At 69.7% G+C, this 55,760-nt stretch carries 50 protein-coding genes and 3 pseudogenes (1 of these 53 running past the window's edge); 25 read left to right on the forward strand and 28 right to left on the reverse strand.

Going from position 1 to position 55,760, the window contains the following annotated elements; all coding sequences use genetic code 11:
* From ASF60_RS25580 to ASF60_RS09205, 4 genes and pseudogenes are all read right to left on the reverse strand, one after another.
* A partial coding sequence (locus ASF60_RS25580) for a polysaccharide biosynthesis/export family protein (RefSeq protein ID WP_338011502.1) occupies positions 1 to 548 on the reverse strand: 548 nt, incomplete at both ends.
* Between the two features lies 1 nt (position 549).
* A pseudogene (locus ASF60_RS25585) lies at positions 550 to 1,122 on the reverse strand (polysaccharide biosynthesis/export family protein); the annotation flags it as partial.
* A gap of 348 nt (positions 1,123 to 1,470) precedes the next feature.
* Complete coding sequence (locus ASF60_RS09200; protein ID WP_056183662.1) at positions 1,471 to 2,925, reverse strand: LTA synthase family protein; 1,455 nt, start codon at positions 2,923 to 2,925, stop codon at positions 1,471 to 1,473.
* A gap of 8 nt (positions 2,926 to 2,933) precedes the next feature.
* Complete coding sequence (locus ASF60_RS09205; RefSeq protein WP_244478379.1) at positions 2,934 to 4,586, reverse strand: capsular polysaccharide export protein, LipB/KpsS family; 1,653 nt, start codon at positions 4,584 to 4,586, stop codon at positions 2,934 to 2,936.
* Positions 4,587 to 5,203: 617 nt separating this feature from the next.
* Between ASF60_RS09205 and ASF60_RS09210 the strand changes: the two genes are divergently transcribed.
* The 3 genes from ASF60_RS09210 to ASF60_RS09220 are packed head-to-tail and all read left to right on the forward strand — an operon-like array spanning position 5,204 to position 8,161.
* A complete protein-coding gene (locus tag ASF60_RS09210; protein WP_056183666.1) occupies positions 5,204 to 6,511 on the forward strand; it encodes a capsule biosynthesis protein in 1,308 nt (435 codons plus the stop codon).
* A 31-nt stretch (positions 6,512 to 6,542) separates the two neighbouring features.
* A complete protein-coding gene (locus ASF60_RS09215) occupies positions 6,543 to 7,310 on the forward strand; it encodes an SDR family NAD(P)-dependent oxidoreductase (RefSeq protein WP_056183668.1) in 768 nt (255 codons plus the stop codon).
* Positions 7,307 to 8,161 carry a formyltransferase family protein gene (locus tag ASF60_RS09220; protein WP_056183669.1) on the forward strand — a complete coding sequence of 285 codons (855 nt, stop codon included), beginning with the start codon at positions 7,307 to 7,309 and terminating at the stop codon, positions 8,159 to 8,161. Before ASF60_RS09215 ends, ASF60_RS09220 begins: the two co-directional genes overlap by 4 nt.
* Positions 8,162 to 8,202: 41 nt before the next feature.
* On the opposite strand, the gene ettA is transcribed toward ASF60_RS09220, so the two are convergent.
* The 4 genes from ettA to ASF60_RS23535 all read right to left on the reverse strand — a co-directional run bounded on the left by ettA (position 8,203) and on the right by ASF60_RS23535 (position 11,685).
* On the reverse strand, positions 8,203 to 9,855 hold the full coding sequence (ettA, locus tag ASF60_RS09225) for an energy-dependent translational throttle protein EttA (protein WP_056183671.1): 1,653 nt from the start codon (positions 9,853 to 9,855) through the stop codon (positions 8,203 to 8,205).
* Positions 9,856 to 10,117: 262 nt separating this feature from the next.
* Positions 10,118 to 10,399, reverse strand: a complete 282-nt coding sequence (locus tag ASF60_RS09230; RefSeq protein WP_056183673.1) for a hypothetical protein — start codon at positions 10,397 to 10,399, stop codon at positions 10,118 to 10,120.
* 88 nt (positions 10,400 to 10,487) lie between these two features.
* Positions 10,488 to 11,390, reverse strand: coding sequence for a DNA/RNA non-specific endonuclease (locus tag ASF60_RS09235; protein WP_056183675.1), 903 nt, complete (start codon positions 11,388 to 11,390; stop codon positions 10,488 to 10,490).
* 10 nt (positions 11,391 to 11,400) lie between these two features.
* Positions 11,401 to 11,685: a hypothetical protein gene (locus ASF60_RS23535; RefSeq protein WP_082507835.1), complete on the reverse strand. Its 285-nt coding sequence runs from the start codon at positions 11,683 to 11,685 to the stop codon at positions 11,401 to 11,403.
* A 559-nt stretch (positions 11,686 to 12,244) separates the two neighbouring features.
* On the opposite strand from ASF60_RS23535, the pseudogene dxs reads away from it, so the two are divergent.
* Both dxs and ASF60_RS25590 read left to right on the forward strand, forming a co-directional pair.
* Positions 12,245 to 13,845: pseudogene (gene dxs / locus ASF60_RS09240) on the forward strand (1-deoxy-D-xylulose-5-phosphate synthase); the annotation flags it as partial.
* A 1-nt stretch (position 13,846) separates the two neighbouring features.
* Positions 13,847 to 14,297: pseudogene (locus tag ASF60_RS25590) on the forward strand (transketolase C-terminal domain-containing protein); the annotation flags it as partial.
* 58 nt (positions 14,298 to 14,355) lie between these two features.
* On the opposite strand, the gene ASF60_RS09245 reads toward ASF60_RS25590, so the two are convergent.
* The gene (locus tag ASF60_RS09245; protein ID WP_056183677.1) at positions 14,356 to 14,919 is read right to left on the reverse strand and encodes a superoxide dismutase family protein; all 564 of its coding nucleotides are present in this window, start codon (positions 14,917 to 14,919) and stop codon (positions 14,356 to 14,358) included.
* Between the two features lie 336 nt (positions 14,920 to 15,255).
* Here ASF60_RS09245 and ASF60_RS09250 point away from each other — a divergent pair, with 336 nt between their 5' ends.
* Entirely contained in the window at positions 15,256 to 15,858 is a 603-nt protein-coding gene (locus ASF60_RS09250) for a hypothetical protein (RefSeq protein WP_056183679.1), read from the forward strand.
* A 93-nt stretch (positions 15,859 to 15,951) separates the two neighbouring features.
* Here the strand turns inward: ASF60_RS09250 and ASF60_RS09255 are convergent, their stop codons facing one another.
* Entirely contained in the window at positions 15,952 to 16,299 is a 348-nt protein-coding gene (locus ASF60_RS09255; RefSeq protein WP_274533550.1) for a GcrA family cell cycle regulator, read from the reverse strand.
* Between the two features lie 340 nt (positions 16,300 to 16,639).
* On the opposite strand from ASF60_RS09255, the gene ASF60_RS09260 reads away from it, so the two are divergent.
* From ASF60_RS09260 to ASF60_RS09285, 6 genes are all read left to right on the forward strand, one after another.
* Positions 16,640 to 18,292 (forward strand): inorganic phosphate transporter, encoded by a 1,653-nt coding sequence (locus ASF60_RS09260; RefSeq protein ID WP_056183682.1) that lies wholly within the window; start codon positions 16,640 to 16,642, stop codon positions 18,290 to 18,292.
* Between the two features lie 547 nt (positions 18,293 to 18,839).
* Positions 18,840 to 19,844 carry an NAD-dependent epimerase/dehydratase family protein gene (locus ASF60_RS09265; RefSeq protein ID WP_056183684.1) on the forward strand — a complete coding sequence of 335 codons (1,005 nt, stop codon included), beginning with the start codon at positions 18,840 to 18,842 and terminating at the stop codon, positions 19,842 to 19,844.
* A gap of 196 nt (positions 19,845 to 20,040) precedes the next feature.
* Complete coding sequence (locus tag ASF60_RS09270; RefSeq protein ID WP_056183686.1) at positions 20,041 to 20,793, forward strand: ABC transporter permease; 753 nt, start codon at positions 20,041 to 20,043, stop codon at positions 20,791 to 20,793.
* A complete protein-coding gene (locus ASF60_RS09275; RefSeq protein WP_056184296.1) occupies positions 20,793 to 21,551 on the forward strand; it encodes an ABC transporter ATP-binding protein in 759 nt (252 codons plus the stop codon). The genes ASF60_RS09270 and ASF60_RS09275 overlap by 1 nt, the downstream gene beginning before the upstream one ends.
* 100 nt (positions 21,552 to 21,651) lie before the next feature.
* Positions 21,652 to 21,894 carry a DUF2842 domain-containing protein gene (locus tag ASF60_RS09280; RefSeq protein ID WP_056183688.1) on the forward strand — a complete coding sequence of 81 codons (243 nt, stop codon included), beginning with the start codon at positions 21,652 to 21,654 and terminating at the stop codon, positions 21,892 to 21,894.
* A gap of 103 nt (positions 21,895 to 21,997) precedes the next feature.
* Positions 21,998 to 22,414, forward strand: coding sequence for a hypothetical protein (locus ASF60_RS09285; protein WP_056183690.1), 417 nt, complete (start codon positions 21,998 to 22,000; stop codon positions 22,412 to 22,414).
* 6 nt (positions 22,415 to 22,420) lie between these two features.
* Here the strand turns inward: ASF60_RS09285 and ASF60_RS09290 are convergent, their stop codons facing one another.
* The gene (locus ASF60_RS09290; protein ID WP_056183693.1) at positions 22,421 to 23,485 is read right to left on the reverse strand and encodes a polysaccharide deacetylase family protein; all 1,065 of its coding nucleotides are present in this window, start codon (positions 23,483 to 23,485) and stop codon (positions 22,421 to 22,423) included.
* A 205-nt stretch (positions 23,486 to 23,690) separates the two neighbouring features.
* On the opposite strand from ASF60_RS09290, the gene ASF60_RS09295 reads away from it, so the two are divergent.
* Positions 23,691 to 24,890, forward strand: coding sequence for a GNAT family N-acetyltransferase (locus tag ASF60_RS09295; protein WP_056183694.1), 1,200 nt, complete (start codon positions 23,691 to 23,693; stop codon positions 24,888 to 24,890).
* 6 nt (positions 24,891 to 24,896) lie between these two features.
* On the opposite strand, the gene ASF60_RS09300 is transcribed toward ASF60_RS09295, so the two are convergent.
* On the reverse strand, positions 24,897 to 25,289 hold the full coding sequence (locus ASF60_RS09300) for a RidA family protein (protein ID WP_056183696.1): 393 nt from the start codon (positions 25,287 to 25,289) through the stop codon (positions 24,897 to 24,899).
* A gap of 488 nt (positions 25,290 to 25,777) precedes the next feature.
* Positions 25,778 to 28,267, reverse strand: a complete 2,490-nt coding sequence (locus tag ASF60_RS09305) for an exopolysaccharide transport family protein (RefSeq protein WP_056183699.1) — start codon at positions 28,265 to 28,267, stop codon at positions 25,778 to 25,780.
* 186 nt (positions 28,268 to 28,453) lie between these two features.
* Here ASF60_RS09305 and ASF60_RS09310 point away from each other — a divergent pair, with 186 nt between their 5' ends.
* The 4 genes from ASF60_RS09310 (at position 28,454) to ASF60_RS09325 (ending at position 34,536) form a co-directional block, all read left to right on the forward strand.
* Complete coding sequence (locus tag ASF60_RS09310; protein WP_056183701.1) at positions 28,454 to 29,026, forward strand: polysaccharide biosynthesis/export family protein; 573 nt, start codon at positions 28,454 to 28,456, stop codon at positions 29,024 to 29,026.
* A 333-nt stretch (positions 29,027 to 29,359) separates the two neighbouring features.
* Positions 29,360 to 30,571, forward strand: coding sequence for a glycosyltransferase family 4 protein (locus tag ASF60_RS09315; protein WP_244478390.1), 1,212 nt, complete (start codon positions 29,360 to 29,362; stop codon positions 30,569 to 30,571).
* A gap of 78 nt (positions 30,572 to 30,649) precedes the next feature.
* Entirely contained in the window at positions 30,650 to 32,188 is a 1,539-nt protein-coding gene (locus tag ASF60_RS09320; RefSeq protein WP_056183703.1) for an undecaprenyl-phosphate glucose phosphotransferase, read from the forward strand.
* Positions 32,189 to 32,646: 458 nt separating this feature from the next.
* The gene (locus ASF60_RS09325) at positions 32,647 to 34,536 is read left to right on the forward strand and encodes a PAS domain-containing protein (RefSeq protein WP_443136751.1); all 1,890 of its coding nucleotides are present in this window, start codon (positions 32,647 to 32,649) and stop codon (positions 34,534 to 34,536) included.
* 146 nt (positions 34,537 to 34,682) lie between these two features.
* On the opposite strand, the gene ASF60_RS09330 is transcribed toward ASF60_RS09325, so the two are convergent.
* The 9 genes from ASF60_RS09330 to ASF60_RS09370 all read right to left on the reverse strand — a co-directional run bounded on the left by ASF60_RS09330 (position 34,683) and on the right by ASF60_RS09370 (position 43,841).
* Positions 34,683 to 35,042: a hypothetical protein gene (locus tag ASF60_RS09330; RefSeq protein WP_056183708.1), complete on the reverse strand. Its 360-nt coding sequence runs from the start codon at positions 35,040 to 35,042 to the stop codon at positions 34,683 to 34,685.
* Positions 35,043 to 35,454: 412 nt separating this feature from the next.
* Positions 35,455 to 37,896 carry a TonB-dependent receptor gene (locus tag ASF60_RS09335; RefSeq protein WP_056183710.1) on the reverse strand — a complete coding sequence of 814 codons (2,442 nt, stop codon included), beginning with the start codon at positions 37,894 to 37,896 and terminating at the stop codon, positions 35,455 to 35,457.
* A 262-nt stretch (positions 37,897 to 38,158) separates the two neighbouring features.
* The gene (locus ASF60_RS09340; protein ID WP_056184300.1) at positions 38,159 to 38,782 is read right to left on the reverse strand and encodes a hypothetical protein; all 624 of its coding nucleotides are present in this window, start codon (positions 38,780 to 38,782) and stop codon (positions 38,159 to 38,161) included.
* A gap of 41 nt (positions 38,783 to 38,823) precedes the next feature.
* Complete coding sequence (locus ASF60_RS09345; protein ID WP_056183712.1) at positions 38,824 to 39,732, reverse strand: ABC transporter permease; 909 nt, start codon at positions 39,730 to 39,732, stop codon at positions 38,824 to 38,826.
* A complete protein-coding gene (locus tag ASF60_RS09350; RefSeq protein WP_056183714.1) occupies positions 39,729 to 40,472 on the reverse strand; it encodes an ABC transporter ATP-binding protein in 744 nt (247 codons plus the stop codon). The genes ASF60_RS09345 and ASF60_RS09350 overlap by 4 nt, the downstream gene beginning before the upstream one ends.
* A complete protein-coding gene (locus ASF60_RS09355; RefSeq protein WP_056183716.1) occupies positions 40,469 to 40,732 on the reverse strand; it encodes a hypothetical protein in 264 nt (87 codons plus the stop codon). Before ASF60_RS09355 ends, ASF60_RS09350 begins: the two co-directional genes overlap by 4 nt.
* A 12-nt stretch (positions 40,733 to 40,744) precedes the next feature.
* The gene (locus tag ASF60_RS09360) at positions 40,745 to 41,179 is read right to left on the reverse strand and encodes a hypothetical protein (RefSeq protein WP_056183718.1); all 435 of its coding nucleotides are present in this window, start codon (positions 41,177 to 41,179) and stop codon (positions 40,745 to 40,747) included.
* Between the two features lie 220 nt (positions 41,180 to 41,399).
* Positions 41,400 to 42,416: a YVTN family beta-propeller repeat protein gene (locus tag ASF60_RS09365; protein ID WP_056183720.1), complete on the reverse strand. Its 1,017-nt coding sequence runs from the start codon at positions 42,414 to 42,416 to the stop codon at positions 41,400 to 41,402.
* 177 nt (positions 42,417 to 42,593) lie between these two features.
* Positions 42,594 to 43,841: an ABC transporter substrate-binding protein gene (locus ASF60_RS09370; protein WP_056183722.1), complete on the reverse strand. Its 1,248-nt coding sequence runs from the start codon at positions 43,839 to 43,841 to the stop codon at positions 42,594 to 42,596.
* A 251-nt stretch (positions 43,842 to 44,092) separates the two neighbouring features.
* On the opposite strand from ASF60_RS09370, the gene ASF60_RS09375 reads away from it, so the two are divergent.
* The 7 genes from ASF60_RS09375 (at position 44,093) to ASF60_RS09405 (ending at position 50,022) form a co-directional block, all read left to right on the forward strand.
* On the forward strand, positions 44,093 to 44,638 hold the full coding sequence (locus ASF60_RS09375) for a DUF3280 domain-containing protein (RefSeq protein ID WP_082507836.1): 546 nt from the start codon (positions 44,093 to 44,095) through the stop codon (positions 44,636 to 44,638).
* Positions 44,639 to 44,939: 301 nt separating this feature from the next.
* Positions 44,940 to 45,668, forward strand: coding sequence for a (5-formylfuran-3-yl)methyl phosphate synthase (locus ASF60_RS09380; RefSeq protein WP_056183724.1), 729 nt, complete (start codon positions 44,940 to 44,942; stop codon positions 45,666 to 45,668).
* Entirely contained in the window at positions 45,668 to 46,258 is a 591-nt protein-coding gene (locus ASF60_RS09385) for an amino acid kinase family protein (RefSeq protein WP_056183727.1), read from the forward strand. Before ASF60_RS09380 ends, ASF60_RS09385 begins: the two co-directional genes overlap by 1 nt.
* Positions 46,255 to 47,889: a DUF6513 domain-containing protein gene (locus tag ASF60_RS09390; RefSeq protein ID WP_274533551.1), complete on the forward strand. Its 1,635-nt coding sequence runs from the start codon at positions 46,255 to 46,257 to the stop codon at positions 47,887 to 47,889. The genes ASF60_RS09385 and ASF60_RS09390 overlap by 4 nt, the downstream gene beginning before the upstream one ends.
* Positions 47,890 to 47,893: 4 nt before the next feature.
* Positions 47,894 to 48,490 carry a DUF447 domain-containing protein gene (locus ASF60_RS09395; RefSeq protein ID WP_056183728.1) on the forward strand — a complete coding sequence of 199 codons (597 nt, stop codon included), beginning with the start codon at positions 47,894 to 47,896 and terminating at the stop codon, positions 48,488 to 48,490.
* Between the two features lie 30 nt (positions 48,491 to 48,520).
* Positions 48,521 to 49,057: an SRPBCC family protein gene (locus ASF60_RS09400; RefSeq protein WP_056183731.1), complete on the forward strand. Its 537-nt coding sequence runs from the start codon at positions 48,521 to 48,523 to the stop codon at positions 49,055 to 49,057.
* A 53-nt stretch (positions 49,058 to 49,110) separates the two neighbouring features.
* Positions 49,111 to 50,022: a YncE family protein gene (locus ASF60_RS09405; protein ID WP_244478380.1), complete on the forward strand. Its 912-nt coding sequence runs from the start codon at positions 49,111 to 49,113 to the stop codon at positions 50,020 to 50,022.
* A gap of 609 nt (positions 50,023 to 50,631) precedes the next feature.
* On the opposite strand, the gene ASF60_RS09410 is transcribed toward ASF60_RS09405, so the two are convergent.
* Together ASF60_RS09410 and ASF60_RS09415 are read right to left on the reverse strand one after the other, a co-directional pair.
* A complete protein-coding gene (locus ASF60_RS09410; protein WP_056183735.1) occupies positions 50,632 to 50,832 on the reverse strand; it encodes a hypothetical protein in 201 nt (66 codons plus the stop codon).
* Positions 50,829 to 51,881 carry a hydantoinase/oxoprolinase family protein gene (locus ASF60_RS09415; protein WP_244478381.1) on the reverse strand — a complete coding sequence of 351 codons (1,053 nt, stop codon included), beginning with the start codon at positions 51,879 to 51,881 and terminating at the stop codon, positions 50,829 to 50,831. Before ASF60_RS09415 ends, ASF60_RS09410 begins: the two co-directional genes overlap by 4 nt.
* A gap of 62 nt (positions 51,882 to 51,943) precedes the next feature.
* Between ASF60_RS09415 and ASF60_RS09420 the strand changes: the two genes are divergently transcribed.
* Positions 51,944 to 52,639 carry a HisA/HisF-related TIM barrel protein gene (locus ASF60_RS09420; RefSeq protein ID WP_056183738.1) on the forward strand — a complete coding sequence of 232 codons (696 nt, stop codon included), beginning with the start codon at positions 51,944 to 51,946 and terminating at the stop codon, positions 52,637 to 52,639.
* 136 nt (positions 52,640 to 52,775) lie between these two features.
* Here ASF60_RS09420 and fae read toward each other — a convergent pair whose 3' ends face one another.
* The 4 genes from fae to mch all read right to left on the reverse strand — a co-directional run.
* Positions 52,776 to 53,288 (reverse strand): formaldehyde-activating enzyme, encoded by a 513-nt coding sequence (gene fae / locus ASF60_RS09425; RefSeq protein WP_056183739.1) that lies wholly within the window; start codon positions 53,286 to 53,288, stop codon positions 52,776 to 52,778.
* Between the two features lie 219 nt (positions 53,289 to 53,507).
* Entirely contained in the window at positions 53,508 to 54,410 is a 903-nt protein-coding gene (locus ASF60_RS09430) for a triphosphoribosyl-dephospho-CoA synthase (RefSeq protein WP_082507837.1), read from the reverse strand.
* On the reverse strand, positions 54,407 to 55,318 hold the full coding sequence (locus ASF60_RS09435) for an ATP-grasp domain-containing protein (RefSeq protein ID WP_056183742.1): 912 nt from the start codon (positions 55,316 to 55,318) through the stop codon (positions 54,407 to 54,409). Before ASF60_RS09435 ends, ASF60_RS09430 begins: the two co-directional genes overlap by 4 nt.
* Positions 55,319 to 55,505: 187 nt before the next feature.
* Positions 55,506 to 55,760: the 3' end of a methenyltetrahydromethanopterin cyclohydrolase gene (gene mch / locus ASF60_RS09440; RefSeq protein ID WP_056183744.1), read on the reverse strand. The gene runs 732 nt beyond the window's last position; the window shows 255 of its 987 coding nt (coding positions 733-987); the start codon falls outside the window, past its right edge; the stop codon is at positions 55,506 to 55,508.

Here is a 55,760-nt window from a genome sequence, read left to right on the forward strand (position 1 = left end):
AGGCTGTTGGGGTCGCGCATGTTGATGCGGTAGACCACCGGCACCAGGGGCGTGCCCAGCAGCGGGCTGCCCGGCTTGAGGCGGCGCACCACCGCGGCCGGCTCGAAGCGGAAGATGAAGGTGCCCGACGGGTCGGCCTGGAAGTCGGACAGGCCGCGCGCCTTGGCCAGGGCCTGGGCCAGGGTGATGCCCTCGGCCTGGAACGGGATCTCGGAGGCGTTGCCCAGCGCGCCCACCGCCAGGAAGGTCTGGGGGTCGCGCACCAGGGTCAGGGTGTCGCCCGGGCGCAGGAAGATGTTCTCGGCCGGGTTCGACACCACCGTGGTCAGCGGCACCGTGGCGGTCTGCGGTCCGCGCGAGAGGCGCACGAAGGTCTCGTTGACCGGCGCGCGCACCCCGCCGGCGGTGGCGACCACGTCGAGCAGGCGGTCGCCCTTGCCCGAGAGCGGCACGCGGGCGCCGGCCACGACCTCGCCCGTCACCGTCACGGTCTGCGACACCGCCTTGGTCACCGAGACCAGCACCTGGGGCTGGATCGCCTTGCCGGCNCACGCGGGCGCCGGCCACGACCTCGCCCGTCACCGTCACGGTCTGCGACACCGCCTTGGTCACCGAGACCAGCACCTGGGGCTGGATCGCCTTGCCGGCCAGTTCGGTCTCGATCAGCGCCTGCACATCCTGGGGCCGGCGCCCGGCCACCTGGATGCGCCCGGCATAGGGCACGCTGATGGCTCCGTCGCGCGGCACCACCTGCTCGGGGATGAGGGCCGACTTGGAGCCGGCCGAGAAGCGGTCGGCCACCAGCGGACCGGAGAACAGGCCGCCCGAACCCGCTTCCCACACCGACACGGCCACGTAGTCGCCGACCCCGATCACGGGTTCGAGGGAGGGCCGTCGGTCGCCGAACGAGGCCAGCAGGCTGTCGAGGGCGCGTCCGCGCAGGGCCTCGATGGTGGCCGCCGACAGGTCGACGATCTCATAGCGCGCGAAGGTCCCCTCGCTCGTGGCGATGTCGGCCCCGTCCACCACCGCACCCGTCGTCGGACCGGCACCGGGAAGAAGCGACGAGCAGCCCGAGACGAGACAGGCCGTCAGGACGGCCAAGGACGCCTTGCGAAGCATGATTACTCTCCTGAACGGACCGCGCACATGTGCGGTCCGGGCCGTCGCCCATCCGGCTCGCGACCGGATGGCAGGGCCATCGGCTGCGGGGCGCATGGGCGGCGCCACTCTACTCTTGTCGAATTGCCGGGTGAGGTCCGCCTATCAAAGCGATCCTTACCAGGACGTGCGCTTTCAGGCGCTGGCCGCGTCCAACGTTAGCGGCAAAACGCTGCGATCGGATTAACGGACCATGCACTGCTTTTACGGTGCGACCCGAACCTCACAATGACCCGTCCTCTCGATCACCAATGCGTCACGACGGAGGCAAGGCCAAGCTCAAGTGCCGCGTTGCGTGGCCTCGATCGGTCATCGCTCCAGGCTGTCGCGCAACTGGCGTCCGAGTGCGGCGGCGGTGAGATCCCGGCGGACCGGTTCGCTCCCTGCCGGAGGCTCGCCGAACTCGAAGATCGCGTAGTCGGTCGCGGTGCCTCCAAAACCCGGGCGGCTGCTCGGGAGAGCCGGCGCGTGATCGCCGAAAAAGCACAGGGTTGCCGGTACTTCCGCCAGCCCGGCGATCAGGGTCTCCATGGCGCTGCCGGTATGGCCCACGTGAGTCAGGTACTGGTCCAGAGGATCGTCGATGCCGGGCAGGCGTCCAGGCTTCCACGGGCCGTGATTCTCCATCGTGATGCCGAACAGGAACAACGGGCCGGTGCGAGCCCGGATTTCGGACAGGACCCGCTCTACCATCGCGGCATCGCTCACGTAGGGACCAATCCGCGCCGCCGTACCGAATGCATCCTCCATGATCAGGCGGTCGAAGCCCAGGCGGGTCACCACCTCGGCGCGGTTGAAGAAGTCACGATGGAAGGGATGCACGAAGACGGTTTCGAAGCCGGCATCCCGAGCTCGAAGGGAAAGGCTCGTCGGCTCACGACCGCCATGGGTCATGTAGGGATCATATACGCCGAACCCGAGGTCCTCGGCGTCCGATCCCGTCAGCACGGCGTGCTCGGTCCGCATCGTGTAGGCGCCGTGGGCTGGGACGCGCAGGCGGCCATACTGGGTGGCGCGCGTACGGATCAGGTCCATCAGGGGCAGCGCGGGGCCACCGAGACGATCGGGATCGACGAAGGATTCGAGCTGCATGACCACGACAACGGGGACATCAGCGCGCGTCCGCGCAACCGGCAGCCTCGCTGCGACCTCCGTCCGACGGTCGGTGCGCCAGCGCAGGGCATACCCGATCAGGGTCGCGGGCAGTCCGTAGCGAGCGACATCGGTCTCCAGCGCAGGCGCCGGAAACAAACGCGCAAGCGCCGCTGCCATTGCTCCCCCCCCGGCGAGGGCGACGGCACTGATCAGCACAAGCGGCAGGGCCAGGATCGCAATGATGGCCACGCTCGGTTCAGCTGGGAGAACGGTGGGCTCGATCGCGTACCATGCGGCGACGAGGGCGAGGGATACGACGATCGGCGCGGCCATGCGCGGGTCGGTGAGTGGTCGCGTATAGTAGAGTTCCGGGTGGCGCGGCACCTGCCGCAGCAGTGCGAAGTCGCTGAAGACCAGCGGTTCGCCGATCAGGGTGCGTTTTAGGCGACTGATCACCGTGAGAATGGCGACGGTCAGCACGCAGGAGAAGGCGGCGAGCCACGGTCGCCACGAGAACTGAAACCAGAACCCCATCACCAGGGCATAGCCGGCGCAGCGGATGGCCAGATCGCGAGGTCGGCGGCTGATTGGGCGCGCCTCGGGGCCCTCCCCGGCCTCGATGGCAAGACTGAGCAGGACGGCGAGAGCGAAACTAGAGAGCAGCGTCATCAGGCCTTTCAGCGCCTCTGATCCCGGAACCGTTCGATTCCGCGCTTGGCGCGCAGGCGCCGCACAATCGGGTTGACCACCCAGTACCGGGCTCGCATCGTCAGGATCGCCATCGGGCTCAGGGCCAGCCGCGATGGACCGACCGCATCCCGCGCCGCCGAGAGACGGTCCAGCAACTGTTCGGCCGAGCACGGTTTCAGCGCCACCGGATCGAGATAACGCGGATAGAGCAAGAGCGCCGCAGCGACCAATTCGTCGAGGGCGAGGCGCCGGCCGCGATCTGCCCCGGGCGCCAGATCCTCGGTGAGGCCCCAGCCGGCATAGAAGGGGCGTCCGTGAACCGCGACGGAGCGGCCACGGATGAGAGCTTCGAATCCGGCCAGTGACGTCATCGTCTCCACGTGATCGACACGATCGAGCAGGTCGACGATGGACAGGCCACCGACAATCCGGTCGGCGAGTGTCAGCGCCTCGGTCTCGGGGATCGCGCCCGTGCGGAACCCGGCCTCGACATCGGGATGCGGCTTGTAGAGCAGGAACGCATCCGGGTGTCGCGCTCGGGCCGCCTGGAGCAGTGCCCGGTTGGAGCGCACGACCGGCGACCCGTGCCGGACCGACGCGTCGTCTTCCACCTGCCCCGGCACCAGAACAATGCGCCGGTCCTTCGGCCAGGGTCCGGATTGATCGGACAGGCCGACATTGTACTTCGTGAGGCGCCGCGCCACGACGAGGTCACGCAGAGCCTTGGCCCGGGCCAGGAGGTCCGCCGAGAAGGTCGCGGTCCGTAGGATCACCGCGAGGCGGTTCTCCGTGCGCGGATCATAGTAGATCCCGAGATCGTCGATCACGATCGACGCCCCAGGGGCAAGGCCGGCACCGAGGCCGACGGAACGCAAAAACCCGTCCTCGATGCGGGCGAGCGGCACGCCGGCTCCTGCGCAGAGTGGCTCCAGACGTTCCGGCATTCGGGTCGCCCAGACGCGGACCTGGGCTCCGTGCCGGCGGGCCTTCGCCACCGCATCGTCCGCCGTCATGGTGTGAACTGGCGCCCCCTCCGGTCCGACCAGGAATGCGTCGAGGGCCGGACGCTTCCAGCGCGAAATCCCGACGAAGACCGTTCGCCGATCGTTGTCGCAGAACCTGTCTCGCAGCCACGCCACGCGTGCCAGGCACTCCGCAGGGGCGATGGGCGCACGCGTCCAGGGATCGAAGTAATGCACCCCGGCGCCATAGCACAGCGCAACCAGATCGGCAGCCGTCAGAGAGGAAGCGTCATCGCCCGGTCGAGCGACCGCGCATCCGGCCAGCCTCGCTTCGGCGGCCGAAGCCCAGTCATCGACGAAGACGGTGCGGACCCGTTCAAAAAGCGCCCAAGGATTGATCGGCCGCGCCGCGACCCGGAGCCGGGTCGTCTCGCCGATCGACAGTGCCGGACAGCCGCCTGACCCGGCGACGATGAAGCTGCCTTTCGGGTCAGATGCCAGAACGCGCTTGACGAAGGCGGTCAGCCGCGCGCCGGAGCGCGCGACGGCACCCTCGGCCAGGATGAGGGCAGGGTCGGTGAGCCCGGCCAGGACCTCCGCAGCCATACGATAATCGCGCGCGAAGCGATTACGCCCGAAGATCTGGGCCTCGCGCAGGGCCGTAGAGTCGATCGGCATGCTGCCACCGAGGTCGGCTCCCGCGTACCTGACGCGAAGGCTCGCCATGCCATTTTGCGGCGTGTCGTAGGGTGAGAGCAGCGGCCCCGGGCCGATCGTGCAGGCGGGGTGGTCGAGGATGCCGAGCCCGCGATCGAGCAGTCCATCCGCCCATACGGCTGGTGCCGCACCGGGCTGCCAGCGCCGTGCGAAGGGAACGCCCGTCGCAGCCGTGATCTCCGATTTCAGAGACCGGATGTGCGAACCTGTGGACAAAAAGGATGGCGGCAGGTTCGGGGGCATGAACGCTTTCGACCGACGTAACCGGCGGCTGCCTTAGCATCTTCTCGCCCAAGTAGGACATGGATCGCGAGCAAATCGGGATTTCGGCCGGTAAGTTCGCCGGACGCGCTGTTGCCGCGCGATCACAGATGAGGGGAATTCGTCGTCGGCCCTACGAGCGCCCAATTGCTGAGGTGGTTGAGGCGTGCGACGGAATCGGCCGTCACGGTGGCCCGCGTTCGAACGGGCGCAGGAGCAGGCGTCGCTCGAGAATGCTTCAGCCCCGCGCAGACATGCCTCGTTCCGGAGAGGCCTTGCCGCTCGAAGGACAGGCCACGCCTCGCGAACGTCAGTCAATGGCTCGCGAAGGACAAGCACTGTCTCGAGACGGACAGGCAACCTTCCTCTTCCTCCAGGGACTCGCGTCTCCCTTCTTCGCCGAACTCGGGCGCGCCCTCCAGGCGCGCGGACACAGGGTGCGCCGGATCAACTTCTCATCGGGCGACTGGCTGTTCTGGCGTCTCCCCTCGGACAATTACCGGGGGACCTTCGCCAAGTGGGGCGACTACGTCGCGGCCTACATCCGCGAGCACGGTATCACCGATATCGTGCTGTTCGGGGATTGCCGGCCCTATCACGTAGCTGCCACTGCGGCGGCCCAGCCGTTCGGCGTCCGGTTCCACGTCTTCGAAGAGGGCTACCTGCGCCCCAACTGGATCACCTGCGAACTCGGCGGCGTGAACGGCCACTCGACCCTACCGAAGACGGCAGACGAGATCCGGGCGATCGCACGGCGCCTGCCCCAGCCCGGCCGCGCGATGCCGTCGAGCGGAGACATGGCCCGGCGCAGCCTGTGGGACGTCGCCTATAACATCGCGAATTTCGGGTTTCCCTACTTCTTCCCGCATTTCCGCAGCCACCGGCCGCACCACATCGCGGTTGAATATGCCGGCTGGATCAGGAAATTCTCCCGGCGCGCTCAGACTCGTCGCGAAGCGGCGCGTCTCAACGAGGCCTATACGGCCATCGGGGTGGATTACTTCCTGTTACCCCTCCAACTCGACAGCGACTACCAGATCCGCGTCCACTCCCCCTTCCTCGGGGTCGAGGGGTTCATGGACCGCACCATCGCGTCCTTCGCGACCCATGCGCCGGCGCCGACGCGCCTGCTGATCAAGCTGCATCCCCTCGATAGCGGGCTAATCAACTGGCGCAAATACGCGCGTCATTCGGCCAAGCGCCACGGAGTCAACGATCGCCTCGACATCATCGATGGCGGCGACCTTCCGAGCCTGATCGCCGGCAGCCGCGGCGTCGTGCTGGTCAACAGCACGGTCGGGATGCTTTCGCTGGAACTCGGACGCCCGACCTGTGCGGCCGGCAATGCGATCTACAACTTCCCCGGCCTGACCCATCAGGGCGGACTGAACACGTTCTGGACGGCGCCGACATCGCCGGATAGCGAATTGATGTCCGATTTCCGACGCGTCGTGCTCCACCGCTCTCAGGTCAATGGCGGGTTCTTCTCGCGCGCCGCCATCGAGCGCGCCATCACTGGCACCGTCCCGCGCCTGGAGGCCACGCTGCCGGCCGCCGCCCTCAACGCAGCGCGTGCGATCCGAGAACAGGCCAGCGAGCCCCAGGAACTGGCGCCAGTCTATTGATCCGGTCGCGCCCGCCGGGCTAGCAGACCCGATGCCCGTCATCCTCATCACCGGCGCGTCGAGCGGAATCGGCGCGGCCCTCGCCCGTCATTACGCCGCCCCCGGCACGACCCTGATCCTCCAGGGCCGGGATCGTCCCCGCCTCGAAGCGATCGCTGAGGCCTGTCGCACGAAGGGTGCGGCGGTCGAGACCGAGCGCCTCGACATCCGGGAGCGTGAGGCCGTGGCCACCTGGTTGACGGCCGCGGACCAGCGTCGCGCCATCGACCTCGTCATCGTCAATGCGGCGATCAACGGAGGCGATCCCGGCGGCGATGTCGAGACGGAGGCGATGGCCTTCGAGACGGTGGACGTGAACCTCGTCGGCGCTCTCAACGTCGCCTTGCCCTGCGTGACCCTGATGCGCGCCCGGGGACACGGGCAGATCGCACTGGTCTCATCCCTGGCCGCTTTCGCGCCGCTGCCGGACGCACCCGCCTATAGCGGCACCAAGGCGGCGCTTCTCGCTCACGGACTGGCGCTGCGCGAGAAACTGAAGCCGCATGGCGTGCGCATCAACGTGGTGACGCCCGGCTACGTCAAGACCGCGATGGGCGGGGAGTACCAGGGCTGGCGTCCCCTGGAGATCAGCGCCGAGGATGCGGCCCGCCGCATCGCGCGGGGTCTCGCCCGAAACCAGGACATCGTCGCCTTCCCGTGGATTCTCGCGGCAGCGGCGCGCGGCGCGGCCCTGCTCCCGGAATTTTTGCGGCGCCTCGGGATGAGCGGCTTCACGTTCAAGATCCGGGCCGACCGGTGACTCGCCCGCGCATTGCCCTGTTCGTGCTGGAAGCCCTGCCGAACGCCCGCGCCGTACGCCGCTTCGTCGACGAGCACGCCGCCGACATTGCCTTCGTGGGCCTCTCCAACGCGGAGCGGCCGAGTTCCGGCGGCCTCGTCGGACAGGTTAGGCGCCACCTCACGCGCTCCGGGCCGGCGATCCTGCCCTATCTCGGCGTCAATTTCGGCCTGCCCGACCTGCTGGCCCCGTTATCGCCCCTGACGCGCCGCCTGACGGGGTCGGGTCCTTCCTCGCATGCAACGCCGCTCAGGGAACTCTGCCGACAGGTGAGCATCCCTACTCTCAAAGTCGATGACGTCAACGGACCCGAGGTGGCGAAGGCTTTTGCCGAGCATGCACCCGACCTCATCGTCACCTTCCACTTCGATCAGATTCTCTCGGGCACAACCCTGATGCGAGCGCCGCTCGGCGGCCTGAACGTCCATCCGGGCCTGCTGCCGCATCATCGCGGCCCCGTGCCGACCATCCACGCCCTGGCTGAGGACGAGCCGGCCTTCGGGGTCACAATCCACCGCCTCGCGGTGACGATCGATGCCGGGGCTATCCTGGCCCAGCAGGCCGTGCGCCTGCCGGACGACACCACTGCGACGCGGGCAGCCATCAGGCTGCACGAGCACGGGCGGGTGCTGCTCGACGGCGTCCTTGTCGACCTCGCAGAGGGCCGTCTACCCGCCGGCGAGACGGTTCCGATCCTGCCTTATTGCGCGTTCCCCGATCGGGCTTTGCTGAAGGCCCTTCGCCGTCGCGGGCGGAAGCTGACCGACGCGCAGGACCTGCGGGAGGCCCTGGCGCTGAGCGCCAAGGCCTGAAGAAGCGCCCGTCCCATCCAGGCGGGCGCCGAAGCTTCGCCTTACCGCGAAAACTTCTTGTACTTGATCTTCTTCGGCATCAGCGAGTCGGCTCCGAGGCGACGCTTCTTGTCCTCCTCGTAATCCGAGAAGTTGCCCTCGAACCATTCGACGTGGCTCTCACCCTCGAAGGCGAGGATATGGGTGGCGATGCGGTTCAGGAACCAGCGATCGTGGCTGATGATCACGGCGCAGCCCGCATAATCCTCCAGCGCCTCTTCGAGCGCCCGCAGGGTCTCCATGTCGAGGTCGTTGGTCGGCTCGTCGAGCAGGAGCACGTTGGCGCCGCCCTTGAGCGTCCGGGCGAGATGGACGCGGTTGCGCTCACCGCCCGAGAGCGTGCCGACCTTCTTCTGCTGATCCGAGCCCTTGAAGGCGAAGGCGGCACAATAGGCGCGGGAATTGATCTCGCGCTTGTTGAAATAGATGATGTCGTTGCCGCCGGAGACCTCCTGCCAGACCGTGGCGTTCGGATCGAGGGCGTCGCGCGACTGGTCGACGTAACCGAGATGAACGGTTTCGCCGACCGAAATGGTGCCGCCGTCCGGCGTCTCGGCCCCGGTGATCATCTTGAACAAGGTCGTTTTGCCGGCGCCGTTCGGGCCGATGACGCCGACGATGCCGCCGGGCGGCAGCTTGAACGACAGATCCTCGATCAGAAGGCGGTCACCGAACGCCTTGTTCAGGTGCTCGAACTCGATGACGTTGTTGCCAAGGCGCTCGTCGATCGGAATGACGATCTGTGCCGAGGCGTCGATCTTGTCCTGGGACTTCGCCACCAGCTCCTCGTAGCGGGTGATGCGGGCCTTCGACTTCGACTGGCGCGCCTTCGGCGAGGCGGCAATCCACTCCTGCTCGCGGTTGATCGCGCGCTGACGGGCCATGTCCTCACGGCCCTCCTGCTGAAGGCGCTTCTGCTTCTGCACCAGCCAGGCCGAATAATTGCCCTCGTAGGGGTAGCCGCGGGTGCGGTCGAGTTCGAGAATCCAGCCCGTGACGTTGTCGAGGAAGTAGCGATCGTGGGTCACGATCAGGATGGCGCCCGGGTACTGGCGCAGGTGGCCTTCGAGCCAGTTGACCGTCTCGGCGTCGAGATGGTTGGTCGGCTCGTCGAGGAGCAGCAGTTCCGGTTCCCATAGGAGCAGCTTGCAAAGGGCCACACGGCGACGCTCGCCACCTGAGAGCGTTGCAACCGGCTGCTCATCGCTGGGACAGCCGAGTGCTTCCATGGCCTGATCGACCTTGGAATCCAGCTCCCAGAGGTTGGCGGCCTCGATCTTATCCTGGAGCGCGGTCATCTCGTCCGCCGTCTCCTCGGAATAATTCATGGCGAGTTCGTTGTAGCGGTCGAGCAGCGCCTGCTTTTCGGCAACCCCCTCCATCACGTTCTCGCGGACCGACTTGTTGGGGTCGAGCTGCGGCTCCTGCGGCAGGTAGCCGACCCGGGCACCCTGGGCGACGAAGCCCTCGCCGGTCCAATCCTTGTCGATGCCGGCCATGATCTTCAGCAGGGTCGATTTGCCCGAGCCGTTGATGCCGAGAACGCCGATCTTGGCGTCGGGGTAGAAGGACAGGTTGATGTTATCGAGGACCTTCTTGCCACCCGAATAGGTCTTGGTCAGACCCTTCATGTGGTAGATAAATTCGCGCGCCATGATGGTATCCCTGTCGTGTCGGCGGCCCGGCGCGCCCTGCGCCTCGACCCCCGGAATCCTCGTGTGCGTGGTCCCGCGCCGGCACCTGTTCGAGCCGGTCGGCGTACCGCGCGGAATGCGCCGATGCGGCCGGACCTCTGGCGCTCGCCGTGGTCGAACCGCTTCGCGTGAGAGTGTTGCGCCGGAGTATCAGGGCGACGCCGGACCGGCAAGAACCCGGACAAAGCGCACGACGGAACTGGCGCCGCCGGTCGAACCCACATCAGGCGAACGGATTCTTGACCGTCTCGGGCGAACGCGCCCCATCTGCGGTCTCTTCGGGCAGCGAGACCGCCTCAAGCGCGGTGACGATCGCCGAAAGCGTCGAAGCGAGCGTCCGCGCCCGCGCCAAGCCCATGGCATCGCGCGTCAGGTCGACAGTTCCGTGGATGCCGATCCGGTCGGCCCCGTTCTCGATCGACAGACCGCCGATGGTTTGCACGGCGGCATCGTCGGCAAAGGGTACGAATCGGGAGGTGTCCGTCGGCGTTATCCCTTTCGACATCGAAACCTTTCCTCAGCAAAATCCATAAGGTGTCCCGCTGCGCCGCGGAGGAGCCGTTTCGACCATCAGGTCCGAACCTGTCATCCGTTTAGAAGATCGCACGCATCAGGTCGCGCCAGAGCCGTCGGAGGGCACGATGCAACTCCTGCTTGGCCCAGGCCTCGAAGGAATCCGCGTCCGGGCGTCGGCGGTGTGGGGACCCATCGCCTTCCGCCGGACCCCGGGAATAGACGCGGGGTTCCGGCAATGCCATGGCCGTTGCCTTGGCGGCGGCGGGTAGCGTCGGGAAAACATCGAGCCCGGTCTCCTGGCGAAGGACATCCAGCGACACCGCGCGCCAGGACGCGTCGTCGGCGTTCGGCACCAGATAGGCGCCAGCCTCTCCGGTCGCCGGGTCGTAGAGCGCCTTGAACAGTTGCGTCGGTACCAGCACCCGCCCGTTAATCGCCCGGACGGAACCCCCGGAATAGACCGGGCCGGTCACGACGAAGAGCGTTCCGCGGCGAGTCGAGAGGCGGCGCACGCTCTCCTCGATGGCTGCCCAGAGCCCCCGATTCACGGCGCGGTCCTGCGGAACCACGTTCGCAAGACTGAACGATTGCGCCTGGGCCTCTTCGGTCGGCATGTCGCCGGCCGGAGCCATGTGACCGCGATCGAAGCCGCTGCGGACGTAATCCTCCAGAAGGGCACGATCATCGGGCGGCAGCGCGTCCTCATCGTGGAAGGCGTCGATCCGGTCGATGCCGCGCGCGGCCGATACGCCTTCCCGCGTCAGGCGTTCGGCCGCGTAGAGTGGTGTCCGCGCCACTCCGGAATGCAGCACCGCGAAGGCGTCGTAACACAGCGGTACCAGGCGTTGGTCCAGCTTGACATTGGTGATGTCAGGGCGTCGGCCCTCGGCGAACAAGGTCGAGCAATCCCGAGCGTTCGCGGTCCCGTGGCTTGCCAGAATCCCGGCAATGAGCACCCGGACGCATGCGCGGTTCCTCATCGCCGGTCCGTCAGAAGCACACGCGGACTTTCCGGGTTCCTTCGGGCGTGATGCGGGTGCGATAGCCGCAGGGTCGTCCGAGGGTTCCCTCGAAGGGAGAGACCAATCGGTCGGCCGGGCCTGGACCGGCCTGGACGCCGCAGCGTCCGGGGGGCTCGCACGGGAACGTGAAGGGCTCCACCGGCCGGTGTCGGAGCACCAGGGCGGGATCGCGCTCAAGCCGCCCCGCAGCTTCAGCCTCGCTCAAGCAGGCCAGCACCAGCACGAGGCTGCCGAGGGATCGAAGGAGAACCATGAACCTGCCTTAAGGCACGAGCGGCGGCTGGGAAAAGTGGAACGCACCGTTGATCCGAACGAAACGGAGGATTAACTGCCGGACTTCGTGCGCAAGAGCCAGCGGAGTTCATGCGTACCAGTCAGCATCGCAGCCGAATCGCGATCCGGAATTCACCGCTTGGCCCCGTGCAGCGGAATCGTATTGCAGGTCGGTCCAGGCTGTGGACGCGAACAAACGTTCCGCAACGTGGCAAAGCTGCGTAATGGCGTTATAAGTGCGAATGAATGGCTTCGGTTTCACACCGGAGCACGCATCGTTTGATGATCGGCCGGCTCTCAATCCAGCGAGGGTGGGCGAAATCGAACCGATGTTCAGCAAACGAACGGGTGTGCATCGGTGTCACGGCAAGAAACCACGGGCGAAACCTCGCCAGCGTCCTCCGCGTCCGCGTCGGGGCTGTCGGAGGGTCCGTCGATCCTGGACGGTCTGTCCNTCGGTGTCACGGCAAGAAACCACGGGCGAAACCTCGCCAGCGTCCTCCGCGTCCGCGTCGGGGCTGTCGGAGGGTCCGTCGATCCTGGACGGTCTGTCCGAGCCCGCGGCTCTGCGGCTGTTGCCGGAGAGCCAGCTGCAGGCGGTGGCCGATGCGGTTCGCACCGAGATGATCGACGCGGTCTCGGTGACGGGCGGGCATCTCGGCTCCGGGCTCGGCGTGGTCGAGCTGACGGTGGCCCTGCACCACGTGTTCGACACGCCCGACGACCGCATCGTCTGGGATGTCGGCCACCAGGCCTATCCSCACAAGATYCTCACCGGCCGGCGCGACCGCATCCGGACCCTGCGCCAGCCCGGCGGCCTGTCGGGCTTCACCAAGCGCTCGGAGAGCGTCTACGATCCGTTCGGCGCGGCCCACTCGTCCACCTCGATCTCGGCGGCCCTCGGCATGGCCGTGGCGCGCGACCTCGACGACGCGGCCGCCCAGGCCARGGGCGCCCCCGCCCCCAAGCGCCGCAACATGGTGGCGGTGATCGGCGACGGCTCGATGTCGGCCGGCATGGCCTACGAGGCCATGAACAATGCCGGCGCGCTCAAATCCCGCCTGATCGTCATCCTCAACGACAACGACATGTCGATCGCCCCGCCCGTCGGCGCCATGTCGGCCTACTTCGCGCGGCTGGCCTCGGGCGACACCTACCAGTCCCTGCGCGAGACCGCCAAGCAGCTCGGCAAGCTCCTGCCCAAGGCACTCTACCAGCGCGCGGCCGCGGCCGAGGAATATGCCCGCTCCCTGGTGGTGGGCTCGGGCACGATGTTCGAGGAGATGGGCTTCCACTATGTCGGGCCCATCGACGGTCACAACCTCGACCACCTGCTGCCGGTGCTCAAGAACGTGCGCGACTCGGAGCAGGGCCCGATCCTGCTCCACGTCGTCACCCAGAAGGGCAAGGGCTACGCGCCGGCCGAGGCCTCGGCCGACCGCTACCACGGCGTGGTCAAGTTCGACGTGCTGTCCGGCGTGCAGGCCAAGGCCAAGCCCAACGCYCCGGCCTACACCCGGGTGTTCGGCGAGAGCCTGATCAAGGCGGCGGATGCCGACGACCGGGTGGTGGCGATCACCGCCGCGATGCCGGGCGGCACCGGCATCGACCTGTTCGGCAAGGCGCATCCGGACCGGACCTTCGACGTCGGCATCGCCGAGCAGCACGCGGTGACCTTCGCGGGCGGGCTGGCGACSGAGGGCTACAAGCCGTTCGTGGCGATCTACTCGACCTTCCTGCAGCGGGCCTACGACCAGGTCGTGCACGACGTGGCGCTGCAGAACCTGCCCGTGCGCTTCTGYCTGGAYCGGGCCGGCCTGGTGGGGGCGGACGGGGCGACSCATGCGGGGGCCTTCGATCTGGCCTATCTGTGCTGCCTGCCGAACATGACGGTGATGGCGGCCTCGGACGAGGCCGAACTGGTGCACATGGTGGCGACGTGCCACGCGCACGACACCGGCCCGATCGCGCTGCGCTACCCGCGCGGCGAGGGCGTGGGCGTCGACCTGCCCGAGCGCGGCTCGGTGCTGGAGATCGGCAAGGGCCGGATCGTGCGTGCGCCGGAGGGGGCGCGGGTGGCGCTGCTGGCGCTGGGCACGCGCCTGTCCGAGGCGCTGAAGGCGGCCGACCTGCTGGAGGCNGGGCCGGATCGTGCGTGCGCCGGAGGGGGCGCGGGTGGCGCTGCTGGCGCTGGGCACGCGCCTGTCCGAGGCGCTGAAGGCGGCCGACCTGCTGGAGGCCGAAGGCATCGCCGTGACGGTGGCGGATGCGCGCTTTGCCAAGCCGCTGGACGCGGCGATGATCCTGGACCTGGCGGCGAACCACGAGGTTCTGGTGACGCTGGAGGAGGGCTCGGTGGGCGGCTTCGGCGCCATGGTGCTGCACCTGCTGGCCGAGCGCGGTGCGCTCGATGCCGGCCGGGTGCGGGTGCGCACGCTGACCCTGCCGGACAGCTACCAGGACCACAATGCGCCGGACGCGATGTACGCCGAGGCCGGCCTCGACGCCGCCGGCATCCTCAACACCGTCAAGGCCGCCCTGCCCGAACGGAAGATGCGCAGCGCCAAGCTCGTCAGCGTCGCCCAGAACTGAAGACGACCCTTGCCCCGCGGAGCGGTTGCGCTCCGCGGGGCCGGTCCGAATCGGGCGGCTACTTGATCACCGCACAGGCGATGCGGGCCCCGGCGCCGCCGATGGGCTGGGTGGCGTGATCGTCCTCGTTGGCGTGGATGATCAGGGCTGAACCGTCGCCGTCCTTGAGGGCGCCCTCGCCGGTCAGCGGCGTCTCGCTCGACACCTCGGCGTTCACCGAGCCGTCCGCGTTGGCGAAGACGTTGGGGAGGTCGCCCTCGTCCGGGCCTTCGGGATTGAGCAGGCCGTGCTTGCTCTGGTCGTGATTCACGTGCGCCTTCGAATTCTCGAACTTGGCGGTGTCCGAGCAGTCGCCGACGGCATGGAAATGGATGCCGTGCCAGCCGGGCGGGAGTCCGCCGGGCTGGATCGTCACCCGCATGACGAGCGCGCTCGCACCGTCGCGAATCATAATCTTTCCAATGGGTTCGCCCTTGCCGTTCTGGATCGGGCTCTCGAAGGTCTGCGGGGCCGCGGGGGGCGCTGCCTCAGCGGGCGCGGCCGGAGCGGGCTGCGCGAGGGCGGTGTGGGCAGCGATGGCCGAGCTCGCCGCGAGGGCGAGGACCGACGGAAGTCGTCTCATGAGTTGGCTCTCCTCTCCACGCCGGGTACGCCTGTGGAGCGTCAACGAAGATGGTCCCGGGGCGATCCACGACAATGCCGGACGGGCGCCAGGTTTCCCGAGCGGGGTGACGCGCGGTCGATCGGCCGGCCGAGGAAGACGGTTGAACCGGCAGCACGTGGACGAACTCTCAAGGTTTCGCTAGGTTTCCACAGTGAGAGCCCGGATCGTGATCCCGATCCGTCAAGTCTTTCGCTGAGATGAGGTTCTTTCGCGGTGATCCGAGGCCGGCGTCGCAGACCGATGAGGGACGCGTCCCGCCTCGGTACTTCGCCCAGAGCGTGTTGGGAGGTCGTCATGACGGTCTTGATGTCTCGCCGCATCCGGGGCGTTGCTTTCGCGCTCGGTCTGTTCCCGGGCCTGGCCCTGGCGGAGTCGGCTCCCCAATCCGGGCGGACCTGGACCGATCCACCCGCCCGCGGCACCGCCGAGGCCCGGTCCGACCCCGTTGCCGTGGCACCCGAGACCGGACGGCGCGCCGAGGCTGGCCCGGCGCCGGCCCGGGCGACCCGACCGGTTCGCAGCGTCGCCCGGACCCCCAAACGCCCCCGCGTATACGCCGAGGGTCGTGTCGAGGTCACGCGTCGAAGCACTGTCGTCTCGCGTCGACGGGCCGCGCGTGTCGCAACGCCGGTCGCGCCGCGCAAATTCGCGGCCCGACCGGTCGTCCGGCCTCTGCCGCCGGGCTTCGTCCGGAACGGCGACATCTCTGGATACGGCTATGGCGACGGATCGCGCGCGGAGGCGACCGGCGCCTTCGTGGACGGAGACGATCGGGTGCGCCGCATCCGGCAGGCCCAGGAGGCCGGCTACCTCGTGGTGCGCTCCCGCAGCGTCGAGTTCCCCGACGGACGGCGCCTGCGCACCTACCGCCCGATCGAGGACGACAGCGACGACTAGACCGAGCCGGCGCACCGCAACGAAAAACCCCGCCGGCAGCACCGGCGGGGTTCGGGAAATCGGGGTGGAGAGCGGGTTGGACGGGCGCGCGCGTCAGCGCAGGCGGCCGGGCCGGGCCGGCTCGAACACGATGCGGCGGTGGAAGGCGCACCAGCTCTTGCCGTCCGGCGCGGGGGCGCCGCAGCAGACGGCGCGGTCATTGGGCTCGCCGATGATGAACTTGCACACGAAGGCGCCGGACTGCGCGAACGGCACCCGCAGCTCGGCGGAGGGCTCGGCGATGGCATCGGCCTCGCCGACCTGTGACATGCGGACAAGCTGGTTCATGGATCGAATGACTCGCGGACTGGCTTTCGCGGGCTGAGCCCTGCGGAATGTGGCAGATGAGAAGCGCGTCGCGTCCGAAAGGCCCCCCGATCCGCACGGGTACGAAGGATGCACCGCCGCACGTCTCGGGAGATTCGCCGACCCGGATCGGGTCGAACACGCGACCAAACCGGGCGCGACAGCGTCATGATGCTGTTATATCTGGGGTTTGGGCTCCGGCAAACAAGTGCCGACGCATGGATGCGTTGCAGCGCACAGGTTTCCCGGCTTCCGGGACAGGGGCCGGCACCGCATCGCCCAGTTCGCACGGCTGGGACGGCGGGTCTCATCCCTGTTGCGGAAGACGAATCCCGGCCTGTCATCGAACTGTGACACGCGACTCCTAGAGGCGGACCATGCGAGGGGCGTCGGTGGATCATCCCGCTGGCGTGAATGACTCGCGAGGGCCCGAATCATGTCCGACGCGCGCCTATCCCCCGTGATCGCCGCCGGGCGACCGATCGGCTTGGAGAGCGGGCCGCGGCGCTCCGGGCCGCAGCTCGACGGGCGCCTCCACGTCTCGGGCCTGATCGGGTTCGCGCTCGTCCTCCTCGGCGGCCTCGCCTATGCGGGATACAGCCTCGTTCACGACATGAACGCGGTCGGTGAGACACCGCTGGCGATCGGAGCCTTTGCGCTGCTGGCGCTGGCTCTCCTGATCGCCCTGGCCTTCGAGTTCGTGAACGGCTTTCACGACACCGCCAACGCGGTGGCGACGGTGATCTACACCCATGCCCTGCCGCCGCTGGTCGCGGTGATCTGGTCCGGCGCCTTCAACTTCCTCGGGGTGATGCTGTCCTCCGGCGCGGTAGCCTACGCCATCGTCACCCTGCTGCCGGTGGAGCTGATCCTGCAGGTCGGGTCGTCGGCCGGCTACGCGATGATCTTCTCCCTGCTGATCGCCGCGATCCTGTGGAATCTCGGCACCTGGGCGCTCGGCCTGCCGAACTCCTCCTCGCACGCCCTGATCGGCTCGGTGATCGGCGTCGGCCTCGCCAACCAGCTGATGGCGCCCGAGGGCCAGGGGACCTCCGGCGTCGAGTGGGGGCAGGCGGTGACGGTGCTGGAGGGGCTGCTGATCTCGCCCGTCCTCGGCTTCGTCCTGGCGGCCCTGCTGCTCGTGGCCATGAAGGCCGTCGTCAAGCGCCGGGACCTGTACGAGGCGCCCGCGGGCGAGGCCCCGCCCCCGCTCTGGATCCGCGGCCTGCTCATTCTCACCTGCACCCTGGTGTCGTTCTTCCACGGCGGCAATGACGGCCAGAAGGGCATGGGCCTGATCATGCTGATCCTGATCGGCGCGGCGCCCACCGCCTATGCCCTCAACCGCACCATGTCGGACGACATGACGCCGGTCTTCGTGAAGCAGTCGCAGGATGCGCGCGCGGTGTTCGCCGCCCGGGCCGGGACCATGGCGCCCCCCGACGCGGCCGCCGCCCGGGTCCAGGTCGCCGAGGCCCTGCGCACGAAGGCGCTGAACACGCCTGCCGTCTACGCGGCGCTCGCCGCCCTCTCGGAGGATATCGCCGCCTCGGTCCAGCGCCACGGCGCGATCCGGCAGGTGCCGGCCGCCGCCACCCCGAATCTGCGCAACGACATGTACCTTGCCGCCGACGCGGTGCGCCTCCTGCCGGGCACCGGGGCGGGCTTCCCGGAGGCCGAGGGCAAGGTGCTCAAGGCCTATGCCGGCCTCCTCAACGACGGTACCCGCTACATCCCGACCTGGGTGAAGGTCTGCGTCGCCCTGGCGCTCGGCCTCGGCACCATGGTGGGCTGGAAGCGCATCGTCGTCACGGTGGGCGCGCGCATCGGCAAGACCCACCTGACCTACGCCCAGGGCGCCTCGGCCGAGATGGTGGCCGCCGGCACGATCGGGCTCGCCGAACTCTATGGCCTGCCGGTCTCCACCACCCACATCCTGTCGAGCGGCGTTGCCGGCACCATGGCGGCCAACGGCTCGGGCCTCCAGGTCGCCACCGTGCGCAACATGGCGCTCGCCTGGGTCCTGACCCTGCCGGCCGCCATCACCCTGGCGGGCGGCTTGTTCCTCGTCCTGCGGCAGGTGTTCTGAGGGCTGGGGGATTCGCCGCCAACCGGCTCGCAGGACGTGGATTTCGCGCGCGTCGCCCTATCCCCCGTTGGGCTACGGCCTTCCCACAACGCGCGGGCTGCAGGGATCCCCTTTCCTTCCAGCAGAGGGAGACCCGGTGCGTCTCACGCCCACCCGCAGATGACCGCCATCACACTGTTCCCGGTCGAGGTTTGCCCCGTCAGAGTTGCGTGAATCCAGTCGCCCCTGCGGGAGCGGGTGGCCCGCGTAGCGGATCGGGCCGGCACGCCGTCCCGCAAGAGGGGAACGCGCGGTTCGGAGAAGTCGCCCCCTCTCCCGCCTGCTCCGCAGGCACCCTTCCCCGCAGAGAGGGAGGGGCGAACCCGCGCCTGGGCGAATCGCGTCAGCGCACCCGAGAGCGCTGGATGAATCCAACAGCCATTCTCGGGCGGAGGGCCGCGTCGCGGCCGCCGGAATCGCCCGCACCCCCCGCTTTCTTGAGGTCGCGCGGCGCTGCGTGTAGGTCGGGGGCAGGCGAGATCCGGTTCGGACGGCCGCAAGGGATTGCATGCGCGTCTTCGTGACCGGCACCGCGGGCTTCATCGGCTACCATCTCGCGCGGCGTCTCCTCGCGGAGGGCCACGCCGTGACCGGGTTCGACGGGTTCAGCGATTATTACGACGTCGCTTTGAAGCGGGCGCGCCATGCCGACCTCGCGCGGAGCCCGGATTTCACCGCCGTCGAGGCCCGGCTGGAGACCCCGGGTGCCCTGCGGGAGGCGGTCGAACGGGCCGCGCCCGACATCGTCGTGCATCTCGCGGCTCAGGCGGGCGTGCGCCACAGCCTGGAGAATCCCGGGGCCTACGTGGAGGCCAACCTCGTCGGCATGGCCAACCTGATCGAGGCGGTGCGGGCGCATCCGGTGCGCCACCTCCTGTTCGCCTCCACCAGCTCGGCCTATGGGGGCAACACGGCGCTGCCGTTCCGCGAGACCGACCCGGCGGTGACACCGCTCACCCTCTACGCCGCCTCCAAGCTGGCCGGCGAGGCGATGGCGCATGCCTATAGCCACCTGTTCGCGATTCCGACCACGGCGTTCCGGTTCTTCACCGTCTACGGCCCCTGGGGTCGGCCGGACATGGCCCTGTTCCTGTTCACCGCCAAGATCCTGGCCGGCGCGCCGATCACGGTCTATGCCGGGGGTGCGGCCGAGCGCGACTTCACCTACGTGGACGACCTCGTGGCGGCGATCCGGGGCCTGATGGACCGGCCGCCGGCGCCCGCCGAGGGGCCGGTCTGTCCCGGCGACACTTTGAGTCCGGTGGCGCCGTTCCGGCTGGTCAATATCGGCGGGGGGCGCCCGGTCCGCATCGACGCGATGATCGACGAACTGGAGCGCGCCCTGGGGCGCCGCGCCGAACGCATCCTCCAGCCCCTGCCCCCCGGCGACGTGCCGCGCACCGAGGCCAGCACCGATCTGCTGCGCGCCCTCGTCGGCGCCGTGCCGGACACCCCGCTGAGCACTGGGATCGCCGCCTTCGTGGCGTGGTATCGGGACTATTACGGGGCCTGATCCGGCCCACCCCAGGGCGGGTGACCTCGTCGAACCCGCCCCTCTCTCAGCGCCCTCTCCCCGGACGCCAACCTCTCCCCGGACGCCAACCTCTCCCCGGACGCCAACCTCTTGCCGAGCCCAACTTGCCGAGCTTAAGCCGCCCGATGATCTCCAGACCCTTCTCGCCCGGGCGCGCCGCGCCGGTGGCCCGCCGATGACGGCCCTGCGTTCGACAGCCCTGGCGGCGGCGGGGCTCCTCGCCTTCCTGCTGTTCTGGGAGGCCATGCCGCGCCTCGGCCTGATCAACCCGGCCTTCCTGCCGCCGCCGAGCACCATTCCGGCCGCCTTCCTCAACGAGGTCCGCCTCGGGGTCTGGGGCGAGGCGGTGCTGTCGAGCCTGAGCCACTACGTGGCGGGCCTCGGGGTCGGGGCGGGAGCCGGCATCGCGCTCGGCCTGCTCAGCGGCATGTTCCGGGGCTTCGAGGCCTTCACCGCCTGGATCGTGCGCCTGCTGCGGCCGATTCCGGGCCTGGCCTGGGTGCCGTTCGCCATCATCTGGTTCGGCGTCCAGCCGGAGGCGGCCGTCTTCATCATCGCCATCGGGGTGTTCTGGATCGTGTTCTTCGCCACGCAGGGAGCGGTGCGGGGCGTCGACCGCGACCTCGTCGAGGTGGCCCAGGCCTTCGGCTTCGGCTCGCCCTGGGCGCGGCTCACCAAGATCCTGCTGCCGGCCGCGACCCCCGGCATCCTGGTCGGCCTGCGGACCGCGCTCGGCCAGGCCTGGATGGCGGTGGTGGCCGCCGAGATCTTCGGCGTGCCCGGCGTCGGCGCCCGGATGATGCAGGCCTCCAGCCTGCTCTCCACCGACATCGTCGTGGTCTACATGCTCACCATGGCCGCCCTCTACGGCCTGTTCGATACGGCCTTCGTCGCCCTCCAGGGCTGGCTTCTCCGGTGGCGCGCCTGATGTCCGAGCCGATCATCTCCATCGCGGGGCTGGAACTCGCCTACGCGCGCGACGGCGCCCGGACGGTCATCCTGCGGGACCTCGACCTCGCGGTGGCGCGGGGCGAGTTCCTCGTCATCGTGGGCGAATCCGGCGTCGGCAAGTCGACGGTGCTGCGGGTGCTGATCGGGCTCGCTCAGCCCAGCGCCGGCACCGTGCGGATCGAGGCCCGGCCGGGCTGCCGCACGCCGATGGCCCTGGTGTTCCAGGACGCGCGCCTGCTGCCCTGGCGCCGGGTCATCGCCAACGTGGCCTTCGGGCTCGAGGGCAGCGGCCTGTCGAAGGCCGAGCGCCTGGCCAAGGCGCAGGCGATGCTCGACCTCGTCGGTCTCGGCGATCTGGGGCAGCGCTGGCCGCACCAGCTATCCGGCGGCCAGCGCCAGCGCGTCGCCATCGCGCGGGCACTCGCGGTCGACCCCGACGTGCTCCTGATGGACGAGCCGTTCTCGGCGCTCGACAGCTTCACCCGCGAGGGTCTGCAGGACGAGTTGCAGCGCATCCAGGCGGCGACGGGCAAGACCATCCTGTTCGTCACCCACGACATCGACGAGGCGGTGACCCTGGCCGACCGGGTGGTGGTGCTGGCCGGCAGCCCCGGCCACCTCGCCGCCGAGATGCCCATCACCGTGCCCCGGCCCCGGCGCCGGCGCGATGCCGCCCTGCAGGAGGCCGCCCGGCAATTGCGGATGGAGCTGTCGAACCGCTCGTCGGAACTCTGACGGCACGGGATGCCAAAAGGGTCGCGGGCGCGGCCGTTGCCATCGGGGGCCCGGGGCTCTACCCCGGCGGGAGCCCCCGTTCGCTGCAAGGACCTGGCCGATGCGCCGCCGCACCCGCTCGCTGATCGGCACGATCGTGATGCTGGCCTTCATCATCCTCTACGCGCCGCTCGCGATGGCGCTGGCCGACAGCCGCATCTCGCAGACGCCGGCCCCCGTGCAGGCGGTGCTGTACGCCCTCCTCGGCATCGCCTGGATCTTCCCGCTGATGCCGCTGATCAGCTGGATGGGCAAGAACGATGCGACGAACGATGCGACGAACGATGCGGGCGACCGGGGCTGACGCCCCATTCGGCGCCAGAATCGCCGGGTGACGTCGGGTTTTCGCCGCACTCGCGGCCCAGAAGCGCGGCGTGTCATTCGTTAAGAGGCCGTTGTCCCGCTCAATGCCGCGTCTGTGCCCGTCCTCGCTCGCCCTCGGCCTCGCGTTCCTGGTGGCCGTTCCCGTCCTGTCGGCCCGGCCGGCCGGGGCGCAATCGACGCCGCGCTCGGTCTCGGATTGCGAGCGCCTGAAGAACGACCTCGCCTACAACCAGTGCCTCGCGATGTTCGGGCCGGCCGCCAAGAACGTCGCCAGCGGGGCCGCCGCCGGGGCGGCCTCCGCCTCGGCCTCGGTCGCCTCCGCGCTGGCGGCGATCCCCCAGCGCCTGGAGGCGAGCGCGGCCGCCACCGGGGCGGCGATCGCCGCGATCGGGCATCGCGGACGGCGCGGGCGGTACGCGCGCCACGGCCGCCAGAGCGCCAGCTTCGCCGTCGCGGGCGGAGAGAGCCGCTCGTATCGCCGCCACCGCCGCCGGCGCTGAATCCCATCAGTCGACGTTGAGCCGGCGCCCCCGGTTCCAGGCCAGGAACGGCACGCCCGAGAGCAGCGCCGAGAGCGCGGCCTCCGTCTGGTGATGACCGTTGACCGAGACCCGCGGCAGCGCGTGCAGGTGGGCCGCATGGCCCCCGAAGAGGTGGCCCGGCCGGGTCGTCACCGCCGTGGCGAAGCCGAGGTCTCGCGCCAGGGCGAATTCGCGCCGCCCCGCCGAGGTCGGATCGCCCACCGGGTAGGACAGGTGCGTGACCGGGCGCCCGAGTTCGGCCGCGATCCGCGCCCGCCCCGCCTCGATCTCCCGCCGCGCCACCGCCGCATCGTGCTTGGCCAGCATCGGGTGGCTGATCGTGTGCGCCCCGAAGGTGACGCGGGGGTCGCGGCCGAGGTCGCGCAGCTCGGACCAGGACAGGCACAGATCCGCGGCCAGCCTGCCCGGCACCAGCCCGGCCTCGGCGCAGAGGCCGGCGATGACGGCGAGGAGCCGCGCCTCGGGTCCGGCCCGCAGATGGCGGTAGACCGCCGCGAAGGCGCCGGTTTTCTCCGTCGCATCGCGGGCGGGCAGGTCGAGATCGCCGTCCGGCACCCGCACCCGGTCGAGGCGGCCGATCGCCCGTTCCAGTTCGAGCCACCACAGGCGCCCGTGGCCGCTGGCGAAAGCGCTGGTGACGAACAGGGTCCAGGGGGCGTCGTGGCGGCGCAGGACGGGGGCCGCATGCTCGGCATTGTCGCGGTAGCCGTCATCGAAGGTGAGCACCGCGAAGGGCCGTCCCCCGCGGGCGAGGCGTTCGGGCACGGCGTCGAGGGCGATGATCTCGAAGCCGCGCTTCCGCACCAGCGTGACGGTCCGGTCGAGGAAGTCCGGGGTGATCGCCAGGAGGCCGTTCGGCGCATAGGCCGCCGGCGGCTCCGGCCGGACATGGTGGAAGGTGAGGATCAGCCCGCGCCCGCGCGCCACCGGGCCGAGCCACAGGTCGGCCCGGCTCGCCGCGATGGCGCGGAAGCCGGCGGCGAACAGGCGGTGGCGCCGGCTGAGCGCGGGCGTTTCGGTGGCCGACATGGGGAATCCGATCGGGCGGGACGCCAGGGGAGCACGCCAACCGGCAAGGTTTCGTTACCCACGTGGGCAGACAGGCGGTCCTCGTCGGTCCGGCGTCACGGACGGGTTAAGGCTTGGCGGCGCAGGGTCGGTCGATCGATCCGGCGGGTTCCGATCCGCCGGTCAACCGGACCGATGGCCCGCGCGGCGGGCCCAGGATGATCCCATGGCTGTTCTCGCTCATGACCTGACTGGAGCCGGAGCGATGCGGGCGCGGGTGCAGCACGGCCTCAGGGCCGACATCCTCGACGATCTCGGCACCGCCGAAGCCCTGTGGCGCGCGATGGAATCCGATCCGGCCGCGCTGGCGACGCCCTATCAGCGCTTCGACTGGGTCGCGGCCTTCGTCGCCGGAACCGGGGGGGGCGAGGCGGATCTGCGCGTCGTGGTGCTGCGCGATCCCGCCGCGCGCGCGCGCGTGCTGATCCCCCTGGTGGTCGCCCGCGAGGGCGGCGCACGGGTCGCCCGCGTGATCGGCGCCAAGCACGCCAACTACCACATGCCGCTCTTCGCCTCGCGCGAGGCGGCGGCGATGCGTCCGGAGGATCTGTCCGACGCGCTGCGCCTGATCGGACGCAAGGCCGGCATCGACGTCTTCGCCCTGTCGCACCAGCCCCGCTTCTGGGACGGGGCCGCCAATCCCCTGCACCACGAGGCCGAACCGGCCCCGAGCGACGCCTACGGGCTGATGCTCGGACCCGACCCCGACGCCACCCTCAAGCGGGTCTTCAGCAGCGATGCGCGCAAGAAGCTGCGGGCCAAGGAGAAGAAGCTCGTCGAGGCGTTCGGGCCGGTGGCGTGCCAACGGGCCGAGACCCCGGAGGCGGTCGAGCGCTATCTGGCCGCGTTCTACGAACAGAAGGCCGCCCGCTTCGCCGGCATGGGGCTCGCCAACCCCTATGCCGATCCCGCCGTGCGGGCCTTCCTGGCGCGGGCGACGGTTCCCGGGGCCAGCCCCGCCATCGAGGTCACCGCGCTGGTGGCCGCCGGGACCGGCCGCGTCTTCGCGGTTTTCGCGGGCGCCGTCGATGCGCAGCGCTACAGCGGCATGATGACGTCCTTCGACGCCGATCCGGCGGTGAGCCGGTCCAGCCCCGGCGACATCCTCCTGCACCACCTCATCGCCGACCAGACGGCGCGGGGCCGGCGCAGCTTCGACCTCGGCGTCGGCGAGGCCCGCTACAAGAGCAGCATCTGCGACGAGACCATCGAACTCGGCGAGGTGACCCTGCCGGTGACCCTGCGCGGCCATGTCTTCGCCCTGCGGATCATCGCGGCCGCCCGCCTCAAGCGCCGCATCAAGCGCGACCCGCGCCTGATGGCGCTCGTATCCCGCCTGCGCCGCCACCGGGCCGCGACTGAGTAGGCCGGACTACGGCGGCAGGAACGCCATCGCATCCACCTCCACCAGCATGTCGGGGAAGGCGAGCGCCGCGACACCGATCAGGGCGCTGGCGGGTGGGCATGCGGCATTGATCCAGCGATCCCGCACCGCCCGGATCGCCGGCAGCTCGGCCGGATCGTAGTCACGGACGTAGATCGTGAGGCGCGCGACGGCGCTGAAATCGGCGCCGGCCGCATGGAGCGTCGCCTGCATGTTCCGGAAGACTTGATCGAGCTGCGTCGCCCGATCACCGGCGACGATCGTGCCCGTGTCATCGAAGGGAACATGGCCGGACAGGATGAGAAGTCGCCCCTCCGAGAGCAGCATGGCTTGCGAGATGCCGGGAATGGACGGACCGGGCGGATTGATCGGACGCAGCATCGTGATCCAGTCCTGCTTCGGGATCGAATGACATCTCGCGGACGGCCTGAGCCGAAGACAGTCCCTGCGTCGGGTGCGACGCGTGCCAACCCCGGAGGCAGCCGCAGGCGTGCCGACCGCGTTCGGCGCAGCATCGGTCTCGGCCGCACAGGCTCGGAGGACCGTCCCGATGGCAGCGGGGTGCCGGGGCTCGGGGCGCTTCTCCGCGGACGACGGGATCGGCATGGCCGAAGGACAGCCATCTTAGGTCGCAAGATTCCCGGCCGGTCAACCGGTCGTCGTATTCCGAGGCGTGGCTGAGTGGAGTGATCGCCGCGCGTTCGTCCGATCGGACGGCGGAACGCCAAGACCCCGCCCTTCGCAAGACCCCGCCCTTCGCAAGACCCCGCCCTTCGCAAGACCCCGCCCATCGCAAGACCCCGCCCTTCGTCCGACGCGAAGGGCGGGGTGGTTCAGCCTGGAGGGAGGGGGACGAGCGGCGGCTGGGCTCAGGCCGCCGAGCGGCGCAGCGGCATCGCCGCCTCGTCCGCGAAAGCGGGGCGCTCGGCGATAGCCGGGCCCGCCGGAGCGAGGGTCGCAGCTGCCAAATCCTGGGCTGCAAAATCCTGGGCCACCAGGATCTGGCCCGCGCCGGAGGCTTCGGCCAGGCCGTAGAGGTCGAGGAGGTCGGCATCCTCGGGATCGCGGTCGGAGGCGATGACCACCGCGTCCATCTGGTGTCCGGCCATCTCCAAGATCGCGCGGGCGGTGCGGGTCTGCGGTGCGCCGAGGCGGCACACCACCCAGTCATAGGCCTGGGCCAGGGCGTCGAGGGTGATCGCCAGGGCCTGGGGCTCTTCCAGCAGGATGCCGGCGGCGAGGAAGCCGCGCGGGATCGCGTGCAGGCGCGAGCCGGGGATCGCCTGGATGACGTCGAGGAAGGCGGCCTCGCCCGCCACGAGGTCGGTCAGGCCGGCCTCGTCCGGACCGCAGGCTGGGCCGTTGAGATCGAGGACGAGGACACTGGCGCCCGCCGTCAGCGCGCTGCCGAGGCTGACGGCCAGCCCGGCCTCCGCCCGCCGGACCGGCGCGTCCTCCATGACCAGGACGGTGCGGCCCGCCCCATCCCGGGCCGGCGCGGCGCCGTCGCGCAGGCGCGCCACCAGCGGGTCGAGAGCGTAGCTGCCCGCCTCCCCGGCCTTCGGGGCTCCGGCGCCCCGGGCCTGCGGCAGGCTTTCTGCCTGCGCCGGCGTGAGGCTTTCGGGCTGCGCCGGCTTTGCGCTTTCAGGCTGCGCCGGCTTTAAGCTTTCGGGCTGCGCCGGCCTGGGGCTGTCCGAATCCATGCCGGCCGCCGACAGAATCGGGCGCGTGGCGACGGTGTCCGCGACCGGAACCTCCGGCGTGAGGACCGTGCGCTCAGGCTCCCCGAGCGTGCCGGCGGTGAGCGGGGCCGGGCCGTGCCCGCCCTGGCGCGCCATGGCCAGGGAGGCTTCCGGGAAGGCGAAGGGCTGGTGCCGCTGGATCGGACGCTCGGAGCCGGACTCGGAGTCCGTCTCGCTCCGCCGCCGCCGGCCCGAGCCGTCGGGATCGGTGAGGAGGTGGCGAGCGATGACGGCGCCCATCGAGAACAGCAGGCCGAGCACCGCCGCCAGCAGCACGATCGGCAGCTTCTTGGGGAAGGACGGGGTCTCGGGCGTGATGGCGCGCGAGACCACGCGGGCATCGGCCGGGGCGGCGCTCTCGGCGTCGCGGGCCGAGGCCTCGCGATAGCGGGCGAGGTAGGATTCGAGCTGTTCGCGCTCGGCCTTGGCCTCGCGCTCCAGGGCGCGGAGCTGGACCTCGCTGGAATTGCCCTTCGAGACCACGTCGCGCTGGGCGTCGACGGCGGCGCTCAGGCTCTCGACCCGGGCTTCTGCGATGCGGGCGTCGTTCTCGAGGGTGCGGACCACCCGCTCGGCGGTGGCCTTGATCTGGGCGTCGAGGTCCGAGATCTGCGCGGTCAGTTCCTTGATGCGCGGATGGGCGGGGAGGAGGGTGCGGGATTCGAGGGCGAGCTGGTTGCGCAGGGTGATGCGCTGCTCGACCGTGCGGCGGATGATCTCGTTGTTGGCCACATCCGGGATCTCGAAGGCGCGGCCGTCCTTGATCATCTCCTTGATCAGCTTGGCGCGCCCGGCGAGATCGGCCTTGGCGGTTCGGGCCTGCGACAGCTGGGTCGACAATTCGCCGAGCTGCTGGGCGCCGAGAGGCTGGCCGGCGGCGCCGCCGGTGGCGATCAGGCCATGGCTGGCGCGGTAGGCCTCGACCTTGGATTCCGCCTCGGCGACGCGGGTACGCAGGGCCTCGATGTTGCCGCCGAGCCAGCTGGAGGCGTAGCGGGCGGTGTCGGTCTTCGCCGCTTCGAGGGAGCCGATGTAGAGTTCCGCGATGGTGTTGGCCGCCTGGGCCGCGAGGTGCGGATCCTGCGAGCGGAACTCCACCGTGAGGATGCGCGACTTGCCGGCCGGGTAGACGCTGAGGCGGTCGAAATAGGTCTCCAGGATCCGCTCCTCGGGCGGGCGCTCCATCGGATTGCGGGCCAGCCCGATCATCATCAGGGCGCGCTGCAGCGGGCCGAAGCCGGCGACGCTCGGATCGAATTCGGCGTTGCCGGCCAGCGACAGCCGGCGGATCGCCTCGCGGGCGAGGTCCCGCGACATCACCACCTGGACCTGGCTCGCCACCGCCTGCTCGTCGATCGGCTGGGGCTGCTCGCCGCGTTCCTGGGCGGTGCGGGTGTAGGGCGTGTCGCGGCTCTCGAGCAGGATCTTCGCCTCGCCGGTGTAGCGCGGCGACACCACCTGCACGAACGCGATGGCGCCGATCGTCGCCAGGGCGGTCGGGATGACGATCCAGCGCCAGGACCGGCGCAGCAGGCCGGCGAGTTGCGCCAGCCCCAACCCCTCGCCTTCGGCGGGCGGGGCGTCGCGGGTGGGCTGGAACGGCGAAGAGCGGGGCATGGCTCGATCTTTACGCAAGGCAAGGAGGTCGACCGCGGGCGGGCCGGCTCTGATGCGAATAGAGCGCGTTAAGGTTGATCGGACGTTAAGAGGCGGGGTTTCGTACGGATCGTTGCGGGACGTCAGTGTTCGTTAACCATGTCGGCCTAGGAGTGGGATCGAATCTTCCTCACGACGGCAGTAGTGATGAACCGGCGATCACTTCTCATAACGCTGACGTCGAGCCTGATGCTCGGCGGCTGCCTGCGCCCGGATTTCCGGACCGATCAACTCGACGCGACCGGCACCGGCTCGATCGGGGCGCGCTACACGCTCTCCGCCGGCGACCGCCTCCGGGTCATCGTCTTCGGCCAGGACAACCTGTCGAACATCTACGCGGTCGACGGCGCGGGCAACATCGCGATGCCGCTGATCGGCCTGGTGAAGGTGGGCGGCCAGCCCACCGCCCAGGCCGCGCGCACCATCGAGGCCAAGCTCTCGGCCGGCTTCGTGCGCGAGCCCCACGTCACCGTCGAGGTCGACGCCTACCGGCCGTTCTACATCCTCGGCGAGGTCACGACCTCGGGCCAGTATCCCTACGTCAACGGCATGGCGGTCGAGACCGCGGTGGCGATCGCGGCCGGCTTCGGGCCCCGCGCCGCCCGCGACTACGCGGTGCTGACCCGCGAGGGCCGGGACGGCCTCGTCTCGGGCATCGTGCCGATGACCTATCCGGTGCGTCCCGGCGACACCATCGTGATCAAGGAGCGCTTCTTCTGATCGGCATGCCGGATTTTGGAATGCCGGATTTCCGAATGCCGGGCTTTCGAATGCCGGGCTTCGGGCCGCGATCTTCGCAATACTGTTCCGGAAGTTAGGACTCGCCTAACCGAACCGCGAAGGATTCTGCCGATCTTCGGCCGGACGGGGCCGCGCGGCGGTCCGTTTAACGGTCCGCCCACCTCTCGGACGCCAGGTTCCCCCGACGGACATGCGGTCTGACCGCTGGTCCCGTGTCGCGTGGAGCAGCTTGTCGTGCGTGCGTTCGCCCCTGGTCTGATCGGCTCCGGCGTCTCGGGGTCCAGCCTTGCCACCTCTGGCCTCGCCGCGCCCATCGCCGGGTCCGACCTGTCCGCATCGGTCCTGACCGGCGGGTCCGGCAGCGCCTCGCAGCGCATCCTCCACATCTTCCGCGCGCCCGTCGGCGGTCTCTTCCGCCACGTCCTCGACCTCGCCCGCCTCCAGGCCATGGCGGGCCATCAGGTCGGTATCCTCTGCGACGCCGCCACCGGCGGCGAGCGCGCCGCCCGGGCCCTGGCGGACCTCGCCCCCTGCCTCGCCCTGGGGTTGATGCGCCTGCCGATGCACCGCAACCCGCATGTCTCGGACCTGAGGATCCTGCGCGCCGTCGCCCGGCACGCCGAGGCCGTGGCCGCTACCGTGCTGCACGGCCACGGCGCCAAGGGTGGCGTCTATGCCCGCATGGCCCCGTTGCGCGACCGCGGGCCGATCCGCGCCTATACCCCCCATGGCGGGAGCTACAACTACAAGCCCGGCACCCTGCCCCACCGGGTCTATATGGGCGTCGAGCGCCTGATGGCCTTGCGCACCGACGTCTTCCTGTTCGAGAGCGAGTACGTCGCCGCGCGGCACCGCACCTATGCGGGCGACCCGGGCCGGATCACCCGCATCGTCCACAACGGCATCAGCGAGGCGGAATTCGCCCCGATCGTGCCGGCCGAGGAGCGCGCCGACCTCGTCTATATCGGCGAATTGCGCGACGCGAAGGGCGTGCCCTTCCTCCTCGACGCCCTCCTGCGCCTGCGCGCCGAGGGTCGCCCCCTGCGCCTGCTGATGGTCGGCTCCGGCCCCGATTCCGAGGTTCTGGCCGAGCGGGTCGCGGCCATGGGCCTGCGGGACGCGGTGGCATTCGAGCCGCCGCAGGCGATCCGCCCGGTGCTGGCCCGCGGCCGGATCATGGTGGTGCCCTCGCTCGCCGAATCCCTCCCCTACGTGGTGCTGGAGGCGGCCGCCGCCTGCCAGCCCCTCGTCGCCACCAATGTGGGCGGCATTCCGGAGATCTTCGGGGCCGCCGCCTCCGACCTGGTGCCGCCCCGCGACGGGCAGGCCCTCGCGGCCGCGATCGCCCGCGTCCTCGACGAGGAGCCCGCCGCCAGCCGCCAGCGCTTCGAGGCCCTGGCGGCTTCGGTCCGGACGCGGTTTTCGATGACCCGGATGGGCTCGGACGTGCTGTCGGGCTATGCTGCGGCCCAGCGCGCCCGGGCGGAGGCCGCCCGCCCCGCGGTCGCCTCAGCGGGACCGTGACGCGACGGCCTTGTCCCCTGCCCGCCCGATCGCCGCCCCCGCTGTCCCTTGCGCCCGAAACAAAGCCCGGAAGCCCGTATGAGCGCCTTCGATGTCCGTGACCTGCTGGACGCTGCCGGCCGGTTCGCGCCCCAGCCCGAGGGCGGCCTCTCCGTCGCCCTGCCGCCCGCCGAGGCGCGGGCGCCCGGCCCGATGCCGGCACCGGCGCCGGCCCTGCACTCGCCGGTGGTGCTCGCGGGCTGTGTCCGGATCGCGGAATTCGTCGGCGTCGCAGCCATCGGCCTCGTGATCCAGCGCCTGCAGCTCGCCGGGATCGTGGCGCTGTCGCCGCGCTACCTCGCCACCGCCCTCGGCATCGCCGGCCTCGCCGTGCTCCTGCTCCAGGTCACCGGGGCCTACGGCATGGCGGCCTTCCGGTCCCTGCCTGGATCGGCCCTGCGGCTCGCCGGCGCCTGGTCCCTGGCCTTCCTGGTGGTGGCCGCCATCATGGTCTTCGCCAAGATCGCGGATCATTATTCCCGGATCTGGCTGGCGAGCTTCTTCGTCACCGGGCTCGCCGCCCTCGCGGTCGGGCGCTTCACCCTGGCGCGCTTCATCACCGCCCAGATGCAGCGCGGCCATTTCGACCGGCGCACCGCCATCGTGGGCGGCGGCCCCGTCGCCGAGGAACTGATCCGCGCCCTCGACGGGCAGCCGGATTCCGGCGTCCGCATCGTCGGCGTGTTCGACGACCGGGGCGACACACGCTCCGACACGGTGGTGGCGGGCTACCCGAAGCTCGGCACCGTGACCGACCTCGTCGCCTATGCCCGAACCACGCGCCTCGACCTCATCATCTTCACCATTCCGATCGCCGCCGAGGACCGCATCCTGCAGATGCTGGCCAAGCTCTGGGTGCTGCCGATCGACATCCGCCTCTCGGCCCAGGCCTCGAAGCTGCGCCTGCGGCCGCGCGCCTATTCCTATCTCGGCGGCGTGCCGGTGCTCGACATCTTCGACAAGCCGATGGCCGACTGGGACATCGTGGCCAAGACCATCTTCGACCGCGTGGTCGGCTGCGCGATGCTTCTGGTCCTGGCGCCCGTGATGCTCGCCGTCGCCCTGGCGGTGCGCCTGACCTCGCCCGGCCCGGTGCTGTTCCGGCAGAAGCGCTACGGCTTCAACAACGAGCTGATCGAGGTGTTCAAGTTCCGCTCGATGTATGTCAGCCAGAGCGATGCCGGCGCGGCGCGGCTGGTCACCCGCGACGACCCGCGCGTCACCCCCGTGGGCCGGTTCATCCGCAAGACCTCGCTCGACGAGCTGCCGCAGCTCTTCAACGTCATCAAGGGCGAGCTCTCCCTGGTCGGTCCCCGGCCCCACGCCCTCCAGGCCAAGGCCGCCAACACCCTCTACGACCAGGTGGTGGACGGCTACTTCGCCCGCCACAAGGTCAAGCCCGGCATCACCGGCTGGGCCCAGGTCAATGGCTGGCGCGGCGAGACCGACACCAGCGACAAGATCCAGAAGCGCGTCGAGCACGACCTGCACTACATCGAGAACTGGTCGATCCTGTTCGACGTGAAGATCATGCTGGCGACCCCGCTTTCGCTGTTCCGGACCAAGAACGCCTACTGATCCGGCCCGCTTCCCGGCAGCGCGAGACCGGTCCGGCGGTTTGAGCGGCGCGCCGATGACGCTGCGACGGGCTGCTGCGGGGCTCACCTTTCTTGCCGCCGCCCTGCGTCAACGCTGCGGGCGTGGAATTTGTTGACCGGCGCCGGCGGCTTGGCCATGGAACGGGGCTTGAATCCATTCGAGGGTGCAAGCCGTTTTCGTGATGTGTTCCCGCCCTGCCCGCCTGCGCGCGCCGGCTCCCCGAGCCCCTGGACCGTCACGGCCCCGAGCTTGGGGGGGCGTTGCCGAGAGAGGCCGTCCCGATGTCGGCTGAGGCCGGCGCCTTCCTGGTCGGGGGCGGCGCGTCCGGGGCGGCGATCCGCGAGGCGGACTGGTCGGCCTCCCCGCTCGGGCCGCTGGAGACCTGGCCCTGCGCCCTCCGGGTCGCTCTCGGCCTCGTCCTGAACTCGCCCGAGAGCATGTTCCTGGCCTGGGGGCCGGACCTGCTGTTCTTCTACAACGACACCTACCGGCCCCTCCTCGGTCCCCAGCGCTCCCAGCGGCAGGGCCAGCCGCTGGCGGAGCTGTGGGCGGATGTCTGGGACCAGGTGCTGCCCATCGTCGAGAAGGCGCTGGCCGGCGAGGCGAGCCGCTTCGAGGACCTGCCGCTGACCACCGCGTCCTACGGCGTCCCGGAAGAGACCTGGTGGTCGTTCTCCTACTCGCCGGTCTATGACGATGCCGGCGCCATCGCGGGCATGTTCTGCATCACCAACGAGACCACGCGACGGGTGCTGTCGGAGCGCGGCCTGCGCGAGATGAACGAGACCCTGGAGCATCGGGTCGAGGAGCGCACCGCCGAGCGCGATCGGGTCTGGCGCAACTCCCGCGACCTCCTGGCGGTGGTCGGCACCGACGGGATCTTCCGCGCGGTCAACCCGGCCTGGGACGAGATCCTGGGATTCGCCCCGGAGGAGATCGTCGGCCGCAGCTTCCGCGACTTCGTCTGGCACGAGGATACCGACCTGACCCAGAGGGCCGTCGACCAGGCCGCCATGCAGGATGACCTCACCAGCTTCGAGAACCGCTACCGCCACCGCGACGGCAGCCCGCGCTGGATCTCCTGGCACAGCTCGGCGGAGGGCGCGCTGATCTACGCCTATGGCCGCCACATCACCCGGGAGAAGGAAGCCTCCGCCGCCCTCGCGGTGGCCCAGGAGCAGCTGCGCCAGTCGCAGAAGCTCGAGGCGGTGGGACAGCTCACCGGCGGCGTCGCCCACGACTTCAACAACCTCCTGACCATCATCCGCTCGTCGGTGGACTTCCTGCGCCGGCCGGACCTGCCGGAGGTGCGCAAGCGGCGCTACCTCGATGCGGTCTCCGACACGGTGGACCGAGCCGCCAAGCTGACGGGACAGCTCCTCGCCTTCGCCCGGCGCCAGACGCTGAAGCCGGAGGTGTTCGAGGTCGGTACGCGCCTGCGGGCCCTGGCCGAGATGCTCGACCCGGTGATGGGCGCGCGCATCCGGGTGGCGACGGAGCTGCCCGAGGCGCCCTGCTTCGTGCGCGCCGACCTGAGCCAGTTCGAGACCGCCCTGGTGAACATGGCGATCAACGCCCGCGACGCCATGGCGGGCGAGGGCTGTCTCACCCTGCGGCTCACCTGCGCGAACGGCATCCCGCCGATCCGCGGCCATGCGGGTGCGCGGGCGCCGTTCGCCGCGATCGCGCTCAGCGATACCGGCCCGGGCATCGCGCCGGGCCAGCTCGGGCGCATCTTCGAGCCGTTCTTCACCACCAAGGAGGTCGGCAAGGGCACCGGCCTCGGCCTCTCCCAGGTGTTCGGCTTCGCCAAGCAGTCGGGGGGCGACGTCGACGTGACGAGCCGGCCCGGCCTCGGCGCCACCTTCACGCTCTATCTGCCGGAGGTGGCGCCGGCCCCGGCCGAAGGCTCCGCCGCCCCGGCCGAGGCGCCCTCCCCGGTCGGGTCCGGCCAGCGCGTCCTCGTGGTCGAGGACAATGTCGAGGTGGGGCGCTTCGCCACGCAGATCCTGCAGGACCTCGGCTACGAGACGACCTGGGCGGCCAATGCCGAGGAGGCCCTGGAGCGGCTCGGCGACCGGGGCGCGGGCTACGACGTCGTGTTCTCCGACGTGGTGATGCCCGGCATGGGCGGCATCGCGCTGGCCCGCCACCTGCGCCGCCATCTGCCGCACCTGCCCGTGGTCCTGGCCTCCGGATACAGCCACGTCCTCGCCGAGGAAGGCGCCCAGGATTTCGAGTTGCTGCACAAGCCCTACTCGGCCGAGCAGATCGCCCGCATCCTGCACCGGGCCACAGCCCGGTCCGGCGGCGTGCCCGGCGGCTGAGGTCCTCGGTTCCAAACGACATCGGCTGCGCCCCCGAGAGGCGCAGCCGATGTCGTCGTTGGTCGATCGGGCGTCCGGCTGGGCTCAGCCTGACCGGACGCCTCGGGGCCGGGAGACCCGGAGCAGGGAGACTCGGGCCGGGTGCCCTACGGCAGCGCGCCGGCCTTCTTCTTGGCCTCGGTCATGGTGTCCTCGCAGCCCTTCATGTCGCCGGCCTTGTCCTGGGCGCGGGCCTTCTTGATCAGGTCGCGGGCCTCGGCGACGCCGCCGGCGCTGGCGGTGGTGGACGGGTCGGTCGGCTTGCCCTTGGGCGCGTGGTCGAGGGCCTTGTCCGAGTGCGAGGAGGTCGGGCCGCCGGGCGGCTCCTTGCCCGTCACCTGCTCGGCGCCGGCACTGTCGAGGCGGCGCTCGATGGTGGCGATCTGCTCGGAGCAGGAGGAGGCGAGGACCGGACCGGCGGTGCCGAGGAGGATGAGGGCCGCCGGAAGGGCGAGGGTGATTCGCATGAATGGGCTCTCCAGAGGGGCGGCCGCCCCCAATGGGCGGCCGACTTCGTCAGGGTCGCCAAAGAAGCGCCGGCGGGCGACGAGAGTTCCTTTGTATCGAGGGTCCCTGCGGCCTCCGGGCCTGCGGCTTTGAAGCGCGCCGCCACCCCCGTGCGGTGCTCCGCCTTGCCGAGCGGGCCGTCGCGATCCGGACCGAGGGCCGACCCGTCGGCCGCAACGGCGACGGGCGTCGTCGGCAGGATCATCCTGCCGTGGGGATCATCCCGCCGCATCGCTCGGGTCTCCAACGACGAACGGCGCGGATCTCGAACATCCGCGCCGTTCCTTGGTTCATGGCCGCTGGTATGGCCGCTGGTATGGCCGCTGGTATGGCGGCTGCGCCGACCCGGGGTCGGCGCCGCGTCGCGCGGGCTTACCAGGTGACGCGGACGCCGCCATAGGCCGAGAGGGGCTGCACCAGGGTGGTGGTGCGGGGATCGTTGATCACGAAGTTGCCCGCGACCGAGCCCGTCTCGGCGAAGGTGCCGAAGTTGGCGTAGCGGTTGTTGAACAGGTTGGTGACCAGCGCGAAGACCTGCACGTTCTGGGTGACCTGAATGCTCGTGTTCAGGTTGGCGGTGAAGTAGGGCGGCAGCTTGCGGTTGATGTTCGACTCGTCGCCCCGGAAGTAGGACGAGGAGAAGGCCGAGAGGTTCATGCCGAAGGTCCAGATCGGCGTGATCAGGTAGTTGAACCCGGCCTTGAACTGGTGGTTCGGGATCAGCGGCACGTTGTTGCCGCGGCGCACGTTGATCAGGCCGTCATCGGCCAGCGGGTTGTTCGGCGAGGACAGCTCACCGTCGAACTGGAAGGTCGCGTCGATGAGCGCGTAGTTGCCGTAGAGGCTGAGGCGCTCGCCGACATACTCGCCCGAGACCTCGATGCCCTGGCGCTGGGTGGCCGGCACGTTGACGAAGTAGCCGCGCGCGGCGTTGCCCGGCACCGCGACCTGCAGGATGTCGTTGCGCAGGTCGGTGCGGAAGGCGCCGATCTTGTAGTTGAACAGGCCGTTTTCGTAGAAGTTCGGCACGGTGCCGCGGAAGCCCACCTCGTAGGTCTGGCCGGTGACCTGCTTGAGCGGCGGATCGGCCACCAGCGAGTTCGGCAGCAGGCAGGGACGGTCGGGATTGGCGCAGGCGAGTTCGAGCGGCGTCGGGGCGCGGTTCGACTCGGAATAGCCGCCGTAGAGGTTGAGCCAGGGGAAGAAGCGATAGGTCGCGCCCACCACCGGGTTCACCTTGGTGAAGTAGTGGGTGCCCGTCACGTCCGGCGAGAAGCCGGTCTGGTCCTGGGTCGAGATGCGGGCGAAGTTCAGGCGGGCGCCGGCGGTGAGCGACAGGGCGTCGGTGACGTCGAAGGTGTCGAGGGCGTAGAGGCCCATGTAGAGATTCGAGCCGGTGACGTTGCTGGGCGCGATGCCCAGCGCCGCCGCCGTGCGGATCGCCTCGGTGCCGAGGCCCGGGATGGTGCCGTAATTCGGGTTCAGCGGATCGGTGGTGACGCTGAGATCCGGGTTGATCACGCCGAGCGTGCTCGAGGACTTGTAGGAATAGTTGGCCGCATCGATGCTGCCGCCGACCACGAAGGTGTTGTTGTGGCCGAAGACCTGGTCGCGGTTGGTGGCCTGCAGGGTTCCGCCGTAGCCCACCGCCTCGGTGCGGATGGTGTCGAGGGTGCCGTAGGGGACGCCCGTGGTGAACGGGATGCGCTGGCCCTGGCGCCCGACGATGGTGAACTGATCGCGGAAGGCCCGGTCGCTCAGGGCGCCGCGCTCGAAGCCGTCATCCTCGAAGCACAGGAAGCCGCGGTTGCTGGAGCGGGTGCTGCACTGCTCGAAATTGCCGTCGTTGCCGTCGATCACGAACTGGCTCAGGCGGCGCACGTAGGCGTTGCCCTGGAGGTCCCAGGTCGGCGAGACCGCGACCTTGCCGGTGACCTGGATCTGGCCCTGCTCGGTGGAGATGGTCTGCGGCGAGGTGAAGATCGCCCGCTCGTTGACGTGGGTGAAGTCCACCGGCGTGGCGGCGGCGGCGCCGAAGAAGGTCTTGGCGCCCGAGGCGATGATGTGGAACTCGGAATCGAGGGTCTTGTGTCCGAGATCGGCGTAGACGCGGCCGATTTCCGAGGGCGACCGGAAGCGCCAGCCGCCGTCGCGCAGGCCCTCGCCGGCGAAGTAGAAGCTCCAGGGGCCGATGACCTCGCCGTATTGCAGGGAGCCGCTGATGCGCCCATCGGAGCCGCCGCTGACGGTGATCTCCTTGCCCTGCCAGGTGTAGCCGTTCTTCATCTCGATGTTGACCGCGCCGCCGAGCGCGTTGAGGCCGAAGACCGGGTTGCCGGTGACGATGTCGATCCGGTTGATCGCCACCGAGGGGATCAGGTCCCAGTTCACCACGTCGCCGAAGGCTTCGTTGATGCGGACGCCGTTTTGATAGACGGCGAGGCCCTGCGGCGCGCCCTGCAGCGGCGAGGCGTCGAAGCCGCGATAGGTCAGGGTCTGGCGGAAGCCATTGCCCTGTCCGTCCGACAGGTTCACGCCCGGCGTCTTGCGGGCCAGGGTGAAGGTCGGGTCGAGGGTGGCCCGGTCCTGGGCGAAGTCGGCCGCCGTCACGGTCTCGACCGTGTTGGGGATCTTGTAGAGCGACTGGCCGCCGCCACCGCCGGTGGCGCTGACCGGCGTGGTCGCGACCACGTCGAGTTCCGACAGCGTGACCGCCTGCTGTCCACCCGCTGGCGCCGCGCCCTGGGCGTAAACCGCGCCCGGAATCAGTGCCACCGACAGCAACAAGCTGCCGCGCAAGGTCCGCTTCTTCATCCCCAAGCCCCTCGGTCGTCTTCGTGTCCCTGCCCCTTGTCCGGGGCTTCGGTCACACTTTTGAGAGGATCGGTGACGAAGAACAATCGCGCGGCGGGCCGTTTGCGTGGATTTACCGTGCCAAACCTTGCTTGGCCGTTCGGCGTGTCATCGCGGACACATTTTTCGGTCTGATTTCAAAGCCTTAGGGACGTTTCAGCAAGCCGGTCGGGATAAAGTGGCAACCCGATCCGCGCTTCGCCGATCCTGCTCTGCGATCGTCTCAGAGGCGCGCCTGAATCCGGCGGGCGATCTCGCCCAGACGCTGCTCCAGCAGGGTCGGAACCTCGCAGACATAGGTCAGCGACTGGCTGCGCTCCTGGAAGATCCGTCGGTCCCAGGTGAACTTGGTCTCCAGCTCCGACGCATCCTTGGGGATGTCGCGGGCATCCTGGGCGCTCGGGCCGTCCTTGGTGGCGCTGATCTGGTCGGCCTCGTCGCGGATGCGCTCGGCCATGCGGCGCTGACCCTGGGCGTAGCGGCCGATGCCCGAGATCACCTTGTTGCGCTCGCCGTTGATGACCTCGAACACGCCGGCGAAGACGCGGGTCAGGCGCTTGTCCTTCTCGGCGCCGGCCTTGGCGACGAAGTCGTCGAGGAGCGGGTCGACCTCATTGAGGGCGGTACGGCGGGAGGCGATCTTCTGGGCGAGCGCCGCAGCCTCGAAATCGTCGCCCCAGGGACCGGCGGCCTCCAGGTCCGGCCCGGTCCAGACCGAGCCGGGGCTCAGGGTCGAGACCTTGCGCTGGACGCAGGGCCAATCGGGATCGGACTTGGGCTGCGCGACGGCGGAGCCGATCCCGAGGGTGAGGACGGCGAGGCCCGCGAGGGCTCGGAGGGATGTCATGCGCAGGGATGTCATGCGCAGGGATGTGATGGGAAGGCTCATCAGGAATTGTCTCCGGCCGGGCCGCCGCGCCGGGCCATGATGCCACGGCCGGGATCGTAGGCGACGGCCGCGAGGGTGAAGAACACGAGGGTGGTGCCCACGACTACCGCGCAGGCGACCGGCTCGAACTGCCCGTAGAGGGCGAAGCGCACGAGCTGCACCGCGTGGGAGAAGGGATTGAGCTGGCAGATCCAGTACAGGGTCTCGGAGGATTCGCGGATGCGCCAGAGCGGGTAGAGCGCCGAGGAGGCGAAGAACATCGGGAAGATCACGAAGTTCATCACGCTGGCGAAGTTCTCGAGTTGCTTGACCATCGAGGACAGCAGCAGGCCGATGGCGCCGAGCATCAGCCCCGAGGCGATGAAGGCCGGCAGCGCCGCCACGTAGCCGAGGGCCGGGATGTCCAGTTCCCAGAACCACGCGATGGCCAGGAAGGCGTAGGCCTGCACCACCGAGACGGTGACGCCGGCGATCAGCTTGGCCAGCAGCAGCAGCCAGCGCGGATAGGGGCTGGTCAGCAGCACCTTCATCGAGCCGACCTCGCGGTCGTAGACCATCGAGAGCGAGGATTGCATGCCGTTGAAGAGCTGGATCATCACGGCGAGGCCCGGCACCACGTAGACCTCGTACAGCACATAGGTCTGGTAGGGCGGCTCGATGGAGACGCCGAGCGTGTTGCGGAAGCCTGCCGCAAAGATGAACAGCCAGACCAGCGGACGGACGAGGGCGGAGAAGAAGCGCTCCTTCTGATTGAAGAAGCGCAGCAACTCGCGGCGCACGATGCCGCCGAGGCAGATCAGGTAGCCGATTGTGTCGAGGCGCCCGAGATGGGGCACGGGCGCCTCGGCCGCGGCCGACACGGGCGGGTGCGGGGGCGTGCTCTTAAGCGTGCTCTTGATCGTACTCATGCGGCCTGCCGGGCGGGTTCGGCGACGAGGCGGCGGAAGGCGGCCTCCAGGGTCTCGTCGCCCCGGGCGATCGAGCCGGCGGTGCCGCGCGCCACGATGCGGCCCTTGTGCAGCACCACCGCGTCGTCGCCCGCGTCGATCTCCTCGAAGATGTGGGTGGCCCAGAGCACCGACAATCCCTCCTCGCGCACCAGGGCGCGCACGATGGCGACGATATCGGCGCGCGATTCGAGGTCGAGGCCGACGGTGGGCTCGTCGAGGAGCAGCAGCCGGGGCTCGTGCACCAGGGAGCGGGCGATCTCGATGCGGCGGGACTGGCCGCCCGACAGGGTGCGGACCTTGTCGTCGCGCCGGTCGCTGAGCCCGACCCGGGCGAGCAGCACCGCGATCCGGGCCTGGGCGGCCTTGCGGGTGATGCCGTGCAGGCTGGCGTGGTAGAGCAGGTTCTGCGCGACGGTGAGGTCGGTGTCGAGGGTGCGGGCCTGGAACACCACGCCGAGGCGGGCCAGCGCCCGGCTCGGCTCCCGGTCGAGGGCATGGCCGAGGATCGAGACCCGGCCGTCCTGGTTGGCGTAGAGCCGGGTGATCACCGAGAACAGGGTGGTCTTGCCCGCCCCGTTCGGCCCGAGCAGGGCGGTGAAATGTCCGCGCGCCACGCTGAGCGACACGTCGGACAGGGCCGCCCGGGTGCCGAAACGGTGGCTGACATGGGCGACGTCGAGGGCGGGACCGGCGCTCACGGCTTCAAGGCCCGCCGGGCGTCGCCGACCGCGTCCAGGCACTCGTCGAACTCGCCCTCCCCCAACTCGCGCTCGGCCACCCGCAGGGCCTTCTTCAGCCTGGGCTGGACGGCCTCCGGGGCGGGCTTGGCGAGTTCGGCCTTGATCATCGCGATGCCGTCGAGGCAGGCGGCCTTGTCGTCCGCCAGGGCGGGGGCGGCCGTGACCAGGGACGCCAGGGCGAGGGCGAGGCACGCGCGGGCGAGGGAGGCGAGGCGCATCGACGGGGGCTCCTACTTGACGACGAACTTGCCGGTCATGCCCTTGGATTCGAGGCCATGCACCGACCAGGGATACTCGCCCGGCTTGATCGCCACGAATTCGATCGCGATCTCGCCCGGATCGTCGAATTCCAGGTGGTCCGGCGGACCGCTGCCGTGGATCTCCAGGTGCTGGATGACGATCTGGTTGAACCAGATGTTGCGGAAGAACTCGGTGGCGTAGAACTTGTACTCCTGCCGGCCTTTGGCGACGATGCGCAGGCGATAGGCCTTGCCGGATTCAAGCTCGATCTCCTTGTTCTCCACGACGAAGTCGTTGCCCTCCTCGTTGCCGAGCACGAGGTCGGGCAGGTTCTGGCGCTTCTTCGTGAGATCGAGGGCTTGGGCTGACCCCGCGCCGAGGAGCGTCGCCAGGGCGAGCGCGGTGATCCGCATCGTCCGCTTCATTCGGTGTCCTCCCGTTTGCCGCCTCAGGGCGGTGCCGCCTTGGGGCGGACGTGTCTCGTTGGTCGCTCCGCGCCCTCCGCCCGCTTGTGGGGCAGAGTCGGAGGTGGGGGCTGCCAGGCTACCCGGCTGCGGGTCACCCGACGATCCCCGGTTCCGATCTCTCCCCCACAGGGGAGAGGGACGCGTCGATCTCCTACAGCTCTGTCGACGAACCGATTGCTCAGTTCGGCGAGACGGCGACGCCCCAGGGCAGCAGGCCGACGGGGATGCTCTTCACCACCTTCTCCGCCGCCACGTCCACGACCGAGATGTCGTTGGAGGAGCCGTTGGTGGAGAACAGCAGTTTCTGGTCCGGCGTGAAGGCGAGCTGCCAGACGCGCTGGCCCACGGGCAGGTACTTCTCCACCGCGTAGCTCTTGGCGTCGATCACCGCGATGCGGTTGGCCGGGCCGAGCGCCACGAAGGCCTTGGTGCCGTCCCGGGTGATGCGGATGCCGACCGGTTGGATCGCCTCGTCGTTCACGCTCGGGATCTTGAAGGTGATCTTCTTGATCACCCGGCGGGCGGCGACGTCGATGACGCTGATGGTGCCGCCGACCTCGGCCGAGACCCAGAGATACTTCCCGTCCGCCGTGAACTCGGCAAAGCGCGGGCGGGCATCCACCAGGATGTTGTCGATCACCTGGAAGGTCGTGGTGTCGATGAAGTGGGCCATGTTGGTGGTCTCGGAGGTGTTCACCAGGACCTTACCGTCCGGCGACAGGCCCATGCCCTCCGGCTCGACGCCCACGGGGACCTCGGCCATGACCTTGTTCTTCTCGACGTCGATGACGGTGACCTGGCTGTCGTCCTCGTTGGCCACGTAGAGCAGGTTGCCCTGGGGCCCGAGGATGAACTGCTCCGGATCGGGACCGGAGCGGAGCGAGCGCACCACCTTGCCCGAGCTGGTGTCGAGCACGTCGATGCGGTCGTCGTCGCTGGCGCAGACGAACAATTCCTTGCCGTCCTTGCTGGTGGTGACGCCGCGCGGGCGCCGCCCGACCTTCCAGGTGCCGGTCACCGCCATCGTCTCGGTGTCGATGACGCTGACCGAGTTGCCCTTCTCGTTGGTGACGTAGACCGTGTAGGCCTGCGCCGGCGATACGCCTGCGAGCCCGAAGCCTGCCAACGATGTGCCGGCCAGCAATGCCAGGCCCAGTACCGTACCGGGCGCGCCTGCCCTGAAGCCGCGGCTCATGGGGTTCCTCCTTGGGGCCATCGCTGTGTCGTCCGCGATTGATGGGGCGTTATTATAGTGCAGCCCCGTCTCATGGGGAGCGCAGGACTGCAAGCGGGCACAGGACCGTGTTGCCGCAGGTGGGCGAGAGCCCGTCCGGGTCTCTCGCGAACGTGAGGGCTCAATCCGCGAACTTGCTCAATCCGCGAACTTGCAGGTGGTTTCCGGCAGGTCGATGCCGAGGGTGTCGAGGGGCGTGCGCTGGTGGGTGAAGCCCTGCTCGGGCGCCACCGAGACCAGGGCCTTCGGCTGCACCACGATGAGAGGCTGGCGCAGCTGGTGGTCCCAGGGGCGATAGGTCAGGGAGACGCCCTTGTAGGCCGGAAGGCTGAAGCCCGGCTCGGCGAAGTACGGGGCCAGCACCGCCGGATCGGCGGTCTTCTTCTGGGTCGCCGCCTCGCCGACCGAGCGCACCGCCTCCCAGGCCTGGTAATCGAGGGGGCGCATCAGCCGGCCGCTCTGGCGCCGGAACCGGTTCTGGGCCTGGGCCGCCCCCCAGGTCTCCAGCATCGGGTGCCAGGTGGTGGCGATCAGGCCCTGGGTGCCGGCCACCGGGCGCGGGTCGACGGTGCGGAACGGGACGTAATCGCCCCAGTCGCCGGGCTCGTCGGCCACGATGGCGAGGTCGTAATCGACGCCCCGCGTGAACACCATCGCCTCGGAGCGGGTCGGCGTGTCGCCGCGCGCCTTGGCGAGCGGCCCGAAGGTCCAGGGTTTTTCGGCGTTGATCTTGAGGGAGAATTTCTTCGCGGACGTCTTGAAGGCGTCCGCATAGAGCCGGTCGTTCTCCTGCGGGCCGACGATGAGGAACATCTTGCGCCAGCGCATCAGGGTGAAGAACTGCGCCAGGGCATCGGTCTGCATCGCCCGGCTCGGGATGACGTGAAAGACGTTGCGCCGGCAATCGGCCCCGCGCAGGCGGTCGTCGGGCGCCGCGACGTTGAAGACCGTGACACCCTGCCCCTTCACCGCATCCGCGACGGCGAGCACCTCGTCCGCCGGCAGCGCCACGATGAGGTAGCGGATGCCGCGCCCGGCGAGGTCGCGGGCGGCCGCCGCCGCCTTCTGGCCGCCATCGCCGCCCGTGCCGGGCTCCAGGGCGACCTCGTCCAGCCGGTAGGTCTGCTTGGTGAAGCGGCCGGTGTTGTTGTTGTCCTTCACCGCCATCCGGGCGCCGGCGACGCCCTCGTCCTCCGGCACGGCCTCGGCGTCGTAGGAGGACGGCGCCGCCTCCGGCCGGTAGATCAGCCCGATCGCGGTCTCGCTGGGGGCGATCGCGGCCGTAGGTTCCCGGGCGACTGGTTCCTGAGCCCGTGCGGCCGAAAGGCCGGAAAGGCTGAGGCCGAGGGCAAGCGGGGCGAGAAGGATGCGAGCAGGATTGTGCATGTGGCGGGCAGGCTAACAACATTGCGGACCTGCGCTCAATCGCGGATTGATAAGGGGTTCCTAAGGAGTTTCGTCCCGTCCTTCAGGGAACTTCGGGGCCAAGCCCGGCCCTCGCGCGGCAATTGCCCGCCCGCCCGCTCGCCCGTTTCCGGGCCGATCTCGTAGAACTGATGACGGGCGCGGGATCGCCGAACGCACCGGCGCGTTCTCCGATGCCCGTCGCGTCCGGCTTCACCCGGAGAGGTCTGCCCATGGCTCTGTTCTCCAACGACCGGTCGTCGGTCCGCTCCTGGCTGGGCTGGCCCCTCGCCGCCCTGGTGGCGGTCGCTGCCCTCACGGCTCCGGCGCAGGCGGCGCCCGAGAAGGCCGCCATCTTCGGCGTCGAATTGTTCGATCCCGGCGTGGTCGGTGGCCGCAAGGCTCGCCCCGACGAGGTCCGGCGCCTCGGGCTCGTCACCGACGAATTGCGCAAGGCCCTCGGGGACAGCGTCGAGGCTGTCGACGTGGCGCCCCAGGCCGCCGAGATCGCCAAGCAGGCGCCGCTCTACAAATGCGACGGCTGCGCCGCCGCCATCGCCAAGAGCCTCGGGGCCGATCTCGCGGTCAGCGGCTACGTCGAGAAGGGCTCCAACCAGATCTTCAACCTCACCGTCACCGTCGCGGAGGCCGGCACCGGCAAGATCATCCGCGGCGGCCGCGTGGTGATCCGCGCCGACACCGACGACACCTGGGCGCATGCCATGCGCTGGGTGGTGAAGAATCGCATCCTGGCCGAGCCGCTGCCGAACCGGTCGTGACCGGGCGGCGTTTCGACATCAGGGAATCCCGCTCACGAGATCTCCTTATCTTGAAGGGATCTTCCTGGAAGGGATCTTCGAAGGGATCTCCTGTCTTCAAAGGGGTTTCCCTTCCTGCGGTCCATGCGCTAGGCCCCCGCACAGGCCGGAAGCGTCCGCTCGAGGCCCAACCTGCCCCGGCCGCGCCGTCACGGGCGCGGCGCTTCCCGACCCGGGCGTCGTCGTTGGTCTCTTCCGAGACCCGGCCCAAGACCCCGCCCAAGACCCCGCCCGAGATCCCAGGCAACCGAAACCCGCGCTGATGTCTTCGTCCCGCGTTTGTCCTCCCTCCGATCCCGCCGCGTCCGCGCCGCGCCTCCTCGTGAGCGTGCGCGATGGGGACGAGGCCGCCCTGGCGGCGCGCGCGGGGGCCGATCTCGTCGATGCCAAGGACCCCGACCGCGGGGCGCTCGGCGCCCTCTCGCCCGACCGCGTCCGCGCCATCGTGGCGCGGGTCGAGGGCGGTGCGCTGACCAGCGCGGTGGCGGGCGAGCCGGACCGGCCGGCGTTGCGTCCCTGCATCGACGCCATGGCGGCGACCGGTGTCGGCTTCGTCAAGGTGGCGGTGCGCTCCGGGTGGGCGGACGACGATCTCGCCGAGGCCGCCGCCGCGGCGCCGGGTCGCCTGATCGCGGTGCTGTTCGCCGAGGCGGGCGGCGCCCTCGACCTGGTGCCGCGCCTGGCCCGCGCCGGTTTCCTTGGGGCCATGATCGACACGGCCGGCAAGGACGGCCGCCGCCTCACCGACCACCTGCCCCTTCCGGCCCTGGCGGCCTTTACCGGGGCCTGCCGGTCGCACGGCCTGGTCTCGGGACTTGCCGGCTCCCTGGCGCTCACCGACATCGCCGCGCTGGCCCCCCTCGGGGCCGGCTATCTCGGGTTCCGCGGCGGCCTCTGCGCGGCCAGCGACCGCAGGCGCGGCCTCGATCCCGCCCGGGTGACCGAGGCCGTGCGCCTCCTGCGCGCCCTGTCGCGGCGGGACGCCGCCTGATGGGCTTCGGCGCCGCCCCGACCGTGGTGAAGATCGGCGGCAGCCTCGTGGCCGATGCCCGCCGCCTGCGGGCGCAGCTCGCACGCCTCGCCGACGGCGAGCTCGGCCCCTGCCTCCTCGTGCCCGGCGGCGGTCCGTTCGCCGATGCGGTGCGGACGACGCAGAGCGCCCTGGGCTTCTCCGATGCCCTCGCCCACCGCCTCGCCCTCGACGCCATGGGCCACATGGCCGAGATCGTTTCGCAGGTGGAGCCCCGTCTCGTCGTCGCCCGCGACCTCGCTTCCATCGCGGACGCCCTCGCGGCCGGGCGGGTGCCGGTCTGGGACCCCGTCGCCCTCAAGGCCGGGCATCCCGATATTCCGGAAACCTGGGAGGTCACCTCAGACAGCCTCGCCCTCTGGCTCGCCGGCACCGTGGGGGCGCCGGTCTGCCTGCTGGTGAAGTCGGTCGACCGCCCCTTGCGCACCCGCTGGACCGACCTCGCCCGGATGGGACTGGTCGATGCGGCCTTCCCGACCTTCGCCGAACGCTATGCCGGGCGCATCGAGATCCTCGGCCCCGGCACGGACCTGCGGAGGGCCGCCGCATGAGCAGCCCGACGGCATCCGATCCGATCTCGCCCGACCCGACTTCGTCCGAGCCCGTCTCGCCCGAGCACCTCGTCTTCATCACCGGCCGCATGGCCAAGGCGCGGCTGGAGAAGGTCGCCGCCACCCTGCCGCCGGAGCGTTACGCCTGGAGCATCGCCGATGCCGGCGTGAAGGTCGCCGCCCTGATGACGGAGGAGATCATCCGGCGCCGGGTGACGATCCCGGAGGGCGCGACCCGCATCGTCCTGCCGGGGCGCTGCCGGGCGAATCCCGAGGCGCTGGCCCAGCATTTCGGTCTGCCGGTGGAGCGCGGCCCCGACGAGATCGTCGACCTGCCGGCCTATCTCGGGCTGGCCGGGCGCACGGTCGATCTCTCCCGCCACGACCTGCGCATCTTCTCCGAGATCGTCGACGCCTCGAAGATGACGCCCGAGCAGATCCTGGCCAAGGGCCTCGACCTCGCCCGGCGCGGCGCCGACGTGATCGACCTCGGCGGCCTGCCCGACACCGATTTCCCGCATCTCGAGGAGTGCGTGCGCCTGCTGAAGGGCGCCGGACTGCGGGTGAGCGTCGATTCGTTCTCCCTCGACGAATTGACGCGCGGCGCCCGGGCCGGGGCCGACTACCTGCTCAGCCTCAACGAGAACACTCTCGACCTCGCCTTCGAGACCGACGCCGTGCCGGTTCTGGTGCCGGTGCGGCCCGACGATCTCCCCTCCCTCGACCGCGCCATCGAGCGGATGGAGAGGGCCGGGCGGCCCTACATGGCCGACCCGATCCTGGAGCCGATCCATTTCGGCTTCGTCGAGTCGATCACCCGCTATCACGAGACCCGCAGGCGCTGGCCCGGCATCGAGATGATGATGGGCACCGGCAACCTCACCGAACTCACCGAGGCCGACAGCCTTGGCGTCACCGCCTTGCTGGTGGGCATGTGCTCGGAACTCGCCATCCGCAACGTGCTCATCGTCCAGGTCTCGAACCACACCCGCCGCACGGTGGAGGAGCACGACGCCGCCCGCCGGGTGATGTTCGCGGCCCATGCCGATTCGGCCCTGCCCAAGGGCTATGGACGGAGCTTGCTGGCGCTGCACGACAAGCGGCCCTATGTGCAGACCCCGGACGAGATCGCGGCCCAGGCGGCCGAGGTGAAGGACCCGAACTACCGCATCGCCGTGGCCGAGGACGGCATCCACGTGTTCAACCGCGACGTTCACACGATCGGCACCGACGCGATGGCGTTCTTCCCCCGCCTCGACGTGGCCAGCGACGGTGCCCACGCCTTCTATCTCGGCGGCGAGCTGACCAAGGCCGAGACCGCCTGGCGCCTCGGCAAGCGCTATGTCCAGGACGAGGCCCTGGTCTGGGGCGCGGCCGCCGATGCCGAGGTGGAGGACACCACAGCCTTCAAGAAGGCCGGGCACACCAAGCATTCCGGTCCCGCCGCCGCCGAGACGGTCGCCCGCGACGCAACTCCGGTCGAGGCCGGCGCGACTGCGCCGGAGACCACGGGACCGGGCGAGGAGCCGTCCGCCGACGCGGTGCCGGAGACGCCCCCGGAGGGCGGCGGCCGCATCGTCTGCGGCACGTTCGTGCCCGACCGGACCCCGGCCGCGACGGGAAAGGCCTGATCCCGTGCCGCTGATCCTCGAGACCGTCGTGACCACCACCGCCCGCGACGGCGCGCTGCATCTGGTGCCGTTCGGGCTGATCCAGGACGGGGCGGACTGGATCCTGGCCCCGTTCCGGCCCTCCCCCACCATCCTCAATCTCGCCGACAACCCGGTCTTCGCCGCTTCCAGCCCGAGCGACGTACGCGTGATCGCCGGGGCCGTGACCGGCCGGCGCGACTGGGTCACCCTGCCCTGCGACCGGATCGACGGCCGCCGCCTCGCCGAGAGCTTCGGCCACGCGGAGTTCGAGGTGGTGGCCATCGAGGACGACCCGGTGCGGCCGCGTTACCGGGGACGGATGGTCCATTCGGCCGCGCACATGCCGTTCTTCGGCTATAACCGGGCACAGGCGGCGGTGCTGGAGGCGGCGATCCTCTCCACCCGCCTCCACATGCTGGAGCCCGACAAGATCCTGACCGAGATGCGCTACCACGCCATCGCGATCGCCAAGACCGCCGGGCCCGCCGAGCGCGAGGCCTGGGACTGGATCGAGGACAAGGTGGCCACGGCCCTGGGCCGCGAAGACCGCATCCTCGAGCGTTCCCCCCCAGCACCCTAGAATGTGCGTTCCCGAGGAGACCAGGACCCGATGAAGCTATTCACTCTGGCGAGTGCGGCGGCCTTCGCCGTCGTGTCGTTCGGCGCCCAGGCGCACGGCCCGACCCGCAAGAAGGTCGAGGAGACCGTCGAGATCAACGCGGCCCCCGACAAGGTCTGGGCCGTGATCGGCAACTTCCAGGACATGAGCTGGCTGCCGCCGGTCGAGAAGACCGAGGGCAAGGGCGGCAACGAGATCAAGGCCACCCGGACCCTGACGCTCAAGGGCGGCGCCACCGTCGACGAAGAGCTGTACAAGTACTCCGCCGAGAAGATGAGCTACTCGTACCGGATCAACAAGGTCGATGTGAAGACCCTGCCAGTGAACGACTACTCGTCCACCCTGAAGGTCGAGGATGCCGGCGGCGGCAAGTCCAAGGTCGTCTGGGACGGCGCCTTCTACCGCGGCTACATGAACAACGATCCGCCGCCCGAGCTGAACGACGAGGCCTCCCAGAAGGCGGTGCGCGGCCTTTACCGCACGGGCCTCGACGCCCTGAAGGCCAAGCTCGAGAAGAGCGGTTCTTGATCGCTCCACGTTTGAGAACGGGGACGGGCCGGCGCCTTGCCGGCCCTCTCCTCTTGAGCCTCCTGTGGCTCGGTGCGCCCGCCCGAGCCGACGAGGCCCTCGTCACCGCGCAGGGCGCGAACGTGCTGGCGATCGTCGATCTCGAGGCCGGCACGGTGGCGGCGCAGGTGCCGATCGACGGCGCGCCCGCCGGCATCGCCCTCTCGCCGGACCGCCGGACCGCCTACGTCACCCGCCCCGAGGGGCCGGGGCTGGCGGTGGTCGATCTCGCCACCCGCACGGTGACCCGCACCCTCGTCCTGCCCGGCGGTCCTCTGGGGATCGCGGTCAACCCGAAATCCGGCGCCGTCTACGTGGCCGACTGGTATGGCAGCCGGATCTTCGTGGTCTCGCCCGACGGTGCCACGCTGGAGACCGAGATCCAGGTCGGCGCCTCCCCGTCCGGGATCGCCGTGACGCCCGACGGCGCCACGCTGCTGGTCGCCAACCGCGAGGGCGATTCGGTCTCGGTGGTCGACGTCGCCACGGCCCGGGAGACCCGCAAGATCCCGGTCGGGCGCCATCCCTTCGGCATCACCCTCGATGCGGCCGGCGCCCGCGCCTACACCGCCAACGTCACCTCCAACGATGTCTCGGTCATCGACGTGACCGGCGGACGCGAACTCGGCCGGGTGACCACCGGCGAGCGCCCCTACGTGGTGGCGCTGGCCGGCCCGCGCGGCTTCGTCACCGACCAGTATTCCGGCACCGTCACGGTGTTCAACCTGAAGACGCTCACCAACGTCGCCGCCATCGAGGTCGGCGACCACCCCGAGGGCATCGCCGCCTCCCGCGACGGCCGCACCCTCACGGTGGCGAACTGGGGCTCGAACACCCTCAGCGTGATCGACGCCACCACCCTGAAGGTGACGGGCGAGATCAAGGTCCCGGACGGACCGAGGGCGTTCGGGGATTTCTTGCGGTAGTAACAATCAGGTGAAATCGAAAAAATCGGCTAAGGCTAGTCCGTTATCAATTCGTGCGTCGATCATTCTAAATTGGATATTGTTTGTTCGACAGCACGTTGAGATGCGATCAATTTCAGCGGGCGTCCTAATTTTTCCGCCATAGCCTGTATGTATCAATGCTATTTCAGATCTCTCGGGTTTGTAAATCCTATTAAATTCCAAGACAACCTTCTCGGAATCCAGCATATTCCCGAATCTATTTGTCTGAAGCGCACATAGGAAATTCCATCGATATTTACTAGTTTTTTTGTCTTCAGTAGATTCAATTTTTTCGATAAATCGATCGAACCCTTCTCCATATTCATGGGGTGATGTCAGCCGTATATGTAGCCACCTGTCATTCGAAAGACCAGTCCAAGTTGGTAGCTTGCCGTTGTCGCCTATCCTTGAGTGGCCGTTATTATGGAATCTTTGATCTCTATATGTATCTCTGATCTGAGAACTCTTCCCATCATTTTGATCGCCAACAACGAAAAGTGCGCGCTCCAAATAAATCATACTGTGTCCTCAATTGGATTTCTCGACTTCGAGAGTCCGCAAATTGATTACACAATTGTAAATTGAAATCTACGCTGCAGCGGGCGGTTCCGGCGCCTCGGGCTCCTCCGGCGAGTTCAGGATGTCCTCCAGCTCGTCCACCAGCATGTCGATCTGCTCGGAGGTGGCCAGGACCTTGAGGGTCTGGCCGGACTCGGTGGCCAGCGCCAGCTCGATCCCGCTGCCTGAGCGGGCGGCCAGGATGCGGGCGAGTTTCTGCGTCGTGCTCATGCGCGGGGTCTCTCTCCAGGGTTCCAGGATGGATGGGCGGCCAGCAGCGCCACCGCCACGGCGGGGCCGCAGGTGGAGGCCCAGTCGGCGCCGGCCTCGGCGAGGTGGCCGGCGATCAGGTCGGTGAAGGCGACGGCCGGCCGGCCGAGGCGCGCGGCCAGGCGCTCGGCGAGGAAGCGGCCGGCGCCGCAGACCACCAGGGGCGCATCGGCCGGGAGGTCGGGCCGCGACAGCAGCAGGGCGGCCGCATCGTGCAAGAGCCGCATCTGGCTCTCGGAGAAATGCGCCGCCAGGGCGCGCCAGTCGGCGGCGCTGCCCTCGCGGTGGTCGCGGCCGACGATGCGGGCCAGCCGGGTCTCGCTCTCGGGGAGCGACTTGCCCTTCAGGTCGACGCTGTGCTGCTGGTCGGCCCCCTCCGGCAGGTCGCCGAGGATGCGGTAGATGTCGGCGGTGGTGGCGAAGGTCTCGGCCATCAGCCGGGTGCGGCGGCCCTGGAACGGAGCGTGGTCGGACAGAGCGACGAGGTGCGAGCGGACCACGCCCGTATAGACGAGTTCGCCCGTCTCCAGGCGCTCGGCATCGCTGTAGCCGGTCGCCGCCGGCTGGCCGCTCACGATGGGGATCAGGTCGGCGGTGGTGGAGCCGATATCGACCAGGAGGGCGTCGGCGAGGTGGTGTCCGATCAGGGCCGCCGTGGCGTGCCAGTTCGCCGAGGCGATGGCGGCGGCGTGCGCCGGAGCCATATCCGGATCGAGCAGCCCGGCGCGGCCGCCGTAGATCCGCACCGCGCCCGGAAGGGTCCGCCCGGCCCAGCCGGCGAGCTGCGTCACCCCGTCCTGCCGGTCGGCGAAGCAGTCGGTGAGTTCCCCCGTCATGGTGACGACGTGATGGGCCTCGGCCCGGGCCCAATCGGGCAATTGCGCGAACGTCTCGTCGAGGGCCGGCAACCCGCGCCAGAGCCGGCAGGGCGCCTGCACCACGGTCTCGACGCCGCCGTTGCGAACCAAAGCTGCCTTGACATGGACCCCGCCGAGATCCCAGCCGATCACCGGCGTGTCAGGGGATGGAGTCTGTGGTGTCACGGGCGGGCCTGAACATCGGAGGAAGCCGGATGGCGGACGAATTCGAGATCATTCCGGTGATCGATCTGCGCCACGGAGCGGTGGTGCGGGCACGGGCCGGGGACCGCGACTCCTATGCCCCGATCAGGACGCCCTTGGCAAAGGGGTCGGCGCCGGCGGACGTCGCCCGCGGGCTGCTGGGGGCGGTGCCGGCCCGCATCCTCTACGTGGCCGACCTCGACGCGATCGTCGATGGTGCGGCGCCCGACATCGCGAGCCTTTCCGCCATCGCGGCCGCCTGCCCGGGCACAACCCTGTGGGTCGATGCGGGATTTTCGCGACCGGCCGGGGTCGAGGCCTTCCTGGCGGCCCATCTCGGCCGGCCGGTGATCGGCAGCGAGAGCCAGGCCGATGCGGATCTTGTTCGGACGCTCGGTGACCGGGCGGTGTTCTCCCTCGACACGCGCGGCGGCGAGCGGCTCGGCCCGGCGGCCCTGCACGACGCGCCGGCGCATTGGCCGTGCGACGTGATCGTGATGACCCTGGGGCGGATCGGCATCGGGGCCGGACCGGACCTCGACCGGCTCGCGGCCCTGGCGGCTTCGAATCCTTCGACGCGTCTCTACGCGGCGGGCGGGGTGCGGGGCTGGGCCGACGTGGCCGCCTTGAAGGCGCACGGCATCGCCGGAGCCCTGATCGCCTCGGCGATCCACGACGGCGCCCTGCGCGGGCCTACAAGGCTCTGAGGCACCGGACAAAAAAGAGGGGCGGCCCGAAGGCCGCCCCGTCTCATGTTCATCGTCCGAGGAAGATGGAAGCCAGTCGCTGGAGCAGGCCCCGCGGTGCGGGCGGAGGCGCGCTCTGCCCAGGACTGCCCCCGATCTAAGCGTTCGACGCGAAGGGGTGCGACGCGGAGTTGCGCTGCTCGGTGACGACGGCAGCGGTGGGCTCGCCCTTGACGGCGCGCTCGATGGAGAGCTTCACGGCGTCGTAGTTGTACTTCTGGATCTTGGCGTCGTCGGCCGCTTCCCAGTGAATGAACACGCCGACCAGGATGAACAGGTCGTCGGCCTCATCGGCGGGAATCGTGCCCTCGGCCACGCAATCCTGAACGGCCTTGGCAACGCCGTGCTGAGCAGGGCCGAACATCTGGACGGCCTGACGGGCGTCGTTGATGGTGACCTTGTTGAACATCAGGGTGTTGGGCTTGCAGGGCAGGTTCGGCGCGATGACCGCGAGCAGGCTGGTGAAGCCGTGCTTGTTGTTCACGAGGCCGTTGCAGAAAGCGGCCTCGGCCGGCGAACCGCGCGGTCCGATGATCAGATCGATGTGGGCGACTTCGTTGCCATCGCCGACGAGGGCTTCGCCGACCATAACCTTGTTGATCTTCGCCATGTGGGGTTTCTCCCAAAGTCTTGAAAAGACGTGGCCGCTCCCGAGCTCAGGGGGCGGCCGGCAGCTATCCTTGTTCACGGCGTCCAGTCCATCGAGGGACCGGACCGGTTAGCCCGGATCGCGGCGCGGACCCTACTCTGGGGTCTGGCCGGGAACAACCCTATGCGGACGGTGCAGGCCGGCAATTTATTCGTGTCCGGACGGAACCTTCGCATGAGGTTAGGAAAACCGGCGATCCGCGTCGGCTTTCTTCGCATCGTTTCCGGACGCGGCCGTCGCGTCCGCTTCGCCCAGCCCGCCGAGGAGCCGCGCCAGGAACAGCGTGGCCACGGTGAAGTCCGCACTGGTGCCGGGGTTGAGGCGCGCGGCCTTCAAGGCCGTGTCCTGCGCCAGCAGGGCCGTCACCGGCGCGAGCGCGAGGTCGAGGGACAGCAGAGCCTCGGCCTCGATCCGCAGGGCTTCCGCCCGCTCGGGGCCGTGCTTGCGCGCCACGTGGCTGTCGGGCACCTGGGCCAGATAGGCCAGGAACAGGGCCGTCGTGCTCCAGGGCGGCGCCAGACCACGCGCTGCGGCGCTCGTCAGGGCCGGCAGGCCGATGGCGAAGAGATCGGCGAACCCGGTGACGTAGGCGCGCGCGATGGCGTCCCGCGGCGCGGCTTCCGCCATGGCGGCCCGCAGCGAGAGGGGGACCGCCGGGTCGGTGACGTCGTGGCGCTCGGCCCGGCCGAGGCCGCCCGGGTTGGCCCGGCGAATCGCCGCGAAGACGTCGCGCGCGTCCTGTTCGTCGAAGCCGTCGAGTTCCGCCTGAAGCGCTAAGCGCAGCGGGCGACCGGTCTCCGCCGCCTTCGCCAGGGGCGCGCACAGCAGCAGGATGCCCAGGTTGGTGTTCTGGCCGACGCGCTCCATCGTCGCCTCGACGGCCCGGAGCACGCGCCGGCCGACCGGGGCGCCGGCATCCGTCAGGTGCGGCGCCGAGATCTCTGCGCTCGCCACGAAATCCGCCACCGCCATCCGGTGGCCGTCGGCGAAGGCGTGGACGTTGCCGGGCTTCAGGGCGTCGAGTTCGTCGCGGCAGCTCGCCCGATAGGCCTCCGCGATCGTGCCCGGATCGAGCCCGCTCATCCCAGGGCCGAGACGAGGCGGGGCGGATGCGCCGCCCGCACCGCGTTGAGGAAGCCGCGCGCCACGGCGAGCGCGATGTCGACCTCGGTGACCCGCTGCAGCCCCGACCAGGCCGGCATCGAGTTCACCTCGAGCACGAGGTAGCCGCCCGCCCCATCCTCGACGAGGTCGATGCCGGTGTAGTCGACGCCGACCGCCGCCGCCGCGCGCTCGGCCAGTTCGGCCGCGGCCTCCGGCATCGCCCAGGGCAGCGGCCGGCCTCCGCGATGGACGTTGGTGATCCAGCCGTCGCCCTCGCGAATCATGCCCGCGATGGCGCGGCCCTCGCAGACGAAGACCCGGTAGTCGCGCCACAGCCCGTCGGTGCGGGCGATGTAGCGCTGGAGATAGTAGACCCGGGACACCGCCTCCTCGTCCGGCAGGTCCTCCGGACGCTCGATGAGCTGGAGCCCCTCCCCCTGCGAGCCGAACAGCGGCTTCAGCACCAGGGGTCGGCCCGGCCCCGCCTCCCGTGCCACCAACTCGGCGGCGGCCTCGCGCCGGGAGACCACGAAGGTCTCGGGGGTCGGCAGGCCGGCGCGATCGATGAGCAGGCTGGTCATCGCCTTGTCGACCGAGCGCTCGATGGCGCCGGGGGAATTCCACAGCGTGGTGCCGGTGGCAGCCAGCGCGTGCAGGACGCCGAGGCGCAGGGTGGTCGCCTCGAAGGTGCCGCCCGCGATGGTGCGCAGGAGGACGCCGTCCGGCAGGGTCTGGAAACCCGGCACGCGCAGGGGCTCGGGGCCCCCGGTCACCACCGCGACGTCCGCCAGGGAGAACAGCACCGGCTCGGCGCCGAGCTGTTCGAGGGCGGCCTTCAAGCGCGCCTTGTGCCAGTTGCCGTTATCGGCCGCGAGCCCGATCCGCATTGTTCTTCGTAAACCTCGACGTCGATCCCGTCTCCCCACCGCCGGAGACGGTGGCCCGTCAGGCGGGTCGGGCCGGGACTAAATCCCGCGAGAGGGGTGGGCCAGATTCGGAGAGGATGTGGCCCCTCTCCCGGTCGCTCCGCGACCACCCTCCCCCGCAAAGGGGGAGGGTTCATGCATCGGCGCTTTACCGGAACGACGCCTCGACCAGCTCCGGCATCAGCTTGCCACCGCGAAAACTCTTGCCGGTGGTGATCGAGGTGACGATGACTTCGGCGGGGCTGAAGAGGGCGCCGTCGATCTTGTAGAAGTCGCCGTTGACCCGGGAGAAGATGTCGGCGAAGGGCGCGCCGTGGTCGGCGGAATTCGACGACGGGATCTGCTCGGCGAGCTGCTGGGCATCGGCCTCGTCGGCTTCGACGAAGAGCTGCACCCGGCCGCC

Source organism: Methylobacterium sp. Leaf113 (assembly GCF_001423325.1).
Classification (GTDB): Bacteria; Pseudomonadota; Alphaproteobacteria; order Rhizobiales; family Beijerinckiaceae; genus Methylobacterium.

What these genes read in the sequence shown, in the direction of transcription:
- ASF60_RS09290 (WP_056183693.1), bottom strand. Translation starts at nt 23,485, where the DNA reads ATGTCGGCCACCGAAACGCCCGCGCTCAGCCGGCGCCACCGCCTGTTC.
- ASF60_RS09335 (WP_056183710.1), bottom strand. Translation starts at nt 37,896, where the DNA reads ATGAAGAAGCGGACCTTGCGCGGCAGCTTGTTGCTGTCGGTGGCACTG.
- ASF60_RS09230 (WP_056183673.1), bottom strand. Translation starts at nt 10,399, where the DNA reads ATGTCGAAAGGGATAACGCCGACGGACACCTCCCGATTCGTACCCTTT.
- ASF60_RS09300 (WP_056183696.1), bottom strand. Translation starts at nt 25,289, where the DNA reads ATGCTGCGTCCGATCAATCCGCCCGGTCCGTCCATTCCCGGCATCTCG.
- ASF60_RS09205 (WP_244478379.1), bottom strand. Translation starts at nt 4,586, where the DNA reads ATGCCGATCGACTCTACGGCCCTGCGCGAGGCCCAGATCTTCGGGCGT.
- ASF60_RS09430 (WP_082507837.1), bottom strand. Translation starts at nt 54,410, where the DNA reads ATGAGCGGGCTCGATCCGGGCACGATCGCGGAGGCCTATCGGGCGAGC.
- ASF60_RS09215 (WP_056183668.1), top strand. Translation starts at nt 6,543, where the DNA reads ATGCCCGTCATCCTCATCACCGGCGCGTCGAGCGGAATCGGCGCGGCC.
- ASF60_RS09285 (WP_056183690.1), top strand. Translation starts at nt 21,998, where the DNA reads ATGCCGCGTCTGTGCCCGTCCTCGCTCGCCCTCGGCCTCGCGTTCCTG.
- ASF60_RS09280 (WP_056183688.1), top strand. Translation starts at nt 21,652, where the DNA reads ATGCGCCGCCGCACCCGCTCGCTGATCGGCACGATCGTGATGCTGGCC.
- ASF60_RS23535 (WP_082507835.1), bottom strand. Translation starts at nt 11,685, where the DNA reads ATGGTTCTCCTTCGATCCCTCGGCAGCCTCGTGCTGGTGCTGGCCTGC.
- ASF60_RS09325 (WP_443136751.1), top strand. Translation starts at nt 32,647, where the DNA reads ATGTTCCTGGCCTGGGGGCCGGACCTGCTGTTCTTCTACAACGACACC.
- ASF60_RS09385 (WP_056183727.1), top strand. Translation starts at nt 45,668, where the DNA reads ATGGGCTTCGGCGCCGCCCCGACCGTGGTGAAGATCGGCGGCAGCCTC.
- ASF60_RS09260 (WP_056183682.1), top strand. Translation starts at nt 16,640, where the DNA reads ATGTCCGACGCGCGCCTATCCCCCGTGATCGCCGCCGGGCGACCGATC.
- ASF60_RS09310 (WP_056183701.1), top strand. Translation starts at nt 28,454, where the DNA reads ATGAACCGGCGATCACTTCTCATAACGCTGACGTCGAGCCTGATGCTC.
- ASF60_RS09340 (WP_056184300.1), bottom strand. Translation starts at nt 38,782, where the DNA reads ATGACATCCCTCCGAGCCCTCGCGGGCCTCGCCGTCCTCACCCTCGGG.
- ASF60_RS09375 (WP_082507836.1), top strand. Translation starts at nt 44,093, where the DNA reads ATGGCTCTGTTCTCCAACGACCGGTCGTCGGTCCGCTCCTGGCTGGGC.
- ASF60_RS09345 (WP_056183712.1), bottom strand. Translation starts at nt 39,732, where the DNA reads ATGAGTACGATCAAGAGCACGCTTAAGAGCACGCCCCCGCACCCGCCC.
- ASF60_RS09250 (WP_056183679.1), top strand. Translation starts at nt 15,256, where the DNA reads ATGACGGTCTTGATGTCTCGCCGCATCCGGGGCGTTGCTTTCGCGCTC.
- ASF60_RS09295 (WP_056183694.1), top strand. Translation starts at nt 23,691, where the DNA reads ATGGCTGTTCTCGCTCATGACCTGACTGGAGCCGGAGCGATGCGGGCG.
- ASF60_RS09270 (WP_056183686.1), top strand. Translation starts at nt 20,041, where the DNA reads ATGACGGCCCTGCGTTCGACAGCCCTGGCGGCGGCGGGGCTCCTCGCC.
- fae (WP_056183739.1), bottom strand. Translation starts at nt 53,288, where the DNA reads ATGGCGAAGATCAACAAGGTTATGGTCGGCGAAGCCCTCGTCGGCGAT.
- ASF60_RS09330 (WP_056183708.1), bottom strand. Translation starts at nt 35,042, where the DNA reads ATGCGAATCACCCTCGCCCTTCCGGCGGCCCTCATCCTCCTCGGCACC.
- ASF60_RS09355 (WP_056183716.1), bottom strand. Translation starts at nt 40,732, where the DNA reads ATGCGCCTCGCCTCCCTCGCCCGCGCGTGCCTCGCCCTCGCCCTGGCG.
- ASF60_RS09380 (WP_056183724.1), top strand. Translation starts at nt 44,940, where the DNA reads ATGTCTTCGTCCCGCGTTTGTCCTCCCTCCGATCCCGCCGCGTCCGCG.
- ASF60_RS09235 (WP_056183675.1), bottom strand. Translation starts at nt 11,390, where the DNA reads ATGAGGAACCGCGCATGCGTCCGGGTGCTCATTGCCGGGATTCTGGCA.
- ASF60_RS09200 (WP_056183662.1), bottom strand. Translation starts at nt 2,925, where the DNA reads ATGACGCTGCTCTCTAGTTTCGCTCTCGCCGTCCTGCTCAGTCTTGCC.
- ASF60_RS09410 (WP_056183735.1), bottom strand. Translation starts at nt 50,832, where the DNA reads ATGAGCACGACGCAGAAACTCGCCCGCATCCTGGCCGCCCGCTCAGGC.
- ASF60_RS09390 (WP_274533551.1), top strand. Translation starts at nt 46,255, where the DNA reads ATGAGCAGCCCGACGGCATCCGATCCGATCTCGCCCGACCCGACTTCG.
- ASF60_RS09275 (WP_056184296.1), top strand. Translation starts at nt 20,793, where the DNA reads ATGTCCGAGCCGATCATCTCCATCGCGGGGCTGGAACTCGCCTACGCG.
- ASF60_RS09435 (WP_056183742.1), bottom strand. Translation starts at nt 55,318, where the DNA reads ATGCGGATCGGGCTCGCGGCCGATAACGGCAACTGGCACAAGGCGCGC.
- ASF60_RS09360 (WP_056183718.1), bottom strand. Translation starts at nt 41,179, where the DNA reads ATGAAGCGGACGATGCGGATCACCGCGCTCGCCCTGGCGACGCTCCTC.
- ASF60_RS09305 (WP_056183699.1), bottom strand. Translation starts at nt 28,267, where the DNA reads ATGCCCCGCTCTTCGCCGTTCCAGCCCACCCGCGACGCCCCGCCCGCC.
- ASF60_RS09370 (WP_056183722.1), bottom strand. Translation starts at nt 43,841, where the DNA reads ATGCACAATCCTGCTCGCATCCTTCTCGCCCCGCTTGCCCTCGGCCTC.
- ASF60_RS09400 (WP_056183731.1), top strand. Translation starts at nt 48,521, where the DNA reads ATGAAGCTATTCACTCTGGCGAGTGCGGCGGCCTTCGCCGTCGTGTCG.
- ASF60_RS09365 (WP_056183720.1), bottom strand. Translation starts at nt 42,416, where the DNA reads ATGAGCCGCGGCTTCAGGGCAGGCGCGCCCGGTACGGTACTGGGCCTG.
- ASF60_RS09265 (WP_056183684.1), top strand. Translation starts at nt 18,840, where the DNA reads ATGCGCGTCTTCGTGACCGGCACCGCGGGCTTCATCGGCTACCATCTC.
- ASF60_RS09245 (WP_056183677.1), bottom strand. Translation starts at nt 14,919, where the DNA reads ATGAGACGACTTCCGTCGGTCCTCGCCCTCGCGGCGAGCTCGGCCATC.
- ASF60_RS09210 (WP_056183666.1), top strand. Translation starts at nt 5,204, where the DNA reads ATGGCTCGCGAAGGACAAGCACTGTCTCGAGACGGACAGGCAACCTTC.
- ettA (WP_056183671.1), bottom strand. Translation starts at nt 9,855, where the DNA reads ATGGCGCGCGAATTTATCTACCACATGAAGGGTCTGACCAAGACCTAT.
- ASF60_RS09420 (WP_056183738.1), top strand. Translation starts at nt 51,944, where the DNA reads ATGGCGGACGAATTCGAGATCATTCCGGTGATCGATCTGCGCCACGGA.
- ASF60_RS09320 (WP_056183703.1), top strand. Translation starts at nt 30,650, where the DNA reads ATGAGCGCCTTCGATGTCCGTGACCTGCTGGACGCTGCCGGCCGGTTC.